Genomic DNA, 56,157 nt, shown 5'->3' with positions numbered 1-56,157 from the left:
GCGCCTGCGGCCGGTACGACCAGGCCGGCGGGCCCCAGGCGACGAAGCCCGGCCCGGACCACAGCAGCATGTCGGGGGCGGCGCAGCCACGCCGGAACGCGGCGGCCATGCCGGTCGCGTACAGGTCGGCCTCGGTGGCGCCCGGCACCGCGGCCCGTACCATCGCGGCGGCCATCGCGTCGCCGACCTCCGCGGAGTACCGGAGGACGGCCTGTTCCTCGGTGGACAGCCGGGCGGTGGCGAACACGAACGCCGGGCCGACGTTCGTGAACTCGGCGTCGGGCAGCTCCGCCACCACCTGCCGCCACACCTGGTACGGCATGATCGGGTTGATGTGGAACGGCGGGTACGGGTCGAGCCCGAGCACGCCGATCCGGCCGCGCTCCAGCCCGTAGTCGCGGAGTACCTCGACGATGCCGGCGCCGTTGCGGCCGGGCTGGAAGCCGCTGCCGGCGCGGATCCGTTCCGGGGCGATCCACAGCTCGTCGCCGCGCTTGGCGGCCTCCAGGTGGTCCTGGATCGGCATGTTGCACCAGACGAGCTGGACCGGTTCGGCGTCGCCGCAGAACACGACGACCGAACCGGGCCGGTCGTTGCTGAAGTACTGGTCGGGCGCGAACGGCGCCAGGTCGGCGCACTCGTGCTCGCCGTACGCGATCAGCGCGTCGACGCCCTCGGTCGCCATCAGCCGCCGGGCGAGCGCCCAGCGGCGGTCCCGTTCGGCCAGCGTGTAGGTGGGTACTGTCCGGCTCATTCGGCTTCCCTTTCCGCTCCGCCAGATACGCCGCGACGCTAGGCGCGCCGGCCACCGCGGCGAATCCGTCGACGTACCGGTATCGGCCGGGCGCGGTTAGGTCGTCGGTGCGGGCGGGGTGCACAGCCGCGGCAGCTCGGCCCGGGAACTCACGCCCAGCTTCGGGAACGCCTTGTACAGGTGGTATCCGACGGTGCGCGGGCTGAGGAACAGCTGCGCGCCGATCTCGCGGTTCGAGGCGCCGGTCGCGGCCAGCCGTACCACCTGCGCCTCCTGCGCGGTCAGCGCGGCGAGCGGGTCCGCCGCCGCCCGCCGCCCCGGTACGGCACCGACCGCGCGCAGTTCGGCCGCGGCGCGCTCGTACCAGGCGGGGGTGCCGAGGCGGTCGAACGTGTCGGCCGCGTCGGCGAGCTGGTCGCGGGCCTCCGTGCGGCGCTTCCGCCGGCGCAGCCATTCGCCGTACAGCAGCCGGGTACGGGCGGCTTCGAGGGAGGTGCCGGGCAGCAGCGCGATCGCCCGCAGGTAGCCGGATTCGGCCTCGTCGCCGGTCGCGAGCAGCGCCGCCGACCGCTCGGCCAGCGCCCGGATCCGGTCCTGCCCGGTCGCCTCGGCCCACCGCACGAGCCGACCCGACGGGTACTCCGCGGCGTCCGGTCGGCCGGCGCGTACCGCGGCCTCGACCTGGTCGGCGCACACGTACAGCAGGCCGAACGAGTGGCGTACCGGGCCGGTGTCCAACGCGCGCAACGCGTCCAGTGCCGCCTCGTACCGGCCGAGGGAAAGGTCCAGGCGCGCCTCGGCGAGCCCGGCCCACGCGTACGGCTGGACGACCGTGCCACCGGCCGCGTCCCGAGCCCGTACGGCCAGCGCACGGCACGCCGGCTCGTCGCCCCGCGCGGCGGCCAGCCACGCGTCCAGCCCGTCGAGGTACCCGGACCAGGAGTCCTGGCCGGTGTCGGTGGCGACCCGCCGGCCCTCGGCGACGGCGGCTGCCAGCTCGGCGTACTCACCGGCCAGCGCGTACCCGCCGGCGAGCAGGGTCAGCAGCTGCGGCAGCCGGCCGACCATCCCCGCCGCGCGGGCCTCCACCACCAGCGCCTCCCCCGTCGCCCGCAACGCCACCAGATCCCCGCGTACGAAGTCCAGGTAGAGGTGCAGCATCCGGACCGCGAACGGCAGCCCGGCGACGTCGGCGTACGGCGGGCGGGGCATCGCGACGTGCGCCGGGGAATCGCCGGACAGCAGCCATTCCACGCCCTCGACGAGGTCCACCACCGCGCGCAGCGCCGGCCCCGCCCGACCGGCCATCGAGCGGGCGGCGGCCGCGATCCGCTGCGCCAGGTCCGCCTGACCGGGCCGCCAGGTCGCCGACCACACGTGCACGCTCGCGTCGCACAGCATCGTCTCGGCGGTGACCGGATCGGTGCCGGACAGCGCGACCGCACCGGCCAGCAGGATCCGGGCCGCGTCCACCGGCTGCCGCCGTTCTCGCGCCACCGCGGCGCGTACCCGGGCCAGTCCGGCGGCGAGCGCCGGGTCCGTGGGGTGCCCGAGCGCCCGGTCGGCCAGCTGCCCGGCGCGGCCGAGCTGCCCGGCGTCCGCGGCCGCCGTCGCCGCCGACACCAGCCGGCGTACCCGGGGCTCCGGCTCGCCGGACAGTTCCGCGGCACGCTCGTACGCGGCGGAGGCGGCTGCGAGACCGCCCCGTTCGACGGCGCGCCGGCCCGCGTCGGCCAGGTCCGCGGCGACCGACTCGTCCGGCCCGACCGTGACCGCCGCGCGATGCCACGCCCGCTGATCCCCCTCGTACGCCTCGGCCAGGGCGCGGTGCGCGGCGATGCGCTCGCCGATGTCGGACGCACCGCGCGCCGCCGTGCGTACCAGCGGGTGGTGGAAGACCACGCCGGCGCGGGTGACGCGCAGCAGCCCGGCCCGTTCGGCGGGGGCGAGGGCGGCGAGCGACCCGCCCAGCGCGCGGCTCAGCCCGTCCGGATCGCCGGCGCCGTCGAGCGCGGCGACCAGTACGGCGTGGCGGGTGTCGGCGGGGAGCGCGGCGAGCCGGTCGACGAACGCGGACCGTACCCGGCTGGTCGGCGATCCGTTGGTGGGTATGCCGAGCGGGCCGAGGAAGCCGGCGCGCTGGCGTTCGGTCAGGCCGCGGGACAGTTCGACGAGGGCCAGCGGGTTGCCCGCCGCCTCCGCCACCACCCGGTCCCGTACGGCCAGCGCCAGGCCCGGGGCCGCGGCGACCACCACCTCGGCCGCCGCCGTACCGTCGAGGCCGCCGAGTGGCAGGACCGGGAGGCCCGGCGCGGCGAACGCCGGATCCTCGTCGCGGGCGGCGAACAGCACCACGACCGGCTCGGCGTACAGCCGGCGTACCGCGAACAGGAGGGTGTCGGCCGACTCCCGGTCGAGCCACTGCGCGTCGTCGACCAGGCACAGCAGCGGCCGGTCCGGGGACAGGTCGGCGAGCAGGCCCAGCGTGCCCAGCCCGACCAGGAACCGGTCCCCGCCGGCGCGCTCGCCCATCCGGAACGCCCCGCGTACCGCCTCGGCCTGCGGCGCCGGCAGCCCGTCGACGGCGCCGAGTGCGGGCCGCAGCAACGCGTGCAGCGCCGCGTACGGCAGCGCGGCCTCCGACTCGATCCCGGTGATCCGGAGTACCCGGGCCGGGGTGTCGGGGTCGTCGGCGGCGAGCCGGCCGGCGTGGTCGAGCAGCGCGGACTTGCCGACGCCGGCCGGGCCGCGGACCACGAGCGCGCCGGCCCGCCCGTGCCGCGCACCGTCCACGAGCCGCGCGATCCGCGCCAGCTCCGCGCCCCGCCCGTACAGGGTGGTTGGTCCGGATCCGGTGGTGTACAAGCGAACCCGTGCTAGCGCCGGCGGCCGCGGGCGGGCCGGCCGAGGGTGTCGAGGCCGTCGAGGACGAGGTCGACGGCGTGCCGGGCGGCCGCGCGGACCGCGTCCTCGTCGTCGCCGGCGGCCCGGGCGGTGGCCGCGGCGATCGTGACCGCACCGACCATCGCGCCGACCGCGGCGGCCGCGTCCACCAGGTCGAGCCCCGGGTACGCCCCGTGCAGCGCGTGCGCGAGTTCCCGCTGGGTGGCGAACAGCAGGTGCAGCTCGCGCGCCTGGAGCGCCGGTTCGGCGTTGACGAGGGCGGTACGGGTGGTCGCGAGTTCGGCGGCGAGCTGGTTGTCGGCCGACTCGGCGAGCACGCTGTCGAGCAGCGCCCGGCGCAGCAGCCGGGCCGGCGCCTCGTCCGGCCGCGGCTCGGCCAGGATCGCCAGCGCCCGCGCCATCCGCGTCTCGTGGTCGAAGAAGAGCACGTCCTCCTTGGTACGGAAGTAGCTGAAGAACGTACGCGGGGAGATCTCGGCGGCGGTGGAGATCTCGGCGATGGTGGTCGCCTCGTACCCCTGCTCGGTGAACAGCCGCACGGCGTGCTGGATCAGTGCGTGCCGGGTGCGCTGCTTCTTGGTCTCGCGCCAGCCAGGTGTCCCGCCCATGCCCGGCAGCGTACTGCACCGGGCGAGTAAATGCAGCGGTTGCATTTTTGCAGTGAGTGCGGTTTTATCGGGGATGGCCGCCGCGACAACGAAAGGACCACACCGTGACCGCCGTGGACGCGATGCCCCAGCACCGACCCGACCCGTTCGACCCACCCGCCGACCTCACCGACCCGGAACGCGACCCCGTCCGCCGCATGCGGTACGCCGACGGTCACCTCGGCTGGCTCGTCACCGGGTACGAGCAGGCCCGCGCCGTACTCGCCGACCCGCGGATGAGCGTGCGGCCCGAACTGGCGCACCAACCCGACTCCCAGCCCACCAACCTCACCGTGCCCGCCGGGTTCTTCCTGCGCATGGACCCGCCACAGCACGAGCGGTACCGGCGGCTGCTGACCGGCCGCTTCACCGTGCGGCGGATCCGCGCGCTCGAACCCGGCATCACGGCGATCGTCGACGAGGCGCTCGACTCGCTCGCCGCCGCCGGCTCCCCCGCCGACCTCGTCAGCACGTACGCGCTGCCCATCCCGTCGCTGGTGATCTGCGAACTGCTCGGCGTGCCGTACGCCGACCGGGGCGGGTTCCAGCGCGACAGCGCGCGGATGCTCAACCTCCAGGCGCCGGCCGCCGACCGGAACGCCGCCGTCGGCTCGCTGCTGGCGTACCTGTCGGAGCTGGTGGCCGACAAGCGCCGTACGAAGCCCGACGACCTGCTCGGCGACCTGGCCGCGAGCGGGGCGGTCACCGACGAGGAACTCGCCGGCATCGCGCTGCTGCTGCTCCTCGCCGGCCACGAGACGACGGCGAACATGATCGCGCACGCCACGTTCGCGTTGCTGCAACGGCCGGAACAGCTCGCCCTGCTGCGCGACGACCCGGACCGGGCGGCCGGCGCCGCGGACGAACTGCTCCGCCACCTGAGCGTGCTGTACCTGGTGCTGCGGACGGCGACCGCGGACCTCGAACTGGACGGCCACGCGATCCGGGCGGGCGAGACCGTCACGGTGTCGCTGGCCGCCGCGAACCGGGACGCCGGACGGTTCCCCGGGCCCGACGCGCTGCGCCTCGACCGGGACGCCACCGGCCACCTCGCCTTCGGCCACGGCATCCACCAGTGCCTCGGCCAGCAACTCGCGCGTACCGAGCTGCGCATCGCGCTTCCCGCACTGCTGCGGCGATTCCCCGGCCTGCGCCTCGCGGTGCCCGCCGAGGACGTGCCGATGCGCACCGAGATGGCCGTGTACGGCGTGCACCGGCTGCCGGTCGCCTGGTAACGGAGGAGAACGGACATGCGCGTCACCGTGGACGTCGACCGCTGCTGCGCCAGCGGCCAGTGCGTCGAAGCCGCCCCGGACGTCTTCGACCAGGACGACGACACCGGCCTCGTCGTACTGCGGGCCGAGCGGCCCACCGCCGCCCAGCTCCCGGGCGTACGGCGGGCCGTGGCGGTCTGCCCCACCGGCTGCCTCGGACTGGCGGACCGGTGAGCCTCCGCCGGGTCGTGATCGTCGGCGCCGGTGCGGCCGGGATCGCCGCCGCGCAGGCGCTCCGCGGCGACGGGTACGACGGCGCGTTGACCATGGTCGGCGACGAGCCGCACCCGCCGTACGATCGGCCGCCGCTGGCCAAGGACGTCCTCGCCGGCAGCCGTCCGGTCGCCGACCTGACCCTGTGCGACGCCGGCCGCACCACCGACCTCGGCCTCGACCTCCGCCCCGGTACGGCCGCGGTCGGGCTCGACGTGGCCGCCCGGCGGGTACAGCTCGCCGACGGCGGGACGCTGCCGTACGACGGGGTGCTCGTCACCACCGGAGTACGGCCGCGGCAGCTGCCCGGCACCCGGCACCTCGGCAACGTGCACGTCCTGCGCACCGTCGACGACGCGCAACGGCTGCGTGCCGCCCTCGTACCGGGGGCGCGGCTGGTCGTCGTCGGCGCCGGGTACCTGGGCTGCGAGGCGGCCGCGGTCGCCGCGACGGCCGGCGTGCACGTGACGCTGGTCGAGCCCGGACCGACCCCGCTGCCCGGACTCGGCGGCCCCGTCGGCGCGCTGCTCGCGTCCCTGCACCGGACGCACGGCGTCGACCTGCGTACCGGCGGCGCGGTGCGGGCGGTGCGGTCCCGGGGCAACCGCGCCGTCGGGGTGACCCTCGCCGACGGCGCCGCGCTCGACGCCGACGCGGTACTGCTCGCGCTCGGCTCGACGCCGGCGACCGGCTGGCTCGCCGGCAGCGGCCTCACCACCACCGGCGGCGTACGTTGCGACGCCTACTGCGCCGCCGCTCCCGGCGTCTACGCGGCCGGCGACGTCGCCCGGTGGTGGCACCCCGCCGCGGGCCGGTACGTGCGGGTCGAGCACCGTACGAACGCCACCGCGCAGGGCATCGCCGCCGCCCACAACCTGCTCGCCGCCGCGACGGGCGGCGCGCCGCGGCCGTACGAACCCGTCGCCTACGCCTGGTCCGACCAGTACGGCAGGCGGATCCAGATCCTCGGCGACCTCACCGGGCACGACGGGCAGCGCGTGGTGGACGACCCCGGCGACGGGCACCTGGTCGTCGCGTACCGGAGGGCGGGTCGGGTCGCCGGCGTCGTCGCCGTCGACCGGCCGCGCGTGCTCCGCGACTGGCGACCACTCGTCGACCGACCCTGGCCCGACACCGTCCCACCGACCTGATCTCCTTGGTACCCAAGGGAACCAGGTCGGCGGGGTCAGCAGAACACGAGGGCGCGGCCGCTCGCGATGCTGGCGATGCACTGCTCGTGCAGCGTCAACCACACCATCGTCTCGGTGCTGAACGGGTCGTCCTCGGGCAGCTCGTACACCCGGTCGGCCTCGGCGTCCGACAGCGCGCCGTCCGGCCCCAGCCGGATGCCGATCGCCGGCGCGCAGATCCGCAACTCCGCGAGCAGCGCCTGGCAGGACCCCACCATCCCGCCGCCCGCCACCCGGTCCGGCGGCAGGAACAGCGGATCGTCGAACTCCGCCGGCACGTAGTAACCCTCGCAGTCGGAGTGGTTGAGCAGGTGCGACTCGAACATCAGGCTCACCGACTCCACCACCTCCGCGTCGTCCTCCGCCGTGTCGGCGGCGGCCGGCGTGACCGGCCGACCCTCGTCGAGCAGCGCGTACACCCGGCGCAGGGTGTGCAGGCACGAGTACGAGAACGAGCCGACGTGCGCGCGGGTCGCGGGCACCCGGCCCCGCTCCGGCTCCCGCCACCGCACCCCCTCCATCGCCAGCTCGACAGCCAACGCGTCGGCCTCCGCGCGCCGCTCGGCGCGCTCCTCGGCGTCCGTCTCCTCGTCGGGCACGATGCCCACCGCCACAGCCAGTCCCATGCGCCGCAGGATAACCACCCGGTACGACACTCCCCGCCCGCGCACGTCACGGCACGCGGATCCCTTGCGTACCAACGGATCGGCCAGGCAGCCGTCAGCTCGCCGGGTCGACGGGGCCCTCGATCGCGCGGACCGTTCCGGGCGTTACCGCACGGCGTTGCTGGTCCTGGATCATCCACGCCCGCATCTCCACCAACCAGCGCTGCTTCGCCACGCGCTCCCGGTACGCGGACTCGTCGCCGGAGTGCCAGGCAAGTCCGACGACGAGCTGGATCAGCCAGGTCAGGCCGAAGGTGACGAAGCCGGCCAGGCCCATCAGGACGTGGAACACCGTGTGGTTGGGCTTGAGACGTACGGGCGGCAGCTGGACGGCCCACAGTTCACGCAACGACGGCATCGGCGGCGCGGCCGGAAAACGTTGCGGCTGAGCCACATAGTCGGCGTACGTGAGGAACTTGTGGGTCTCGGCCGTCACCGGCACGAGTGGATGTCCCATGCTCGACCACCCCCGTACGGGCGTCGGCCTCCGGCCCGCGACGCCCATCCATGACGACCCAGTGTGCCGGCAAGGTCGCCCGTTGTCCTGACCCGAACGGTTCGAACCGGCCGGGGCCGTTCGGCGGATGCGGGGATCGGTGTGCTGCAACGTATCCAGGGGTCAGGCGGGCGGGGTGAGGAGGTGGAGGTCGGCGGGGAGCAGGGTGGCGCTTCGCAGAAGGGCCTGGATGAGGTTGTGGTTCAGGGTGTTGCCGACGGGTTCGCCGACGCCGTCGTCGCGCAGGACGCCGGGCACGGTGGCCGCCAACCGTTCGCGTACCCGGCCGACGACGTGTTCGGCGGCCTTCCGGGTCCAGGTACGCCCGGGGGTGGCGGCGTTGAGGTCGTCGGCGACCTGCTTCCAGCTCACGGGCTGCGGGTAGCGCTCCTGCCGCAGGTACCGCTGGGCGAGGGCGGCGAGGACGAGCCGTTCGACGGGGCTGAGGTCGTGCCCGTCGGGCGAGCGGGTGGGGGTGCGCGGGCCGACGGCGGCGTCGACCGCGGCGGGCGCGACGACGTGCACCTCCAGCAGGTGGGTACGCCGGCGCGGGGAGCCGATGAGCAGCGGCGTGTACCCGGGGTCCATCAGCAGCTCGTGGCCGGACAGCAGCAGCGAGTCGCCCGGCAGCTGGATCGGCAGCCGTCCCTCGTTGCGTACCCACCAGTCGTGCCCGTCGCAGACGAGCCGACCCTGCAAGCGGCTCACGTACGGGTCGTCGCCGCCGACGGTCACGTGCACGTCGTCGGTGCCACGCCCGAAGTACAGGCTGAACCGGCGCGGCGGCACCGCGTACCCGCCGTCGGCGCCGAGGACGAAGATGGTGCCGGGCGGCGCGGTCGGGACGCCGTGCGCCAGGCTGGGCGTCGACGCCGGCAGTACCTGCGGGATGAAGTCGCTGTCCCCCATGCCGTGCACGGTACCGGCGGTGCGGCGGGGACCGGTCCCCGCCGGAGGCTGCTGCGATGATGGCCGGGACGACGGCGGGAGGGCCTTGCGGTGACGCACGATCCGCGTTCCGGCGGCACGGCCCGGACGGTGCGCCGGTGAGCGCGACGGTGCGGTTGACGCTGGTCGAGGGCCGCCTCACGACCCGGGAGTACGTGTTCGACGAGCGCGGCACGTGCATCCTCGGCCGCGCCGCCGACTGCCGGCCGCGGCTGCCCGACGACGAGCACCACCGCACCGTGTCGCGGCATCACTGCCTGCTCGACGTGAACCCGCCGGACGTACGGATCCGCGACTTCGGCAGCCTCAACGGCACGTACGTGAACGGGCGCGCCATCGGGCGGCGCGCGGCGGGCGTGGCGCCGGACGAGGCGGAGCCGTCGCCGGAGTACGACCTGGTCGACGGGGACCTGATCCGCCTGGGCCGCACCGTGTTCCGGGTCGACGTGCGGGTCGACGCCGACGACGGCACGCTGGAACCCGCGCTGTGCGCCCGGTGCGGGCGGGAGGTCGGCGCCGAGATCGGCGACCGCACCGGGGAGTACGTCTGCGCCGGGTGCCGCGAGCGTCCCGCCGAGCTGGCGGAGCGGATCCTGGCCGGTACCAAGGAAACCAGGAGGTACCGGCTGGTGCGCGAGCTGGGGCGCGGCGGCATGGGGGCGGTGTTCCTGGCGCGGCACGAGGACACCGGCGGCGAGCTGGCGCTGAAGCTGATGCTGCCGGCGGTCGCGGCCGACCCCATGGCGCGGCGCCGGTTCCTGCGCGAGGTCGAGCTCACCCGGGCGCTGCGCCACCCGCACCTCGTCCCCCTGTACGACGCGGGCACCGTCGACGGCGCCTTCTGGTTCACCTCCGAGTACTGCGCGGGCGGGAGCCTGGACGGGGTGCTGCGCCGCCGGGGCGGGCGGCTGCCGGAACGGGAGGCGGTCCGGCTGGCCGTGCAGGCACTCGACGGCCTGGCGTACGCGCACGCCAGCGGCGTCGTGCACCGCGACCTGAGCCCGCACAACATCCTGCTCGCGGCCGGCGACGGCCCGGCGCCGGTGGCGCGGATCGGCGACTTCGGCCTGGCGAAGGCGTTCGACCGGGCCGGGCTGAGCGGCCTGACCCGCTCCGGCACCACCGCCGGCAAGCCCTGGTACATGCCGCGCCAGCAGGTGCTCGAGTTCCGGGACGTGACGCCCGCGGTCGACGTGTGGGCCCTCGCCGCCTGCCTGTACGAGGCGCTCACCGGCCGGTTCCCGCGCCGTTTCGTCCGGGGCGTGGACCCGTGGCAGACGGTGCTGCAGGTGCCGGCGACGCCGGTCCGGCGGTACCGGCCGGACCTGCGGCCCGCGCTGGCCGACGCGCTCGACCACGCCCTCACCGAACGGCCCGCGATCGGCTTCGGTACCGCCGGCGAGCTGCGCGCCGCCCTCCTCGCCGCCTGCCCGCCCGACTGACGACGGCTCACGGCACCGGACGCTCGGCCATCCGGTACGCGTGGCCGCGGACGGCGTCGGCGCGCAGCCAGCCGTACCCGGCGTGCCGCAGCAGGCGCAGCAACGCCTCGACGTCGTCGGCGGTGAACTCGTCGCGCCCGTACCGGTCGAGGAACGCCGCCAGGTACGGTGTCGCGCCGTCGTCCCAGTCGGCGGGTTCGCGCGCGTCGAGGTCCCAGTCGAGTTCCCACAGTTGGGCGCCCTCGGCGTTCCACCACAGTACGACCCGCCCGTCGCCGGACACGGCCACGCCGCGCGGCTCGCTGCGGTTGGTGTCGAGCGTGCGCAGGATGGTCCCGGTGGCGACGTCCCAGACGCGGATGCGGCCCTGCTCGTCCGCGGACACGGCGAACCGGCCGTCGGCCGTCCACCGCACCGTCCGCGTCGACAGCGCCTGCTCCCAGTCGAACACCCGCAGGCAGCTCCCGGTGGCGACGTCCCACAGCTGGATGAACCGGTCGAACGACTCGCCTCCCACGGTCAGCAGGCGCCGGCCGTCCGTGGCGAGAGCGACCGCCACGACGTGCGGCTGACCGGTCTCGACGGTGTGCAGCACCCGCCCGGCCCGCACGTCCACCACCCGCACGATCCCCTGGTACCACACGGCGGCGGCGCGGTCGCCCGCCGAGACGGACACGTCGGCGACGCCGGACCCGTCGGGGCTGTCGAGGGTCCACAGCGGCCGGCCCGCCGCCGCGTCCCAGGCCCGCAGTACGCCGCCGCGGGTGCCGACCAGCGCCGTGCCGCCGTGGGCGAGTCGTACGGACCGGAGATCGTCGCCGCCGACGGTGGTGCCGCCGAGCCGGGCGCCGTCGGCCACCGACCACAGGCGGAGGCCGCCACCCCGGCCCACGGACGCGACCGTACGGGCGTCGGCGTCGAGGCCGACCGCGACCGTCACGTCCGGCGCCACGTGGGCGGGCGGCGACGGCGGCGCCAGCTCCCGGACCCGCTCGCCGGTGACGGCGTCCCACACCCCCACCACCCCGCCGTGCCCGCCGGTGACGACGGTGCGGCCGTCCGCGGACAGGTCCGCCGCGTACAGGTCGCCGGTGTCGAGGGTCGCGGTACGCCAGGCGTCCCGCGGCGCGACCCGTACCGAGACGGCGGTGAGGTCACGCCAGGCGGACAGCACCCGCGGCGCCCGCTCGTACCCGGGGACGGCGCGGACGGCGGTCAACGCCGCGTGCGCCGCGGGGTACCGGCCGGCGGCCAGCGCGCGGGCGGCGTCGGCGAGTCCGGACTCGGCGGCGGCGTGCGTGCCGGCGACCTCCACGGGCGGGCGCGGCCGGCTCAACCGCGGCGCCGCGACGTGGCTGTCGGTGGGCAGCCGCCAGCGACGCAGCACGCCCTCGCCGCCGGCCGTGACCGCGGTGTCGCCGTCGATCCGCAGGTCCCACACCGACAGCCCGTCCGCCGGCCACGGGTACGTGCGCAGGCAGCGGCCGGTCGCCAGCGTCCAGCACCGGATCGCGTCGCCCTCGGCGGACACCAGCCGCGTCCCGTCGGAACTGAACGCGAGCCGGTCGACCGGCTCCTCGTGCCCGGTGAGTACCCGGGTGCACCGGCCCGCGCGCAGGTCCCACAGCCGGACCGCGCCCCGGTCGGTACCGATCGCCGCGTACCGGCCGTCGGCGCTGAGCCGGAGTGCGACCGCGCTGCCGGGCATGTCGCGTTCGGGGTGGCGCCACGAGCGGTCCGCCGTCAGGTCCCACACCCGCACCTCGTCGTACTCGACGAGCGCCGCGTACCGGCCGTCCGGGGTGACGTCGACCGCGATCCCGCCGTACCCGCGGTGCAGGGTGCGGCGCGTCCCGTCGCGTACGTCCCACAGTTCGACCGTGGTGCCGGCGGACCACAGTACGAACCGGGCGCCGGCGGTGAGGCGGACCGTGTGCCGGTGGTGGTGTTGCGGCGGCCGGGGCGCCGGCGCGGTCAGCGTCCGTACCCGGGTGCCGTCGGTGAGGTCCCAGACGATCACCGTGCCGGACTCGTCGGCGGACACCCCGTACCGGCCGTCGGCGGTGACGTCGACGGCGCGGACCGCGACGGCGTGCCCGGTGAGGGTACGGCGGCAGGCCCGCTCCGCCAGGTCCCACAGCCGTACCGTCCGGTCCGCGTCGGCGACGAGCGCCACGTCCTCCTCCGCCGCGAACCGGAACGGACGGCCGCGGCCGAGCAGGTCGAGTACGGATCCGCCCGGTACAGGCGGGAGCCGCCACTCGTCGACCCGGCGCGCGTCGGCGATCCGGCCGGAGCGCAGCACGTCCAGCGCGGCGCGTACCTCGGGGCGGTCCTCGTCGGGAGTGAGCAGGGCGCGCGCCGCGTCGAGGTCGCCGCGTTCCAGGTGCACCTGGGCCAGCAGGTACCGCTCCTGCGGCGAGCCGTCGTCGGCGCCGGTCAGCCGCGCGACGAGGTCGGTGTCGCCGGTCGCGCCGGTCCGCCACCGCACCAACCCCAGGTTGTACGCCGCGGCCAGGTGCTGCGGGTCCGCCGCGAGCGCCGCCGCGAACGCCTCCTCGGCGGGCCCGCTCCGGCCCAGGTCGGCCAGCGACAGCGCGCGGTTGTTCAGCTCGTCGGCCCGCAGGTCCGCCGCCGCCGGCCGGACCCGCGGGTACGGGCGGCCGACGAGCCGCGCGTACAGGTCGGTCAGGTCGGCGGCGACGACGTCCATCGAGGCCGGGCGCCGCTCGGGGTCGGGGTCGAGGCAGCGGCGCAGCAGGTCGGCCAGCTCCGGCGGCGGCGCGACCCGCCCGTCCCGTACGGTGTCGAGCACGTCGCGCGCGGCGGAGCCGGCCAGCCATCGGACCTCCCCGACGCACAGCTCCAGTACGGAGACGGCGAAGCTGTACACGTCGGCGCGGCGGCCGACGGGACGACCGGCGGCCTGCTCGGGCGCCGCGTACACCCGGGTGCCGCCACCGCCGGGCACCGGTACGCTCGCGCCCGGCGCGCCGTCCGGGCCCGGCGCCGGCGCGGCCGGGCGTACCCGGGCGAGGCCGAAGTCGGCCAGCTTCGCCACCCCGTCGACGTCGAGCAGAACGTTGGCAGGCTTGACATCCCGGTGCACCAGCCCGCGGTCGTGCGCGTACGCCAGCCCCCAGGCGACCTGTACCGCCACGTCGAGGACGGTCGCCAGCGGCGCGGGCCCCGCGTACAGGGTGCGGTCGGCGACGCGGTCGGCGAGGCTGCCACCCGGCACGTACTCGGCGAACAGCCGCGGGACGCCGTCCAGGGTGCGCACGTAGTGGCAGCAGCAGACGTGCGGGTGCAGGCCGAGCGACACCCACGCCTCCGCCTCGGCCACGAACCGGTCCCGCAGGTCGGCCCGCCGGGACAGGTCCGGCCGCAGGCTCTTCACCGCGAGGTCCACACCCCACTCCCGGTGCCGTACCCGGTGCACGACGCCCATGCCGCCGCGCCCGGCGACGCCGAGCACCTCGTACCGGTCGTCGACGACGTCGCCGACCCGCCACCCGTCAGCCACGTCCGTCTCCCGCCGCGAGCGCCCAGTCCAGTTCCCACACCCGTGCACCGTCGTGGTGGCACCAGCTCAGCACGTACCGGAGGGTGTCGTCGACGGCGAGGCGTTCGACGGGCTGGTCGTGCCGGCCGACCACCCCCAGGCACCCGCCGGTACGGACGTCCCAGAGGTGGACGGTGCAGTCGCGGCCGGTGCCCACCGCGTACCGGGGGTCGGCGGTGAACCGTACGCCGCACGGCTGGTGCCCGGGCTCCGCCGCGAGCTGGCGTACCAGCTCGCCGCTCGCCGTGTCCCACAGCCGTACCGTCTCGTCGCCGAACCGGCCGCCGCTCGTCAGCAGCGACCGCCCGTCCGGGGTCAGGCTCACCGCGCCGACCCGCTGGGAGTGCGCCTCGATCCGGCGTACCAGCGCGCCGTCCAGCCCGGTCAGCCACACCACGCCGTCGACCATGGACGCGGCGAGCAGCGGCCCGTCCGGACGGTCCCAGGCGACCGCGTCCGCGCGCAGCGGCGCCACCAGCTCGCCGGTCGCCAGCTCCCACAGCTCGTCCGGGCCACCCCACCGCCGCACGTACGCCCGGGCCCCGTCGGCGGTGAACTCCACCGCCCGCACCGTCCCGTCGTACCGGCCGATCGCGCGCAGGCACTCGCCGGTGTCCACCGACCAGAGCCGTACCGTGTCGTCCTCGCCGGTCAGCAGGCGGCGGCCGTCCGGGCTCAACGCCACCACGATCGGGTGCGAGCGGCGTGGCCGGGCCGCGACCGTCCGGACGTGGCCGCCGCGCACGACGTCCCAGATTTGCACCGTCCCGTCGTACGCGCAGGTCGCGGCGACGTCGCCGGACCCCGCCAGGTCCGCGCCGGCCACCCGGCCCGTCGCCAGCGTCCGCGCCGGCCACGCCTCGCGCAGCCCGACCCGCGTCACCGCGCCGCCGAGCGCCCGCCACGCGGCCAACGCCCGCGGCGCCCGCTCGTACCCGGGCCGGGCCCGTACCCGGGTGAGCAGGTGCAGGGCGTCGGTGTCGCGGCCGGCCGCGGTGGCCCGTTCCGCCTCGGCGAGCCAGCCCGCCGCCTCGTCGTCCCGGCGTACGGCCGGCGCCCGGTACGGCGCCACGTACCCGCCGGTCGGCAGCCGCCGGGTCCGCACCGCGCCGCCCGCCCGCACCGACACCGCCGTACCCGGGTCGTCGCCGAACCGCGCCGCCACCACCCGGTCGTCGCGGAACGTCCGCAGGCAGCGCCCGCCGGCGAGCTCCCAGTACCGGAGGGTGTGCCCGCCGGCGGACAGCAGGAAGCGGCCGTCCTGGCTCAACGACACCGATCGCGCGACGTGCCCGCGCAGCGTCGCCACCCGCCGGCCGCTCGCCAGCTCCCACACCGTGACCGTCGCGGCGCCCGGTTCGGCCACCGCGGCGAGCCGGCCGTCCGCACCGAGCACCACCGCCACCGGCCCCGGCCCGTGCGGTACTCCCGGGATGCGCCGCGCCCGGCCGTCCTGCCAGACGCGCAGCCCGCCGTCGTCGGCGTACACGGCGAGCCGGCCGTCGGCGGACAGGTCCACGGCCTCCCCGTCGAACACCGCGCCCGCGTGCAGCAGGTCACTGTGGTCGTCGGTGGTGCGCCAGGAACGGACCGTGCCGTTGGCGGCCCACAGCACCGAACGCCCGTCCGCGCTCAACCGCACCGCATGCGTGTCCTCCAGCACGTGGCAGCCGGCGCTCTTGGCCGGTACCGGCGGGCGGTCGAGCGTGGCCAGGCAGCGGCCGTCGGCCAGGTCCCACACCCGGATCGCGCCGTCCGCGCACACCGCGGCGCCCCGCGTACCGTCGGCGCCGACCGCGACCGCGGGCACCGGGCGGTACCGGCGCCACCGTTCGCCGTGCAGTACCCGGGGCGCGCCGTCGGTCAGGTCCCACGCGGTGACGACGCCGTCCTCGTCGCCGGACAGCGCGACCGGTGCCGCCGCGGCGATCCGTACCGTCGACGACCGGAGCCGCAGCTTCACCTCGCCGAGCACCACCTCGGCGCCGCGCTCCCGCTCCACCTCCGCCACCAGAGCCCCGTCGGTACGGGCCGCGGCCAGCGCGCCGAGCACCTCGTCGTCGGTCGTCTCACCCCGCCGCCAGCGCAGCAGCCCGAGATCGTACGTCGCCGTCGGGTGCAGCGGATCGGCGAGCAGCGCAGCCCGCAACGCCTCCTCGGCCCGCGTCACCTCCCCGTCCGCCAGCAGGTCCACGGCACGGCCGGTCAACTCGTCGGCCGTCGCGTCCGGTCGGTCCACCGGGCACCCCTCCCCCTCGGTACGACGGCCCGAGAGTACGACCGGCGCGCCCGGGACCGGTCCCCGCGCGTCGACGGTGGGGACAGCCCCAGGGCGGGTCCGGGGGCGCCCGGCACTGACTTCCGGCTCGTCCGATGTGACCGTGATACGCGGGGCCGAACGGCCCGCCAGGGGGTGGAAAGGTGCCGACCGAACCGAACCGCGCGCACGCCGCACGTGCCGCACTCGTCCTCGTCGCCGTGGCCGCGGCGTGCATCGCGTTCCTGCACGCCGCGCTGCCCGACGATCCGGTACGCAAGATGGTCAGCGACTACGTGCACACGCCGCTCGGCTCCGTCGTGCTTCCGTTGGGGCTGCTGGCATTCGGGGCCGCGCTGGTGCTGCTCGCCCGCGGGTTGCACACCGCCGGCATCGGCGGCCGGCGCGTCACCGTACCGCTCGGGATCGCCACCGTCGGCCTCGTCCTCATCGCCGCCTGCCACGGCGACGCCGCCGGCACCGGTACGACACTGTCCGGGCTGGTACACAAGTTCGGCGGCGGGTTGCTGTTCGGCGGGCTGCCGGTGGCCGGGTGGGCGCTCGCCACCCGCTGCTCCGCGCACCCCACCTGGCACCGCCTGACCGTCCCGGTACGCCGGCTCGCCACCGCGGGCGCCGTCGTCCTGGTCCTGATGCTCGTCGGCTACCTGCCCGAGTTCGGCGTACCGCTGCCCGCCGCGGCATTGTTCACCGGCACGCACGGGCTCCTGGAGCGCGGCGTCCTCGTCGCCGAGGTCGCCATGGTCACCCTCGCCGCCGTACGCCTGGTCCGCCCGCCGCTCCCCGCCCGTCCCGTCGCCGTACCCGCCGTCGCGGCACCGGAACCCGTACGGTCCACAGTGGACAGTACCGCTGCCTGACCCGAGGCCAGGCCCGCGAACCCTTGACACCAAACCGATCCAGCGCGGCGATCCGGGGTGGGGTCAGTCGGGGGCGCCGAAGCGGGCGACGTGGTGCCAGACGCGTTTCAGGTCCTGCGGGTCGTACCGGCCGGACCGGGCGGCGTCGCCGAGTACGCGGGGGTCGAGGACGCCGTCGACGGCGATCGCCGCACCGAGCCCGACGTACTCCGGCCCGCGGTACTCCGGGTGGCGGCGCAGTTCGGCCACGGTGAGCCGGAAGCCGCCGTGCCACTCGACCGGGCAGGGCAGCTCGCGCGCCGCCGCCGCGACGTCGGTGCCGCGGTAGCAGGGGTCGAGGACGACCGCCTCGACGTCGTCGGCGAGCAGTACGGGGCCGTGCACCTGGGCCTCGATGTAGTCGTCGAGCGCGTCGCGCCGGTCGGCGGCGGCCAGTGCGAGCAACGACATCGCCGTGGCCGTACCGAAATCGGTGGGGTCGAAGACGCTGTCCGGGTAGCAGAACGTGGTGCGCGCGAGCGTCGCGGGGCGCAGCCGCAGGTGTGCCGAGCCGAACCGGGGCGCCGCGCCGACCGTACGGCCGCGCACGTTGAGCGCGCCGTACACGGGGCGAGCGTGCGGCGGCGCCTCGTCGTACGCGCCGCCGAAGATGCGGCTCTCCCACCGCCACCGGTCGCCGCCCGGGTACGCCGTGAGCCCGCCGTTGCTCACCCCCGTGACGAACTGCGAGCGGTACACGCCGTCGGTGGCGAGCGCGCGCAGCACCGGCACCCCGCGTACCGGACGGTCGGGGTGGAAGGCGAGGGTGACCCGCAGCGCGGGATCCAGCGGTGGGCCGGACGACACCGCCGCCACGTGCCGCAGCGCCCGCGCCACGGCCGCACCGTACGGGTCAGCGTGCGGCACGGGAGATCCGCGCCTTGACGTCGGTGAAGTGCCGGCGCATCGCGTCCTGCGCGGCGGCCGCGTCACCGGCGCGCAGGGCGGCCACGATCCGGTCGTGGTTGGCCTCGATCTCGGCGGCCCGGTCCTCCGGCGGCCCGAGCGTCGGCTCCACGTCGTGGTACACGTCCCAGAAGAGCTGGATCAGTTGCAGCACCAGCGCGTTGCCGGCCGACTCGTACAGCAGGGCGTGGAAGGCGCGGTCGGTCTCCGGGTCCTCGCCCATCCGCCGGACCAGCGCGTCGAGCGCGGCCAGCCGCGCGGCGCTCAACGTGCCGGCGACCTGGCCGATCAGCCCGACCTCCAACAGTTCGCGTACCTCGACCAGGTCGCGCAACGAGCCGACGTCGCCGCCGTCGCCCGCCCGGATCCGGAACGACAGCGACGGGGTCAGCACCGACAACGGCGCCTCGCCGACGAACATGCCGAGACCGCGCCGGATCTCCACGATGCCCAGCGCGCGCAGCGCCCGCACCGCCTCCCGTACGCTGTTGCGGCTGGCGCCGAGCAGGTCGACGAGCTGCGGTTCGGTGGGCAGCGGGGCGCCGGGGCCGAGCCCGCGGTCGTGGATCAGCCCGACGATCCGTGCCTGCAACGCCGCGTCCCGATCGGTCATCGCGCCCACCTCCCCGAGGTACCGGCGCGAGTCTAGCCCCGACGTCCCATGTCGTACCGGAGGGCGGGGCGGGCGAGTCCGCTCAACCAGGCCGAACCAGCCGAGACACCCGCCAATCCACCCGACCCCGATCCCCCGCGTACGCCCGGGCGACATCCCATGTCAGCGCCGCCGCCAGCCGGATCAGGCGTACCGGGCGGCGGTGGCGCGGGACTCGGCGGCGATCCAGTCCCGTACCTCGGGCGGGGCGAGCACCTCGACGCCCGCGCCGAGGCCGAGCAGCGCGCTGCGCGCCCACCGCACCCCCTCGAACGGGACCGTGACCTCGACCGGCCCGGTCGCCGTCAGGTCGATCCGGTCCTGCCCGCTGACGGCGACCAGCCGGCGCAACCGGGGCAGTACGTCCACCTCGGCGCGCACGGTGACCTCCATCAGCGTGTGCGAGTTCTCCAGCTCGACGCGCGCGGCGCGCCACTCGGCGGCCAGGTCGAACCCGGCCGGTCGCCGCGCCGGCTCGACGAGTACCTGCGCCACGGTCACCCGGGAGATCCGGTACGTCCGGCGCGCGCCGTCGCGCAACGCCACCAGGTACCAGTCGCCTGCGGCGAGTACCAGGCCGAGCGGGTCGAGCACCCGCTCCGTCGTACGCGCCCGGCTGGTGTACCGGATGCGGACCCGGCGGTCCGTCCACACCGCCTCGGCGAGCGTGGCGAGCTGCGGCGTCGGCTCGGCCGTCCCGTACCACCGGACGGGGTCGAGGTGGAAGCGCTGCGCGGACCGCTCGGCCCGGTCGCGCGCCTCCCCCGACAGCGCCGCCCACAGCTTGCGCTGCGCGGTGTCGAGCTGCCCGGTGAGGCCGAGTTCGTCGGCCGGCCCGGACAGTCCCAGGAACGCCAGCGCCTGCGCCTCGTCGACGCCGAGCCCGGTCAGCCGCGTCCGGTACCCGCCGGGCAGCGTGTACCCGCCGGCGGGGCCGCGCACCGACCGCACCGGTACGCCCGCGGCGGCCAGCGCCTCCATGTCGCGCTGCACGGTCCGCTCGCTGACCTCCAGCCGGGCGGCCAGCTCGCGGCCGCTGACCCGACCGCGTACCTGGAGGTAGAGCAGGAGGGAGAGGAGGCGGGAGGCGCGCATGGTCGAAAGTCTTCCACGTACCCGACAGGAACTGACGGGAACATGGTCCACGATGGTGCACATGACAGCGAACACGCAGGTCGCAAGCCTGATCATGATGAACCTCGACTGCTCGGACCCCGTCGCCCTCGCCGACTTCTACCACCACGTACTCGGCTGGGAGATCACCCACAGCCAACCCGAGTACGCGATGGTGTCGGACGGGCACACCTCGATCGGTTTCGGTCAGCTGGCGAACTACCGGGCGCCGGCGTGGCCGGACGAGTCCGGCGCCAAGCAGGTGCACCTCGACCTCGGGGTGAGCGACATCGACGCCGCCGAGAAGGAGTACGCGGCGCTCGGCGCGACGACGCCGGAGTTCCAGCCGGGTGAGACGTGGCGGGTCATGCTCGACCCGGCGGGCCACCCGTTCTGTCTCTGCCAGCGGTGAGCGGTCAGGCCGCGGCGGACGCCTCGGCCTGATCCTCGGCGGGTGCCTGGCTCGCCCAGCGTTGGGCGAGCCAGGCGCACACCATCAGCTGGATCTGGTGGAACAGCATGAGCGGCAGTACGGCCAGGCCGATCGCACCGGCCGGGAACAGTACGCTCGCCATCGGCAGGCCGGACGCGAGGCTCTTCTTCGACCCGCAGAACACGATCGTGATGCGGTCCGCCCGGCCGAACCGCAGCCGCCGCGACGCGACCGACGTGGCCACGAGTACGAGGGCGAGCAGGGCGCAGTCGACCGCGAGCAGCGCGCCGAGCCGGGGCAGCGAGAGCTGGTGCCAGATGCCGGCGACCACCCCGGCCGAGAACGCCGTGTACACCACCAGCAGGATCGACCCGCGGTCGACGAGCTTGAGCGCCTTGTCGTGCCGCTGTACGAATCCGCCGATCCAGCGGCGCAGCAGCTGGCCGGCGACGAACGGTACGAGCAGTTGCAGCAGGATCTGCTCGACCGAGCCCAGCGAGAAGCCGCTCGCGCCGTGCCCGGACAGCAGCGCCGCCACCAGCAGCGGCGTGATCACCACGCCGATCAGGTTCGAGAACGAGGCGGAGCAGATCGCGGCGGCCACGTTTCCCTTCGCGACGGCGGTGAACGCGATCGACGACTGCACCGTCGACGGCAGGCAGCACAGGAACAGGACCCCGACGTACAGCTGGGGGGTCAGGACGGTGGGCACGAGCACCCGCGCGGCGATCCCGAGTACCGGGAACAGCACGTACGTCGAGGCGAAGACGACCAGGTGCAGTCGCCAGTGCTTGGCGCCGGCGAGGGCGGTCTGCGCGGAGAGGCGCGCGCCGTACAGGAAGAACAGCAGGGCGATGGCGAGGTCGGTGACGTGACCGACGACGACGGCGCCGACACCGCGGGCGGGCAGCAGGGCGGCGAGGGCGACCGTACCGAGGATCGCCAGCAGGTACGGGTCGATGCGCAGGCGCGCGAGGATCCGGAGCATGGCCACCTTCCGCCGGACGTACGAGACGATTCTCCGCCGGGCTGACGTCATTGTGAACCGTGTTCACCGCGATGACTGTGAACGCCTATCGTGATGGGCATGTTCGACCCGGTACTCCTGCGGACGTTCCTCGCGGTCGTGCAGACCCGCAACTTCACCCAGGCCGGGCGCCGCCTCGGGGTGCGGCAGTCGACCGTGAGCCAACAGATCCGCCGCCTGGAAGCCGCCGCCGGCCGCCCACTGTTCGCCCGCGACACGCACTCGGTGGTCCTCACGACCGACGGCGCCGCGCTCGTCCCGCTCGCCGACAGCATCCTGTCCGCGCACCAGCGCGCCGAGCACTACTTCGCCGCCGCCGAGCTACGCGGGCGGGTCCGGTTCGGCGCGTCCGAGGACTTCGTGCTGACCCGGCTGCCCGAGATCCTCCGGAACTTCCGGTCCAGCCACCCGCACGTCGACCTGGAACTGACCGTCGGGCTCTCCGGCGTCCTGCACGAGCTGTACGACCGGCACGAGCTGGACCTGGTCTTCGCCAAGCGGCCCGCCGGCGAGACGCGCGGCCAGCTCGTGTGGCGGGAGCCGCTCGCCTGGATCGGCGGCGACGCGCCCGGCCCCGACCCCGGCAGTCCCGTGCCGCTCATCGTGTACCCGCCGCCGTCGATCACCCGCGCCCGCGCCATGGAGGTACTCGAACGGCACGGTCGCCGCTGGCGGGTCACCTGCACCAGCGGCAGCCTGTCCGGCGTACGTGCCGCGGCGGTGGCCGGGCTCGGGGTCACCGCACACGCGCGCAGCCTCGTACCACCGGGCCTGCGCGTACTGCCGGCGCAGCACCGGCTGCCGGACCTCGGCGACGTCGAGTTCGTCCTGCTCGGCGGTACCGACGAGGGCGGGCCGGTCACCGCGCTGCGGACCGCGCTGCTCGCCGCCGGCGACCGGCTGCACCGGCCGCTCTGACCGTCAGCCCGCGGCCACGTCCAGCAGCCCGCGCGGGACGAAACCGGCGTCGGCGAGGCGGACCCACAGCTCGTCCGGCACCGGCGTACGGAACGCGTCGGCGTTGTCGCGTACCTCCGCGGCGGACCGGCAGCCCACCACCACCGACCGTACGGCGGGGTGCAGGAACGGGAACTGGATCGCCGCCGCCGCCAACCCCACCCCGTACTCGGCGCAGATCGCACGGCACTGCCGTGCCCGCGCGAGCTGCTCGGCCGGCGCCGGCCGGTAGTTGAACATCGCGTCCGGCGCGGGGTCGGCGAGCAGCCCGGTGTTGAACACCCCGCCCACCACCACCGCGGTACCGGTGCGCGCGCACAGCGGCAGCAGCGTGTCCAGCGCGTCGTGGTCGAGCAGCGAGAACCGGCCGGCGATGAGCACCACGTCCGGCTCGTACTCCGCCACGTACGCGGCGAGCGGGGCGCTGTGGTTCATCCCGAAGCCGACGGCGCGCACCAGCCCCTCGTCCCGCAACCGCCGCACCGCCGGGTACGCGGTGGCCCGGACGGCGTCGGCCGCGTCGTCGGCGTCGTGCAGGTACAGGATGTCGACGGACTCGCGCCGGAGCCGGTCGAGGCTGGACTCCAGCGACGCGCGAACGCCGCGCTCGGACCAGTCGGGCACGACCGTACGGCCGGGGCGCAGCAGCCAGCCGGTCTTCGTCGACACCACCGCATCCGGTACTGCGGGCAGCGCCCGGCCCAGGCGCTCTTCGGCCTGACCGTGCCCGTACCGCGGGGCGGTGTCGAAGTACGTGACGCCGGCAGCGGCCGCGGCGGCCACCGTGTCGGCCGCGTCCTGCTCGGACACGTCGCGGAACAGCCCGCCGAGCGGCGCCGTACCGATGCCGAGGGGTGGCAGGTCCAGGCTCATCGCGCATCCTCCCGCCATGGCGCCCGGTACGTCGGGGCCCCGGCGCGCAGCTCCATCGTCAGCGTCAGCCGTACCCGGGTGGCGGCGGGCAGCCGCACCACCACGTACGGCCCGGTCGCGCGCTCCGGTGGCCCGTCGTCGACCGCGACCGTACGCACGGCGTGCTCCGCGTACGTGCCGGCCTGGACGACGAGCGAGCGCGCCGCGACGCCGACGTTCACCAGGTCCACGACGGTGTGGTCGGTACGGGTGTCGGACACCAGCGCGGCCACGTCGGCGGGCAGCCCCGGCCGGCGCAGCTCCCCGTCGTGGTACCGGAGGTGCAGCTGGGCCAGACCACCGTTGTACAGCACCTGCGGGGAGCCGGTCGTCAGGTGCAGCAACGCTTCCGTGACCACCGGGTTGCGTTCCTGCCAGTGGTGGATGTCCAGCGCGTCCGGGCCGACCGCGGGGTCGAGCGGGTCCGCGTCGATCGCCGCGACCCGCTCGGCGCACACCGCCAGCGCCGCGCGCAGCATCCGCTCCGGGTACTCGGGGTTGCGCCCGGCAAGGTACTCGTACCACGGCTCCTCGTGGCCGGCCTCCTCCTTGGTGCGCTGCACGTGCACGGCGCCCCAGTCCCAGCCGGCGCCGGCCCGCAGCGTCTCGACCCGGTCGCGGTCCTCGGGCTCGCGGCCGAGCTGCCACAGCGCCACCGGGATCTGCGTCGCCGGTACGGTGTGGTCGAACCAGCCGGAATCGTTGTGCCGCAACGGAACCATCAACGTACGGTCGCCCGGCATGGCGCGCAGGTGCGGACGCCAGCGGCGCCCGAGAGTACCGAGGTCGTGCTCGGTGAGCTGGCGGGCCTGCCGCAGGACCGCGTCGAGCGGGTTGCGGGCCAGGTCCAGGAAACCGCGGTCGCCGGTGACCAGCAGCGCGTTCGTCGCGCCGATCAGCGCCGCCGGCCCGACCGAGTGGAACCCGTGCGGCCACGACCAGCCGTAGTGCCCGCCGTACCAGCGGCCGTCGAGGTGTTCGCCGACCACGCCGTGCAGACCGGCGTTGTCCGGGAGTACCTCGTGGTCGGTGAGCCGGTCCCGCCACGCCCCCACGTACTCGGCGACCCAGTCGGCGTGGCGCCGGTCGCCGCCCGCCAGGTACGCGTTGGTGACGAGGCTGGTGGCGGCCAGGTTGACGACCGTGTCGCCGCGACCCATCCGCTCCCACATGGCCCGCCCGTACGCGTGGGCCCGCGCCGGCGACGCGACCAGCTCGTCGAACGGTGCCGCCTCGGCGATCCAGTCCAGCGGCAGCCCGTACGGGCACAGCGCGGTGCTCCACGGGAACAGCGTGTCGTGGTCGCTGAAGCCCCAGCGCGGGCCGTCGGCGCCGACGTGCGGCGCGCGGATCACGCGGTACTCCGGGTCGTAGTTCGGCCCGCCCGGCAGGTACGCGTCGGCGAAGCGCACCGCGGTCGCGCGCAGTTCCGCGTCGTCCGGCAGGGCCAGGCACAGCCCGTAGAACAGCAGCATGCCCTCGCCCTGGTGGAACCAGTCGTACCCGCGGTCCATCCCGTCGCGCAGCATCCCCATCTCGGTGAGCTGCGCGGTCACGCCCCGCCAGTGCCGGTACGCCGCGGTCAGGACGTCCACGCCGCCGCCGAGCAGATACAGCGTCGGCCAGGTGAAGAACGGCTCGTAGAAGTCGTCCACGCCGTCCCGGTCGTCGGTGCCGCGGCCGAGCATGTCCCGGAAGACGAGCCGCCCGTCGCCCTCCGTGTACTTCTCGGCGAAGGCCCGCCATGCCTTGTCCTGCCTGGCGAACAGCTCGCGTTCGAGGGTCGCCCACACCGGCGGAGTGGTCACCGGCCGCACCGCCCGTACCTCCGGCGTGCCGGCCGGTACGGGTGCGTCGTCGGCTCGCGCTGCGCTGACCATCGCGGATGACTCCCGGGTGATTGCTGATCGATAACCGATGGCTAGCATCATCCTGCCGCCCTGGCGTGTCAACACCCACCGCGGGAGGACGCGACCGTGATCGACTGCCACGCACACGTGTGGAACCCCGCCGACGGGTACCCGTGGATCCGGCCCGGATCACCGCACCACCGCGCGTACCGGGTGGCGGACCTGGCGCGGTCCGGCGCCGGGCTGGACGTGACCGGCACCGTACTGGTGGAGGCGTCCCGCGGCGACGCCGGCGAGACCGACACCCTGCGCGCCGCCCGCACCGCCCACCCCGACACCGTCGCCGGGTACGTCGGGAACCTGCACGTGTACGGCGACGCCGGGCCGGACCGGTTCCGCGCGCTGCTCGACGACCTCGCCGACGACCGGCCGAACGGGATGCGCCTCGGCGGCCGGACCTGGTCCGCCACACCGGAACCGGCCCGCGCCCTGCTCGACGTGCTCGCCGAGTACGGGATGGCGCTCGATCTCAACCTCGGCGCCGGCGCGCTGCGGACCGCGGCCGACGTCGCCGACCGGTACCCGGGGCTGACCGTGGTCGTCGACCACCTCGGCAACCCGGGCAACCTCACCACCGACGACCCGTCCGACTGGCTCCGCGACCTCGCGTACGCGGCGGGCCGGGCCGGCGTGGTGGTGAAGATCTCCGGACTGCTGACGCAGCAGCGCGGCGTACCGGCGGGGCGGGTGGCGGAACTGGTGCGGCGGGTGGTCGACGCGGTCGGCCCGGACCGCTGCGTCCTCGGCTCGGACTGGCCGATCTGCCTGCCGGCGGGCTCCCGCGCGGAGGCGTTGCGGCTGGCCGGATCGGGCCTCGCCGGCCTCACCGCGGCGGAGCGCCGGCGCGTGCGCCACGACACCCCGGTGCGGGTGTACCGGCTGCGTCGGTTGACAACGCTCACCCGGCCCTGCTGAACTGCCAACGTTGATCGATAGGCGATGATTCGCTCGACCCGACCGCGGAGACCCGACACCATGGCACAGTTCGACCTCCCCCTCGCCGAGCTGGAGCGCTACCTGCCCGATCTCGGCGAGCCGGCCGACTTCGACGAGTTCTGGGCCAAGACCCTCGCCGAGCACCGCGCGTCCGACGTGGCCGCCACGTTCGATCCGGTACCCAATGGGCTGGCCACCCTCGACACGCTCGACGTCACCTTCCGCGGGTACGGCGGGCACCCGGTACGGGCGTGGCTCCACCTGCCCGTCACCCGTACCGGTCCGCTGCCCGCGGTCATCGAGTACCTCGGGTACGGCAGCGGGCGCGGGGTGCCGCACGAGAAGCGGCTCTGGGCCGACGCCGGGTACGCGCACCTGGTGATGGACACCCGCGGGCAGGGCGCCGAGACGCCCGACCCCGACCCGGCCACCGGCGACGTCGCCGCGCCCGGCTTCCTCACCCGCGGCATCCTCGACCCGCACCGCCACTTCTACCGCCGGCTCTACACCGACGCGGTACGCGCGGTCGACGCCGTGCGTACGCATCCGGCGGTGGACCCGACGCGCGTCGCGGTGACCGGTACCAGCCAGGGCGGCGGGATCGCGCTCGCCGCCGCCGGTCTCGTACCGGACCTCGCGGCGGTGCTGCCCGACGTGCCGTTCCTGTGCCACTTCCCGCGCGCGACCACGATCACCGACCGCCCGCCGTACGTGGAGGTCACGCAGTACGTGAAGCTGCACCGGGAGCACGCGGACACGGTGGCCCGCACACTGTCCTATCTGGACGGTGCCGCGCACGCCCGGCGGGCGACCGCGCCGGCGCTGTTCTCGGTCGGCCTGATGGACCACATCTGCCCGCCCTCCACCGGGTACGCCGCGTACAACCACTACGGCGCGCTGACCGGGCTCGACCCGGCGCGCAAGCGGATCCGGGCGTACCCGTTCAACGACCACGAGGGCGGCGGTCCGGCGCACGAGGTCGTGAAGCTCGACTGGCTCGCCCGCCAGTGGGAAAAGGCGGCCGGATAAGGGAAACCGGGCCGGCGAGCCTATCGATACCGGTTAGGCGATCGGCGCGTATCATCGGGGTGGATCCGGTATCGCGTGATGGGGAATTCATGGCATCGAAACGAGAAACGACCGACGAGCCGAGCGGCTTCGCCTCCACGCTCGCGTCGAACAAGGACCGGCTCCGCAACACCCTCATCTCCGACCGGGTGTACGAACTGCTCCGGCAGGCCATCGTCGACGGCGAGCTGGCCCCCAATGAACGGGTGGTCGAATCGGAGATCGCGCGCCGGCTCGGCGTGAGCCAGGCTCCCGTACGGGAGGCCGTCAAGCAGCTCGCCCGCGAGGGCCTGCTCATGCACGTACCGCGGCGCGGGAACTTCGTCGTGGAGATCTCCAGCAAGGACGCCGAGCACGCCCGTCAGGTACGGGAACCGTTGGAGCGACTGGCCGCCGGGCTCGCCGCCGGCCAGCTCACCGACGAGCACCTGGCCGAGCTGGGCGAGCTGGTGGACCGGATGCACCGGGCGGTGGCGGTCAACGATCTCGGCAAGTTCCGGGACGCCGACATCGCGTTTCACACCCTGGTCTGCCGGATCGCCGGAAACCCGTTCCTGTACCGCATGTGGGAGGTTCTGGAACCGAGCCTGCGCGCGCTGCACGCCATCGCCGATCCGCTTTTCGAGGGCGACTGGCACGCGATGGCCGACGAGCACGGCCGGCTCGTTTCCCTGTTGCGGGACGGGGACGGCGAGAAGGCCGCGGAGGCGTTCGCGGCGCACGCCGCCGGGCGTTCGCCGGTGCCCGATGAGCGGAACGGGAAGAAGGCCGCCAAGGGCAGGGGTACGCGGCGGCGCTGACCATTTCCGTACGTGATTCTGCCCGGGCCGCAATTCCGGCCCGGGCAGAATTGTGTACGCCGGTCAGCGCCGCGCGCCGGCCGTCCACATCGGCGCACCGTACTGGTAGGCGCCGAGACTCGGTACGGCGTCGGTCGACCCGTCGGTGACGCCCGGTACCGGGATCGCCTGGTTGCGGGCGGGTGAGGCGGCCGTGAGCCGGTAGTCGTGCGCCGCCGGGTCGACGAACAGCGGGTCGACGTCGGCCGGCAGGTTGTTCGACAGCACCATGCCGCCGGCGGTGGCGCCGTCCAGCCCCCGGATCGGACCGATGTTGTTGTACACGGTGGTGCCGGTCGACTGGCCCGGTCCCTTGACGTAGAAGAGGGTCATGCCGCCGGTGTTGTTGTAGACCCGGTTGTCGTGCGAGCCGGAGCCGAGGCCGTTGAGCATCACGGTCCCCTCCAGGTTGTTCCAGCCGACGTTGTTCGCGATGAGCATGTTGCTCTGCCCGTTGTCCGCGTACACCCCGGCCACGGCGAACGGGTTGACGCCGGGTGTCGGCGTACCGTCGTGGAGGAGGTTGTGGTCGACGGACGTGCCGCGCATGTCGACGCCGCAGCAGGTGTAGATCGCGGCGGTGTCCAGGCTGAGCCGGGCGTACTGGGAGATGTCGTTGTACGCGATGCGGTCCGGGCCCGGCGTGTCGCCGTCGAGTTGCAGGTTGATGCCGCTGCGGCCGAGCCGGTACAGGGTGTTGTGGGTGACGGTCTGCGTGTTGCCCTGCACGGCGATGGCGGCGGCGTACGTGCCGAGGTAGTCGACGTCGTGGATGACGTTGTCGGTCGCGCTGTTTCCGTTGCCACGCAAGGCGATCCCGTTCCCCGCGCTGTACGCGAGGTCGCTGTGGACGATCCGGTTCCCGGTGCCGTCCAGCACGATGCCGGTGTCGGCGACGCCGCGCGTCACGGTACTGCCGCAGTCGGTGGCGCCGCGGGTGATGTCGGTGTAGTGCGACAGGTAGCGGCCGGTGATCCGGTCGAGCAGCACGCCGGTGCTGGCCGTACCGGTGCGGATGGTGGACGCGAACACGCCGATGCCGCGGACGGTCGTGTGGCTGGCGCCGGTCAGGTCGAACGCCAGCGGCCTGGTGCGCGCCTCGATGTCGTGCCCGGCGACGCCGTCCTCGCTGTAGACGTACAGGTCCCTGGATTCCTTGTCGTAGAACCATTCCCCGGGGTGCGCCAGCTCGCCGATCTTGCCGGCCAGCGCGTACCGGGTGTCGGTGGGCACGACCTTGTGCACGCACGGCGGCGCCGCGGCCAGCGTCACCGACCCCACCTGCGAGCTCTGTACGGTCGTCGTCGCGCTGACGTACCAGTAGCCGGTGAGGGCGCGGGCGCCGGTCCAGTAGCCGGCGGGGCGGGTCAGGCCGGCGTCGGCGATCGTGGCGCCGTCGCTGCCGGCACCGGCGTGTTCCAGGGTCGGTGTCAGCAGATCCAGCCCCGGGTACGGGAACTGCGCCTCCACGTCCATCCGGCCGTCGGTGAAGACCTGCACGGTCGTCACGTCCTCGCCGAGATCGGCGTGCGTCCGGTACACGTGGCCGGCGCCGACCGCCGCGCTGAACGCCGAGTCCGCCGCGTACGGGTCGGTCGCCGCGATGTCGGCGACGTCCGCGGCGGTCACCGCCGACCAGCCCGTCAGCCGTTCGGTACCGGTCAGCGTCACGTGCGCGCCCGGCGCCGCCTGGTACGTGATGGGCTTCGCGGCGGTACCGGAGTGCGCCGGTACCACGGTCTCGGCGTACGTGCCGGAAAGGATCTCGCAGGTGTCGCCGGCCACCATCACGTCGGCGCACTGCTGGACGTGCCGGAACGGCGCGGCGGCCGAGTGACCGCCGCCGGTCGCGTGGCCCCACGGGGCGACGTAGTAGGTGTGGCCGGCGTTCGGTGCGGCGGCGGCCGGTACGGTGGCGGCCACCGCGGACACGGCCGCCACCAGGACGGTGACGGCAGTCCGCAGGTACGGCGGGCGTTGGGTCATGCTCGGCGTCTCCCTTGGCGTTGGGGGCGGGGTCTCATCCCTTCACCGCGCCGACCGTGAGGCCGCTGACGATGTGGCGCTGCATGTAGATGAAGAAGACGATGACCGGTGCGACGGCCAGCAGCAGGTTGGGGAACACCTTCGTCAGGTCCGTCGAGTACTGGCTGATCCCGGCGTAGATCGCGGTGGTCACGGTGTAGTGGCCGGAGCCGGGGCTGAGCAGGATCTGCGGGCTGACGAAGTCGTTCCAGATGCCGATCGAGTTGAGGATCAGCACGGTGACGACCGCCGGCCGCATCAGCGGGAACACGATCCGCCAGAACGTGCGGTACCGTCCGGCGCCGTCGATCGCCGCCGCGTGGTCGATGTCGACGGGGATCGTACGGATGAAGCCGACGAACAGGAAGATGCTGACCGGCAGCGTCGACGCCACGTCGTGCGCCACCAGCCCGGTCACCGTGTTCGCCAGGCCGACCGCGCGCAGCACGTAGATGACCGGGATGACGACGGCGGCACCCGGGATGAACGTGCCGGCGAGGAAGTACAGCAGCAGCAGTTGGGTACGGCGCCGCAGGCTCCGCGCGATCACGTACGCGGCGGGGCCGGCGAGCGCGATGCACAGCACGTCGACCACGACCACCAGGAAGATCGTGAACCCGTAGCCACCGATCACGTTGTACTGCGGGCTGTGCACCGCGTCCGACAGGTACCGCAGGGTCAGCTCGCCCAGCGGGATGCCGAACGGGTTGTCCGCGATCGCCTGCTGTGGCTTGAAACTGTTCACCAGCAGCAGGTAGACCGGCACCGACATGACGACCGTCAGCAGCGCCAGCATGACCACCTTGACCACCGGTACCGACCGGCGCCGTGGCGCGCTCTCCGCCTTGCCCACCACCCGCTCCTATCCGGCCGCAGCCTGGTCTTGCCGGTTGCGCAGCGCGGTCACCAGCAGTGCCAGCGCGGCGGACACCACCATGAGGAACACCGCCTGCGCCGTGGCGTACCCGACCTTGGTGCCGGCGAACGACCGGGCGAGGATCAGGTACGAGAAGGTCTGCGTGGAGCCGGCCGGGCCGCCGCCGGTGAGGCTGACGATCAGGTCGTACGCGCGGACCAGGCCGACCAGGTTGAGCACGGTCGCCACGGTGACCACGGGCGCGATCATCGGGACGACCACGCGCCGGTTGGTCTGCCACGTCGAGGCGCCGTCGATCGCCGCCGCCTCCAGCAGTTCCGCCGGCACGGTCTGGAGCGCGGCGACGAACAGCACCACGTTGAACCCGAAGCCGGCCCACACGATCACCCAGATCACCGAGACCAGCGCGAGCTTCTCGTCGAACAGGAAGCCGATCGGCTCGCTCAGGCCGAACCGGTGCAGCGTACTGTTCACCGCGCCGTTCGTACCGAGGATCGCCGCCCACAGGTACCCGAGGATCAGCGCGCTGATCACGTGCGGGTAGTACGCGAGGGCGCGGAAGAACGCGTTGGTCCGGGACCGGCCCTTGAGCAGCAGCGCGTACGCCAGCCCGCCGCCGACCATCCCGACCGTGCCGACCACCGCGATCACGGCCGTGACGTACCACGACCGGGTGGAGGCGGGGTCGGCGAACAGGTGCCGGTAGTTGTCGAAACCGACGAACACCGCGGTGGAGAAGCCGTTCCAGTCGGTGAGGCTCAGGTAGATCGCGACACCGACCGGCACGACCGTCAGCACCGTGTACAGCGCGACCGCGGGGCCGACCATGCCGAGCGACACGGCCGCCGTACGCAACCGGGCGGACCGCCCGCCGACCGCCGGCCGCGGGGTGTCCGCGGCCGGCGCCGTACGGCGGTCACTCAGCTCTGCGAGTTCCACCATGTGTCCAGTCCCTTGGCGACCGTGGCGCCCGACGCACCCGAGTACAGCTTCTGGACGTCGGTGTTGAGTTCGTTGCTGTAGCCGTCGATCGGTTGCCGCGCACCGGCTTTCACGATCACCGACGGCGCGGCGTCGAGGACCTTCTGCACCTGCGTGCCGAGGCTCGACATCGGGTACGGCATGCCCTGCCGCAGGTTGCCGTCCGCGGCGAGCTGGCTCTTGACCGCGGCCGGGTCGGTCACCAGCCACCGGGTGAACTCGATCGCCGCCGCCTTGTGCCGCGAGGCGTTGACCACCACGTACGGGTCGGCGATGTTGCCGAACTGCCCGGACGGGTACGCGCCGTCGGTCGGCATCGTGAACACGCCGATCCCGTCACTCTTCTTCGCCAGGTCGGCGGCCGGCACGAAGAACGACCCCATCATGTACATCGCGGACCTGCCGTTGAGGAACGCGGTCTGCCCGTCGGCGTACGTCAGGCCGAGCGCGCTCTTCTGCAGGTACCCCGCGTCGATCCACTTCTTGTACAGCGTCAGGTAGTCCTGGTAGCCGCTGCCGGCGAAGGTGACCTTCCGGTCCTTGCGCTTGACCGTCCAGTCCGGGTCGGCGGTCAGTACGCCGGAGTCGGCCAGCAGCGAGAACTGCGCGCCCGGCACCCACTGCCCCGCGGTCTGCAACGGCACGTACCCGGCGGACCTGAGCTTCCCCATCGCCGCGGTGAGCTGCGCCAGCGTACGGATCTGCGCCGGGTCGAGCTTCGCCTTGGCGAACGCGGCCTTGTTGTAGAACACCAGCGACTGGATCTGCTCGCCGACACCGACGACGTACCGCTTGCCGTCCACCGCGTACTGGTCGGCCAGCGGCGTCTTCTTCGTCCACGCCTCGCCGGTCAGGTCGGCGAACAGGCTCGCCGTCTCGGCGGTGGGGGTGATCTGCTGGGCGATGTCCGGCGGGTCGCCGGCGGCGAGGTCCTGGTTGAGCTTGGCGCTCGCCGAGATCGTACCGGTCAGCTCCAGCTTCACCTTCACGCCGGGATGACTCTTCTCGTACTTGGCGAACAGCCCGTTCCAGTACTGCTGGGTCAGGTTGGGCGTGATGTTGACGATGATGCGCAACGTCGTCTGGCCGGGCGGGTCGTCGGAACCCGCGCCGCACGCGGCGGTCGATGCCAGCACCGCGGTGGCCGCGACCGCGGCCACACCGGCCCGGCGCCACAGTCGTCTCATCTCGACGACACCTCCGTTACGAAGCCATGAATAATCGATAGTCGAGATCAAAGCACGCGTGCCGGCCGGAGGTCAACAACTCCCCGGCCGGCACCCGCGCGCTCACCACGTGGCGCCGGGTACCCAGCGCACCGCCCCGTACTGGTAGGCGCCCAGGCTCGGGGTCGGATCCGTTGAGCCGTCGGTGATCCCGGGTATCGGCTCGGCCGCGTTCCGCGCCGGCGAGCCGGCCTGGAGCCGGTAGTCGTGCCCCGCCGCGTCGACGTACAGCGGGTCGGTCGCGGCCGGCAGGTTGTGCGAGATCGTGATCCCCGTACTCGCGTCCGGCGGGTTCGCCACGTCGCCGAGGTTGTTCACCACCCGGGTGCCCGCCGCGCTCGTGATACCCAGCAGGTACACGCCGCCGTCGTTGTCGTACACCAGGTTGTCGGTGCTGACGCCGGCCTGGCCGTGCAGCATCACCGTGCCGTGCAGGTTGTTCCAGCCGACGTTGTCGTAGAACGCGATGTCGCGCTGCCCGTTGTCGGCGTACGCGCCGGCCTCCGCGAACGGGTTGATCCCCGGGATGTTCGCCGCGTCGTGCAGCCAGTTGTGGTGCACGCTCGTACCGGCCATGTCGGCGTTGCAGCACAGGTAGACCGCCGCGCCGTCCGTACTCAGGTGGTCGTAGCCGGACAGGTCGTTGTACGCGACGGTCACCGGGCTGAACCCGCTCCCCCACACCACCGACACCGCGGCCCGGCCGACGTCGGACACCGTGTTGTGGGTGACGACGGCGCCGCTGCCGGTCACCGCGATGCCCGACGCGTACGTCCCCAGGTAGTCGACGTTGCTGACCTTGTTGTCGTCGGCGGTGTTCCCGGTGCCGGCCAACAGGATCCCGGTACCGGCGCTGCCGTCGACGCTGCTGTTGCGTACCACGTTGCCCGAACCGCGCAGCTGGATGCCGCTGGTGGTGACGCCGACGGACACGTTGCAGGCGCTGCCGGGCGCCGTGAGCTGGGTGTAGTGCGAGACGTAGCGGGCGTGCACGCCGTCGACGACGTTCCCCGTACCGGACGTCGCGATGGTCGAACCGAACAGGTCGATCCCCTGTACTGTCGTGTAACTCGCCGCCCGCAGGTCGAAGCCGTACGTCCGGGACTTGGCCAGAACCGTGTGCCCGGACGGGTTCCCGTACACGTAGAGGTGGCCGGTGGGCGGGTCGTAGTACCACTCGCCGGGGTGGGCCAGCTCGCCGAGCTTGCCGGACAGCGCGTACCGGGTGTCGCCGGCGTTGATCCCGGCGCAGCCCGCCGCCGACGCGAGCGTCACCGACCCCGGCGCGGAACTCGCCACCGTACCGGTCTGCGTCGCGTACCAGTAGCTCATCAGGACGGTCGCGCCGTCCCAGTACCCGGCGGGTCGGGTGAGGTTGGCGTCCGCGATGGTGGTGTTCGTCGTGCCGGCCTGGGTCAGTTCCACGGTGGGGTTGAGCAGATCCAGCCCCGGGTACGGCCACTGCGCCTGCACGTACATCTGGTCGTCGACGAAGATCTGGTCGAGGCTGGCGTCGGCGTTCAGCGACACGGTCGTGCGGTAGACCTGCCCGGCGCCGACCGCCGTCGCGAAACCGGACCCGGTCAGGTACGGGTCGTTGCCCTCCAGTCCGGCCAGGTCCGCGGCGGTGACCTGGGCGAAGCCGGTCACCGGGTCCGTGCCGTCCACCCGCACGCTGGCCCCCGGGTACGCCCGGTAGGTGATCGGCGCGCCCGACGTACCGGAGGCCGCGGGCGTCACCGTCTCCCGGTACGTACCGGACATGACCTCGCAGGTGTCCCCGGCGACGAGAACCTCCGCGCACCGCTGGATGTGTTGGAACGGCGCCGATGTGGTGGTGCCGGCGGCCGTGTCGTCGCCGGCGGGCGACACGTAGTAGGTGGTCGGGCCGGCCGCGGCGGCGACCCCGGACGAGGCCGGGACCGCGCCGACGGCCAGCGCGCCGAGCAGGGTGAGGATCCGGACAGTACGTCGCATCAGTCACCATCCCTAGCGTCTATCGATAACTGATGCTCTATGCGATTTCCGGTACGTGTCAAGGCCGGGTCGGACCGGTGTCACCGCGCCCCGACCTGGCCGGCGCCGGTGTCACCGGTCGTCCCGTACCACTACCGCGATCCGCCCCGCGGCGGCGTCCGCGACCGCCAGCGTCAACCGCGCCAGCCGCTGCCCCCAACTGCGTCGCAGCAACGGATCCGTCAGCTCCCGGTGGTCCACCGACGCGACCGCGGCGGCCGGATCCCAGGACAGCCGCAGCCGGCGCCCCGCCGTACCGGTGACCGTCGCCCAGCCGGCGCCGTGCTGGACCCGGCCCGCCAGGACGTGCCGGACCAGTACCGGATCGGCGGCGTCCACCCACTCGTCCACCACCTCCACGTACGCCCCGGGCCCGCGGACCAGCCGCACCGTGCGGATCCAGCGGGCCACCGAGCCGACCGGGTACGCGCCGGCCAGATCCGCGCGCAACGTCGCCGACCCGTCGTCGAGCGCCACCGCGACCCCGCGCGCCCCGTACTCCCGGCCAGGGCACTGCTCGGCCCCGGGTTCGGGCACCGTGTGCCAGGCGCTCCGGAACGGCCACCCGTCGTACCGGCGCGGTCCGAACGTCTCCGCCGTGTACGTCGGCCGCCCCACGTCCACCACCAGCGGCCGCCCGTCCACCGCCACCTGGTACGAGCCGACGTCGAGGTGGTTGTGGTGCTCGCCGTTGTGGCCGGCCTTCACCGCCAGCGCCAGACCCCGCGTCGTACCGGGAGTCTCGCGTGCCACGAGCACCCCCGTACTCGGCAGCCAGCAGGCGTCCGCCAGCCACGGCGCCGCGCCCGGCGGGAGGGGGGCCGCGACCGCGTCGCACCAGGCACGGTCGGCGAGCGCCGCGAGAGCCCTCCCCAGCCCGGTACCGGGGGCCACGGCGCGGCCGGACGCGCCCGACACCGCGTGCGCCGCCGTCTCCGGCTGACCCAGCCGCGCCGCCCACCGGTACGGCACCTGCCACGGCGGCTCGGCCGACAGCCGCGCCGACGCGTCGCCGACGTTGACGTACCAGTCGGCGCCGAGGTGCATCCGCTGCGGGAACCGCAGCAGCGGCGCGAGTACCGGCAGGTCGCGGGCGTCCAGCTCCGGGCCGCCGACCTCGGCCAGCAGGTCCAGCGCCTCCAGCAGCCGGCAGGGCCCCTGCCACCAGTACGCGATGCCCTCGTCGAGGCCGCCGTCGCCGGGCAGTACCGCGACGTAGTGGTCGAGGCCGGCGACGACGAGCCGGACCAGGCCCGCGCGGCGTACCGGGTCGTCGCAGAGCAGCAGCGCGGCGGTGAGTACGGCGCCGTGGATCCACGGGTTCCAGTTGTTCGCCGTACCGTCGGCGCCGATCCAGCGCCAGTCCCGGATCCGTTCGAACGGCCCCAGCACGCGGTCCCGCACCTCGCGCCGGATCCGCCGCCGCAGTCCCGGCATCCGCCGGTCGAGGTGCGGGCCGAGCACGTGGTCGGTCCACGCCAGCAGCGCCGCGACCTCCGCCGCGCCCAGATCCAGGTACGGCTCGCCCGGGTCCGGCACCGTCTCCCCGCGCGCCGCCGTACCGCGGTCGTGCGGCGCCCAGCACCACGTACTCGCCTCGGCCAGCAGTACCACCCCGTCCACCACGCCGTCCAGGTACGGGCAGGCGTCCGGTGCCGCGCTCGCGTCCGCCACGTCGCCGGTCACCACGGCGGCGAGTACCAGCCGGGTCACCCGCTCGCGCAACCGCCGCACCGCCGTCTCGTACGTGCCGCGGTCGCCGTCGCGGAAAGTGCGCGCCCAGTCCGACGCGAGCAGCCGCGGCGGCGGTTCGGTCAGGTCCGCGGCGGCGTCGGCGAGGACCGCGGTACGCACGGCCGGCGGTACCGAGGTCCACAGTGGACGGTCGGCGACGGTCGGCAGCGGCGCGGGACCGGCGAGCAGCCGCGCCAGTACGACGGGGTCGTGCAGCGCGGGGAGCCGGTCCGTCAGCGGGGCGCGCCCCGGCTCGGTCGGTACGGACGCCATGCGGTCGCCTCCTGGTCGGCCCGGGTTTCCTCTGCCATCGATAGACGATAATGTCAGGCGGAGGCGTGCCGTCCGGCGCGCGGGGAGGCGGCGGAATGAACGTGACGGACCAGCAGACCGCGGGCGAGACGTACGAGTCGATGCTGGCGCCGGTCCAGACGTCGACGTTCGTCCGCCCGACACCGCGCATGGTGAACGCGCTCGACGGAGTCAGCGCCGCCACCGCCTGCGCCAAGCTGCACCAGATGGGCATCACCCGCACCTTCATCGACGGGCCCGTACCGCTGCACCGCGAGCCCGACGTCCGCGTCGTCGGCGGCGCCGTCACCCTCCAGTTCCTGCCGCAGCGCGAAGACGTGTTCTCCGGCGCCGAACAGGAGGACGCCGAACGCAAGACCGCCCTCTGGCGGGTACTCGAATCCGTCCGCCCCGGCGACGTCCTCGTCGTCTCCGCGTACGCCAGCCACTTCACCGGCTGCCTCGGCGACATGCTCGTCCGGTACTTCAAGCTCCGCGGCGGCGCCGGCATCGTCGTCGACGGTCGCATCCGCGACGCGCCACGCGTCCGCGCCCTCGGCGTACCGGTCTGGTGCACCGGCGTCACCCCGCACTACGCGTCCCAGACCGAACTGTTCCCCGCCGCGTTCAACGTCCCCGTCGGCGCCGGCGGCGCGCTCGTCACACCCGGCGACCTCATCGTCGCCGACGAGGACGGCGCCGTCGTCGTACCGCAGACCCGCGCCGTCGCCATCGCCGAGGACGCGCTGCTGCACCAGGACCGCGAGGAGTACGCGCGACGCCGCCTCGACGAGGGCGGCCGCCTCTCCGACTACTACCCGCTCACCGGCGCCGGCCTCGACGAGTACCTGGCGCACCGCGACACGCAGTAGTCCGGGCGCCGCAGTTCCGTGGGCGGACCCGGCGCAGCGGCCGGCCCCGGGGCGGGTGACACCCGTTCGCCCACGAGATCCCTTGGTACGACGGCGATCGCGGGCCGGTGGCATCTCCGTGGACGCGCGCGGCCGTCGCCGGCGGCGGCCGGCGACTCGCGTCGCGTCCTCTGCCGCCCGGCGAGCGACCGCAGGTCGTGACGTGCTGCCGACACGCGACCGGGCGCGGGCGGCAGGGGCCTCCCCCCTCGCGGTGCCGGGACTGGGTTCAGGTGCGTGCGACCGGGCGCAGGTGCCGGACTCTGCGGGTCGCGACGGGTCGTGGCTGGTGGGCTCTGGCGCGCGACCGGGAGTGGGCGGCAGGTCCGGTCACGTCGCGACCGGACGCTTCTTGGACACCTATCGATTGTTCAACTGTCTCATTGTCCAATTGTTGAACAGTTAGCGCAGCCGGCGAGTTCTGGCGCCACCGACGGCAGCGGCGTGTCCGACCGAACGCGGGCGGCAGGTCCGGCCACCTCGCGACCGACCGCGGGGGGGGGGCGCGGTGGCGGGTCGTGGCGGACCGAGCGCCGAGTCACCCGTGTACGCCGGGCGTCCGCTAATCCTTTTGCCCGGAACGGCCGGGCCGGTTAGCGTCCGCTCCGTGAGACCAGCGACCGAACGTGAGATCCGGGCGTCCTTCGTCAACTGCACCAAGGGCGAGGCGACACGCCTGGCCGTACCGCGTGGTCTGGCGGACACGCCGTGGGACGACCTGGACTTCCTCGGCTGGCAGGACCCGGCCGCACCCGACCGGACGTACCTGGTGGCGGAGCGTGGGGACGGGTTCGTCGGGGTGGCGCTGCGCCGGTCCGCGGCCCGCGCGGGAATGTTGCGGCGGAGCATGTGTTCGCTGTGCCTGACCACGCATCCGAGCGGCGGCGTGTCGCTGATGACCGCGAAGCGCGCCGGCCGCGCCGGGCAGCAGGGCAACTCGGTCGGCATCTACCTGTGCACCGACCTGGCCTGCTCGCTGTACATGCGGGGCAAGAAGGAGGTGGGCGCCGGCAGCCGTCGGCTGGAGGAGTCGCTGACCCTCGACGAGAAGGTCGACCGGGCCGTCACCAACCTGTCCGGCTTCCTGTCCCGCGTCCTCGACTGACCCCCCGGTACGGTACGACGCCGGCCCACGCGGCGACGGGCGGACACTCGCGTTGGCGCGCGCACCGGGCCAGCGGCACCCGTTCCGCGGAAAAGGCGCCAGGTCAGCGGGCAGGCGGGCGGCGGCGGACGGTCAGAGGGCGACGGCGGCGTCGTACGCGGCGCGGGCGTCGGCCCGCTCGGCGGCACCGAGCGTCCGGCCGTACGGGTCGTGTGCGGCGGCGGCGTCGATGAGTCCTTCGCGTTCGGCGACCCACAGCATGCGCTGCACGTACCCGTCCATGGGGGCGCGGAAGATGCGGGCGGCGAACCGGTCCATCACCGTACTGGCGGCGAGGAAGCGCGCCGCGTCCCCGTCGAACCAGGCCCGTACGAGGGATCGGGAGAGGGCGGGCGCGGCGGCGGCCACGCCGACGAGTGCGGCGTCGGCGCCCCAGGTGAGGGAGGGGCCGAACATCCGGTCCTCGCCGGTGACGGCGAGTCCGCCGGCGGCGTGGATGGCGTCGACCGCGTCCTGGCAGTCGACGGCCTGGTACAGGGTGGCGAGCTTGACGCCGACCACGCCGGGTACGGCGACGAGCTCGCGCAGCAGGTCCGGGTCGTACCGCACGCCGCCGGCCTCCGGGTAGAGCAGGAAGCCGAGGACGGGCAGGCCGGTGGCGGCGACGACCGCCTCGTGTAGCCGGACGGTACGCGTGGCGCGGGTCTCGGCGGGCCGCAGCCCGGACGCCGGGTACACCATCAGCCCGTCGGCGCCGCCGGCCGCGGCCGCTTCCGCCATCCGTACGGTGGCGTCGAGTTGGGCGGGGAACGGCGCGTCGGCGGCGCCGGCGGGACCGACGCCGGCGAGTACCGGACCGGTGACGGCGGCGCGGAAGGTGTCCAGCACGAGCGCCCGGTCGGCGGCGGGGAGCGCGAGTCCGCGGCCGGTGTGCGCCCAGACGCAGACGCCGTCGGCCGCCGCGGCCAGCCCGGTGGCGTACTTCTCCAGCGCGGCCGGGTCGACGTGCCGGGTGGCGTCCATCGGCGTGGCCGGTGCCGCGACGAGCCGGCCGCGCAGCAGCGCGGCGAGTCTCTCGGTCCGCCTGCCCAGATCGTCGGCCACCTGCGCCCTCCCGGATACGGCTCCCCTGGCCCCGATCGTCGCACGCTGCCACCGCCCCGCCGGTGGCAACCCGGCCGGCGTCGACAATGCGGGAATCCCCTGTCATTGCGCGGTTCCGCGGTGTTTCGGCGTGAGATTCCCGGAACGGAACGGTCCCGCCCGGTGCCCCGGATGGTTGCCGGGTGTGACGGTCATTGCTCTCTTCGGCGTCGGTCTGTTCAGCGCGAGCGGCGGGGCGGATCATGAACGGGTGACGATGGGTGTCATTCCGCACGTCGGCCAGACGGTGTACCTCGGACCCGAGGCATCGCCACAGTTCCGCGCGAGGCCGATCCAGCTGCTCATCACCGCGCCGCCCCAGCCGTCGACGATCGACGCGGCCGAGCACCGCACGGCCAAGGAGGCCCGCTGGCTGCTGCTGACCGGCTGGGAGCTCGACCCGCGCGGCCAGCGCGTCCTGCACCGCACCGTGTCCGCGCGCACGTCCGGCATCGCGATCCTCCGCGACTGACCTTCCGGGTACGCCGGGCGCAGGTCACCGGTCGCCTGCCGCGCCGACGTTCGCCGACTGTCCACACTGGACGGTACGGCCCGGCGGTCAGTCCGGGCGGCGGTGCCGGGCGGTGGCGCGCCAGCGGCCGTCGGCGCGGGCGATCTCCACCGGGTGCCGGAACGCGGCGCTCACCAGCTCGCTGGTCAGTACGGTGTCGACCGGGCCGGCGGCGACGGTACGGCCGTCGCGCAGCAGCAGCGCGTGGCTGGTACTGCTCGGCAGTTCCTCCAGGTGGTGCGTGACCAGCACGCTCGCCAGCCCCGGGTACTCCCGGCGCAGCTCGTCGAGGCTGTCCAGGAGCTGTTCGCGGGCGGCCAGGTCGAGCCCGGTGGCGGGTTCGTCGAGCAGCAGCATTCGCGGCGCCGGCATGAGCGCGCGGGCGATCAGCGCCTTGCCCCGCTCGCCCTGCGACAGTACCGGCCAGGTGGCGCCGGCGCGGTGGGTCAGGCCGAGCAGGTCGATCAGCGCGTCGGCCCGCTTGAGCGCCGCATCGTCCGGGCGCCACCGCGGCACCGGCTCGACGCTGCCGGTACAGCCGGTCAGTACGACCTGGCGGACGGTCAGCGGGGACCGGACCGGGTGCCGCGGATCGACGTGACCGATGTGGCCGCGCAGTTCGCGGACGTCGACCCGGCCGAGGCGCCGGCCGAGTACGGTGGCGCCGCCGCGGGTGGGGTGCTGGTGCGCGCCGAGTACGGAGAGCAGGGTGGACTTGCCGGCACCGTTCGCGCCGAGCAGCGCCCAGTGTTCGCCGGGCCGTACGGTGAGGTCGATGTCGGCGAGCAGGGCGCGGCCGTCGCGGACGACGGTCACCCCGACCGCGGCGAGGACCGGGACGTCGGCGTCAGACACGGGCGGGCTCCTGGGTGGGAACACGGGGCTCGGGCAGCGTACGGGCGACCAGCCAGGCGGCCGCCGGCAGGGCCACCAGCGGCAGCAACGCCACGAGCAGCGAGTACGCGTCGGCCACGGCACCGATCAGCGGGCTGGCGACGCCGCCGACGCTGACCGCGAGGCCGAGCGTGACGCCGCTCGCGGTACCGACCCGGCTGGGCAGGTAGTCCTGGCCGAGGGTGACCTGCACGGAGAACGGCACGTACAGGGCGGCGGAGGTCAGCGCGACGAACGCGAAGCACGCCGGCCCGGGTACGAGCAGCACACCGGCGACGGCCGGCACGGCCACCGCGTACGACCGGCGGACGACGGCGACGCGGCCCCACGACTCGGCCAGCCGGCCGCCGAGGACGGTACCGACGGCGCCGCCGAGGTACAGGACGAACAGGGCGGCGGCGCCGACCGCGGGACCGCCGCCGACGCGCTGCCGCACGTACACGGCGAGGAAGGACGCGAGGCCGACGAACGCCACCGACCGCAGCCCGACCACCACCGCCAACCGTACGAACGAGGCGCGGTCGTCGACGCCGCCGGGGCGGACGGCCGCGGGACCGGCGGCGCGCGGTACCCGGGCGGCGGTCAGGCACAGCAGGACGCCGAGCGCCGCCGGCAGCGCCAGCAGCGGGGTCGCGGTCAGCCCGGCCGCGGCCACGACCGGGGTGACCAGCAGCGGCGCCGCGGCGAAGCCCAGGTTGCCGCCGAGCGAGAAGACCCCCATCGCGGTGTGCGAGCCGCCGCCGGCGATCCGCGCCACCCGCGCCGACTCCGGGTGGTACGCCGCGACGCCGATCCCGGACACCGCCACCGCCGCCAGGGTCGCCGGGTACGGCCCGGCCACGCCGCTCAGCGCGATCCCGGCACCGGCCGCCGCGGTACCGGCCGGCAGCAGCCACGGAGCCGGCCGCCGGTCGGTCAGCGCCCCGAACACCGGCTGCGCCACGCTCGACAGCAGCGACGCGGCAAGCACGACACCGGACGCCGCCGCGTACCCGTAATGCCGTTGTGCGACGAGGAACGGTACGAGCGCGGCGACCGCGCCCTGGTACACGTCGACGCAGCCGTGGCCGATCGACAGCGGGAGGATCCGACGGGGCATGTCGCCGATCATGACCCGCCGGGGCGGCGTCCCGCTTCCGATAAAGTGCCAGGTAATGCAGAATTTCCGCCAGGAGTCCGCGGCCCCGGCCAGCGTCCGCCCGCTGGCCGCCGGGGAGCGCATCGACCCGCACCGCCACGACGAACACCAGATCCTGTACGCGGGGCGCGGCGTGCTGTCCGTCCGTACCGACGGCGGGTTGTGGGTCGCCCCCGGTACGCACGCGCTGTGGATCCCGGCCGGCACGGTGCACGCGCACCACGCGCACGGCCGCCTCGACCTGCACTCCATCGGGCTGCCCGCCACCGACAACCCGCTGCGGCTCACCGCCCCGGCGGTCCTCGCCGTCGGTCCCCTCCTCCGCGAGCTGATCCTCGCGTACACCCGGGAGGTGGACGACGGGGCGGCCGAGCGGCGACGGCTGCGCGCGGTACTGCTCGACCGGCTGCGGCGGGCCGGCGCGGACCGGCCGGTCCACCTGCCGGAGCCGGCCGATCCGCGGCTGGCCGCGGTGTGCGAGCTGCTGCGCCGCGACCCCGCCGACCGCCGTACGCTGGCGGCGCTGGGTGCCGAGGTCGGCGCGAGCGAGCGGACCCTGACCCGGCTCTGCGCGGCCGAACTGGGTATGACGTTCCCGCAGTGGCGCGCCCGGCTGCGGCTCTACCACGCGCTGCTGCTGCTCGCCGAGCGGCAGCCGGTGACCACGGTGGCGCACCGCTGCGGCTGGTCGTCGGCCAGCGCGTTCATCGACGTGTTCCGCCGCGCGTTCGGGAGTACGCCCGGCGCGTACCGCTGAGGGGCTGGCGCAGAATGGCGGGGTGACCGACATCCGCGACGCCGCATGAGCCCGGCCACCACGATCGACGGGGTACGCGCGGCGCTCGGCCGCCGGACCGTACGGCAGCCGGACGGTGCCCGCAACGTCCGCGTCCTGCTCCTCGTCGGCGTCAGTACGGTGCTCGTCACCCGGGCGCTGCTCGCCGCCTCCGGGTACCCGCAGGTCGGCAACGGCACGCTGCACGTCGCCCACGCGCTGTGGGGCGGTCTGCTCATGCTGGTCGGCCTGATGCTGGGGCTGCTGGTGACCGGCGGGCCGGCGCGTGTCGGGACCGCGCTGGTCGGCGGCGTCGGCGTGGGCCTGTTCGTCGACGAGGTCGGCAAGTTCGTCACGCAGCACAACGACTACTTCTTCCGCCCCGCCGCCGGCATCATGTACTGCCTGTTCGCGGTGATGCTGCTGGCGGTGTCGCGGGCGTCGGCGGCACGGTGGCCGCGGGGCGGCGGCCCGGTCGCGGAGGCGGCGCTGATCGCGGCGGGCGGCCTCGCCGGCGGGCTGACCGCGCGGCAGCGGCGTACCGCGGAACGGTTGGTGTCCGGGCGCGACGACGAGGCCGCGGCGGCCGTACGCCGGTTGCTGGCCGCGACACCCGAACGCACCGCGCCCGAACGCCTGCGCCGACTCGTCCGCCGCCCGCTGGCCGCCGTACGGTGGCTGGTCGGCACACGCTGGCTGATGCCCGGACTGATCGGGTTGTTCACGGTCTCCCGGGTACTGGTCGCCGCGATCTTCCTCGGCCAGGCCCTGTCGGTCGCCGCCGGGCACCACCTCGACCCCGGCCAGGACACCACCGCCGTACTCGCCAGCGCCGTCGTACGCCCGCTGGAGGCGACGCTCGCCGTCACCGGCGCCGTACTGTGGCGACGCCGGCGGCGTACCGCGCTGACGCTGCTGTCCGCGTCCCTGTACCTGAACCTGTTCGTGACACAGCTGTTCAACTTCACCGACAGCCAGTTCGGCGCGCTGGCCGAGCTGCCGTACCAGCTGGTGATGCTGGCGATGGTGGCGCACCACCGGCGGCTCGCCGAGGCGGTCAGCCCGCCGGGGTAGCGGTCCAGCCGGCGTCGGCGGCGTGCGCGTGGAAGGCGCGCCACGCCTGCCACGCCCGGGTCGCACCGAACTGCCCCAGGTACGCCAGCGCCACCCGGACGTCGTCGACCGTGGCGCCGCCCCGCAGCGCCCGGTCGATGTGGATCCGGAACGTCTCGCCCAGCGTCTGGTAGTGCACGTCGACGCTCATCGTCGTGAACGCCCGCTCCCGTACGGTCAGCGTCCCCGGCCCGTCCGGCAGCCGCATCCGGGACTGGAGCTCGAAGTACGCCAGGAAGGCGGGGTCGAGGTCGGTGAGTGCGGCGCGGACCTGCTCGGGCAGCGGGCTGCGCGCGGCGTCGGGTCCGGTGGACACGAGCTCGTCGGCCAGCGGCTCGGCGTCCGGCCGGGGCAGGCCGAGGCGTTCCTCTACGTCCGCCAGCCGTTCGAGGGCGGCCAGCGCCGCGTGGTAACCGGTGTCGTACGAGATGAGGCGCAGCAGGGCGCGGACGTCGGCGGTGGAGACGCCCTGCCGGAGGCCGGCGCGCACGTGCAGTTCGAACGGCAGGCCGAGGCACTGCTGGCACACGTCGGCGGTGATGTGCAGGAACGTCTTCTCCCGGGCGGTCAGCGTGGGCAGGGCGTCGGCCTGGCCGACGGTGGCGGCGGCCATCTGCGCGAACACCGGGTCGAGCGCGGCGGGGTCCGGAACGGTTGGTGTGGTGGGAACTCCGGTCGTGACGGTCACGGTCGCTCCTTATTGGAAAACAGCTGTAGCGCGACGACTGTAGCGCAATAGGTGTCCAGTTACAATCGGCGGTCATGGACCAGACCCGGCGCCGGCCGAACGTGCGCGGACAGGGCGACCGCCTGCGCGACGAGATCGTCACCGCGGCCGTACGGATGCTCGACGAGCTCGCCGACGACGAGGCGCTGTCGCTGCGCGCCGTCGCGCGCGCCGTGCACATCGCCGCCACCTCGGTGTACCTGCACTTCCCCGACCGCGACGCGCTCGTCCTCGCCGCCATGCAGCGCTGCCACGAGGACCTGGTACGTGCCGGCGACGAGGCGTCCGCCGCGGAGAAGGGGCCCGGCGCGCGGCTACGGGCGCGGATCCTCGCCGGCGCGCGGTGGGCCGAGGAGCACCCGGGGCTCTACAAGGTGCTGCACGAGAGCACGGTGCACCGCCGGCTCGGCATGCCGTTCAAGGAGGTGATGGTGCAGCGCACCGTCGACGACGTGCGCGCGTGCATGGACGCCGGGGTCGCGCCGGCCGACGACCCGACGACGGTCGCGATCGACCTGCGTACCGCGGTGAACGGGATGCTGTCGCAGCGCATCAACGAACCGGACCTGCCGTGGCCGCCGGCCGAGGAGCAGCTCGACCGGTTCCTCACCAAGCTCGTCGGACTGCCCGCACCACGCCGACGCCGGCGGCACTGACGCCGGGATCCGCTTGCGTACCAACGGATCCCGGCGCCGTGGGTTACGGTCGGTCCAGCTCGGCGGCGAGGTCGTCCAGCTCCGCGCCACCGGCCATCAGCCGGGTCAGGTCGTCCCGGGACAGCTCGCCCTTCGCATGGTCGCCGAGACTGCGGCCACGCTTGAGGATCAGGAACCGGTCGCCGACCGGGTGCGCGTGGTGCGGGTTGTGCGTCACGAACACCACGGCGATCCCGCGGTCCCGGGCCGCGGCGATGTGCCGGAGCACGGTGCCGGCCTGCTTCACCCCGAGCGCCGAGGTCGGCTCGTCGAGGATGAGCACCCGGGCGCCGAGGTACACGGCGCGGGCGATGGCGACCGCCTGCCGCTCACCGCCGGACAGCGTACCGACCGGCTGGTCCACGTCCCGCAGGTCGATGCCCATCCCGGCCAGCTCGGTCCGGGTGGTCTCCCGCGCCGCCCGTACGTCGAGGCGCCGCAGCGGACCGAACCGGCGCGTCGGCTCCGCGCCCAGCACGAAGTTGCGCCACACCGACATCAGCGGCACCAACGCCAGATCCTGGTACACGGTCGCGATGCCGGCGGCGAGCGCGTCCCGCGGCCCGGCGAAGTCCACCGGTACGCCGGCGAGCCGGATCTCGCCCTCGTCCGGCCGGTGCACCCCGGACAGCAGCGAGATCACCGTGGACTTGCCCGCACCGTTGTCCCCGAGTACGCAGGTGACCTGGCCCGCGGCGACCGTGGTGGACACGTCGGCGAGCGCGATCACCGGGCCGAACCGCTTGCCGACCCCGCGTACCTCCAGCAGGGCAGTGTCGTCGCTCATGAGCGCCTCCGCCGTTCCGCGTAGCGGCGTACGAACTGGTTGGCGAAGACCGCCAGCAGCAGCATCGCGCCGAGGAAGAGCTTGTACCAGTCGGCGTCCCAGCCGGCGTACACGATGCCGACGGAGGTCATGCCGAAGATCAGCGCGCCCAGCGACGCGCCGACCGCCGAGCCGAACCCGCCGGTCAGCAGGCAGCCGCCGATCACCGCCGCGACGATGAACGTCAGCTCGTCGCCGACGCCGGCGTCGGCCTGCGCGGACGTGTTGCGCAGCGCGGTGATCGTGCCGACCAGCCAGGCCGCCGTTGCCGTCGTCGCGAACAGCGCCATGCTCGTCCGGGTCGCGGGCACGCCGACCTTGCGCGCCGCGTTCGCGTCCCCGCCGACCGCGAACACCCAGTTCCCGAACCGGGTACGCAGCAGCACCAGCGTCGCCAGCACGGTCAGCACCAGCCACCACACGATCGACACCTTGAAGTACGTGCCGCCGAGGACCACGGAGGACGCGAAGACCAGGTGCGCGCTGTCGAAACCGGACCGGCCGACCAGTCCGCCGACCAGTACGTTGCCGGTCAGCAGCTTCGTCACGCCGAGGTTCAGGCCCTGGAGTACGAGGAACATGCCGAGCGTGACGATGAAGCTGGGCAGCTTCGTCCGGGTCACCACGTACCCGTTGGCCAGGCCCACGGCGAGCGCCAGCACCAGCGACAGCAGCACCGCGAGCCACACGTTCAGCCCGAACCGGGTGGCGAGGATCGTCACGGCCAGCCCCGTCGTACCGGTGAGGACGCCGGCGGACAGGTCGAACTCGCCGCCGATCATCAGCAGCGCCACCGCGACCGCCATGATGCCCAGCGTCGAGGCGGGGTCCAGCCAGTTCGCCACGCCGTCCGCGGACCGGAACGTCGAGGACAGCAGCGCGAAGAACACGAACACCACGACCGCGCCGATCAGCGCGCCCAGCTCCGGCCGCACCAGCAGCCGCCGTACCGGGGAGACCGCGGCGACCCGTTCGTCGGGTACCGCCGGGGCGCTCATCGGTGTTCCTCCTTCGTCGCAACACCGATGAGGCACGACGCACGATGCTTCTGACTCGCTCGCTGACGCTCGCTCATCGGGTGCCCCGCTTGGCGAGCTCGGCGACCTTGGCGGCGTTCGCCTTCGTGACGAAGCCCGGCCCGGTCAGCACCGGCTGTCCGCCGCCCACCGTGTTGTCGTTGTCGTGGTACAGCCGCAGCATCTGCACCGGCAGGTACCCCTGGAGGTAGGGCTGCTGGTCGACGGCGAACTGGATCCGGCCCTGCTCGATCGCCGTCGTCACGTCACCGGACAGGTCGAACGTGGCGATCTTCGCCGACGACCCGCTGCCGGACTCGGCGGCCACCGCGGCGGTCGCGATCGCCGGGTTGAGCGTGAGTACGGCGCCGATCGAGTGGTCGGCGGTCAGCTTCGCCCGCAGCGTGGCCTGGGCCTGCGCCAGGTTGTTCACGTTGACCTGTACGGTGTCGAGCCGGCCGCCGAGCCCCTGCGCGGCACCCTGGCAGCGCTGCGTCAGTCCGATGTTGCCGGCCTCGTGGACGACGCAGATGGCGTGCTTCACACCCGCGTCGGCGAGCCGCTTCCCGGCGGCCCGGCCGGCGATCGTCTCGTCCTGACCGACGTGCGTGATCGCGCCGAACTGGACCGACTTGTCGCCGCCCGAGTTGATCGTGATCACCGGAATCCCGGCGTGTACGGCCCGCTCGACCGACGCCTTCAGCGCGTCCGGGTTGGCCATCGACACGACCAGGCCGTCCACGTGCTGGTTCACCGCCGCGTCGATGAACTGCGCCTGCGTCTGCGGCACCCCCGACCCCTGGTACGTCACCCGTACCTTGAGGTCCTTGCCGGCCTGGACCGCGCCGTTCTTCACGATCGACCAGAACGGGTCGCCCGCCGCGCCGTGCGTCACCACCGCGACGGTCAGCCGGCCGCCGGTCTTCGCCGCCGGCGTCGCGGCGGGCCCGGCGGCACCGATGTCCACCCGGTTCGAACAGCCGGCCGCGGCGAGGACGAGCAACACCGCCGCGGCACCCCACCACCGTCCACGTCGTCGGATCATGCGACCTCCTGTGTCCGGCCGGCGGCGTCGCCGACCCCGGCGTCGAATGCCCCATGATCCTGCCCGGTTTGCCACTGCCCGTCCAGAACCCTCCCGCCCTGCCGCGTGCCCGCGTGTCCGCACCCGCCCCCACCCACCGGCCACACCATCCGGGTACCTACCGGGCAAGCGGGCGGAAACGGTGCGGTTGAGCCGAGCCGGCACCGCCGCCACGGGTACGGCGGAGGTCAGTGGACGAAGGTGAACAGCCGGCGGCCCGGCACCAGCGGCGGGGTCGTGCCGGGCCAGCGCTGTACGCCGACCGAGAAGTGGGCGTCGTCCGGCGCCACGAACTCCAGCTCGTCGAAGCCGGCCGCGGCGAACCACCCGCGGATCGCGCCGGTACGGTCCGGCTCCCGCCGGTGCCGGGTCCAGAGCAGGGTGGCGCCGGTCGCGCAGAACGCCGGCAGAACCTCGACGGTACGGCGAATGTCGGGCTCGGCGACGTTGCCGAACACGCCGCAGCACAGCACCAGGTCCGCCGGCACGGCCCCCACGTACGCGTCGGTGGTGCCGGCGTCGGCGCACCGCACCTCCACGCCGGTCAGTCCGGCGGCGGCGAGACCGGCGCGCGCGTACGCCACGCTGGCCTCGTCGAGCTCCACCAGCCGACCCGAGATGTGTTGTGGTGCAACGGATCCAGTCAGTCCGGCGAGCACGTCCCGGCCCTGCCCCGCGCAGATCGACACCAGCCGGCGCGGCGCGGCACGGCGGACCCGGTCGGCCACCACCGCCAGCCGCCGCGACAGCTCCGAACCCGGGTCGTCGTACTCGCCGTGCCAGCCCTGCCAGTCCATGCCGCCTCCCGATGACGGAGATCACCGGGGCGGAATTGTACGGCGGGGCACCGACGTTCCTACACTGAGACACGTGGCCCCTGGTGGCCCGAGGCACCTCCCATTCCCTGATACGCCAACGGCTTTCGCCGCCGTTCCCCCCTGCCCGGGAAGGATCCGATGACACAGACCATGCCCCGTACCGGCCGCCGGGCCCGCTCCGTCTGGGAGCGGGTCAGGGAGCGTGCCGCCGGTCGGGCGTACGTCCACGACGAGCCGGACGAGGCGGCCGCGGCGGAGACGTACCGGGCGATGGATCTGGCGTTGCGGGTCGGCGAACTGCTGCTGGCGTCCGGCGAGGCGACGGAGAACGTCAGCGAGGCGATGCGCAGCCTGTCCGTGGCGTACGGGCTGCCCCGGTCCGAGGCGGCCGTCACGTTCACCGCGATCTCGCTGTCCTGCGTACCCACCGACGGCGCGCCGCCGGTCACCGGCGAGCGCTCGGTGCGGCGCCGGCTGCCCGACTACGAGCGGCTCGCCGCCACCCACCAGCTCGTCGAGCAGGCCGCGCTCGGGCTCGTCGACCTCGACGCCGCGTTCGACCGGCTGCGCGCGATCAAGCGCGCCCGCCCGCCGTACCCGGGGCTGTTGATCACGCTGTCGCTGCCGTTGATCTCCGCGTCGGCGTCGGTACTGTCCGGCGGTGGCGCGATGGTGGCCGGGATCGCGTTCGCCGCGACGCTGGTGGCCGACCGGGCAGGCGCGTGGCTGGGCCGGCGCGGCATCGCCGAGTTCTACCAGCTGGCCGTGGGCGCGGCGATCGGTTCGCTGATCGCGGTGCTGGTGATCGCGGCCGGTCTGCCGGTGCAGGCGTCCGCGGTGGTGGTCGGCGCGATCATGGCGCTGCTGCCCGGCCGGCCGCTGGTCGCCGCCGTCCAGGACGGCATCTCCGGCGCGATGGTGTCGGCCGGCGCCCGGCTGCTGGAGGTGTTCTTCATCGTCGCGGCGCTGGTCACCGGCGTCGGCCTGACCGTGTACGCGGCGATCCACCTCGGCCTGCCGCTGTCCGTGGAGGACCTGCCGACCTCGCTGCCGTCGGCCGGGCCGGTGCCGGTACTGGGCGCGGTGGCGATGTCGGTGACGTTCGCGATCTCGCTCGCCGTGCCGCGCCGCGCGCTGCTGACCGCCGGGATCGGCGGCGGCGCCATCTGGCTGCTGTACGTGGCACTCCGCACCGCGGACGTCATGCCGGTACTGGCCGCCGGCGTGTCCGCCGCCGTGGTCGGCCTCGTCGCGCACCTGATCGCCGCGCGGCACCGCTCCCCCGCCCTGCCGTACACGGTGCCGTTGATCGGTCCGCTGCTGCCCGGTACCCCGCTCTACCGCGGGCTGCTCCAGATCAGCCACAACGATCTCAACCAGGGGCTGCTCAGCCTGTTCACCGCGCTGGCGACGGCGTTCGCGCTGGCCGCGGGGATCAGCCTCGGCGGCGAGCTCGTCCGCGCGTTCCGCCGCGGCGGTACGGTCGGCACCAGCCCGCGCCGGCGCCCCGCCGCCCGCCGTACCCGGGGCTACTGACCGGACGAATCCCTTGCCGCCCAACGGATCCCGCGCACCCCGGTCGCGGGATCCGTTGCCGCGGCACGGATCCGAACGGCTGCACGGGCTCCGGAGAGTCGGGGTGACGGCCGGCGGATCCGGCGGCATGATGGGCGGATGACGGAGCCCTTCGACCTGATCGCCGAGCGGTACGACGAGTCGTTCCAGGACCGCACCGGGCAGCTCGCCGCCGGCCGGTGGCTGCTCGACGAGCTGCCGCGCCCGGCCCGGGTACTCGATCTCGGCTGCGGCTCCGGGCTGCCGACCGCGCGCCAGCTCACCGCCGGCGGGCTGGCCGTGGTCGGCGTGGACAGCTCGGCGCGGATGCTGGATCTGGCCCGCCGCAACGCACCGGACGCCGAGTACCACCTCGGCGACCTGCGCGCCGTGCCGGACGCGGTGGGCGAGATCGACGCGGTCGCCGCGTTCTTCTCGCTGCTGATGCTGCCGCGCGCCGCGTTCACGCCGACGCTGGCGGGGCTGCGCGACCGGCTGCGCGGCCCGCGGCTGCTCGCGCTCGGCATGGTCGACGGCGATCTCGACGACGTGCCGGTCGACTTCCTCGGCGTACCGGTGCGCGTGTCGGCGCTGCCCGCGGGCGCGCTGCGCGCCGCGGTCGAGGCCGCCGGCTTCACCGTCCGCGCCCTGCACCGGCGGACCACCGCGCTCGGCGACACCACCGAAACCCACCTCTTCCTGTACGCCAGCGCCTGACCCAACGCCCGGTGGACCCGCGCGTGACCGGGCGCCGGGTGGAGCCGCGCGGGCCCGCGCACCGACCGGCGCGGGGCCGTCAGAAGAACTCGTCGAGCAGGCGGTAGAACGCGGTCTTCGCCGGGTCGGGGGCGATCCCGTACCGGGCGAGGAAACGGTCGGCGGCGACCGGCCCGTACTGCGGGTTCAGGTCGGAGACGAGCGACCGGGTGGCGATGGCCAGGTCGAGCCAGCGGTCGGCGACGCCGAGACGCCCGGCGTCGATCAGCCCGGTCGGCCGCAGCGTCGCCGGATCGAACAGCACGTTCGGGACGCACGGGTCGCCGTGGCAGACCGCCAGGTCCTCGCGGTCCGGCCGGGTCGCGGTCAGTTCGGCGGCGAGCTCGTCGCGGGTCCGGCCGGTACGTTCGTCGTCGAGGTCGTCGAGGTCGACGGCCGCCGCCAGCGCCGCCGGTACGGTCACGGCCAGCCGGCGGTCGAACGGGCAGTCCGCGACGGGCAGCGAGTGCAGGGCGCGGAGTACGTCGGCGAGGCCGTCGACGATCCGGTCGCGCGCCGACGCGGGCCACTCCTCCGCGGCCGAGCGCCCCGGTACCTCCCGGGTGACGAGCAGGCCGGGCCGGCAGTCGAGGACCTCCGCGGCCGGGATGCCGTGCGCCCGCAGCCAGGTCAGCCGTTCGCCCTCGCCGACCAGGTCGTGGCGCGGATCGGCGGACTCCTTGCGGTACACGCCGTCGCGCCGGTGTACGGCCGCGCCGGACAGCCCGACGGTCACCCTCTCCCACACGGCGCTCAGGGTGCCGGCCGGACCGTCACCGCCGCAACAGCAATCCGCGCAGGTACGCCGCCTGGCCGGCGTGCTGCAGGTCGTCGGAGACCACGCTGACGAGCCGTACGCCGAGGCTCACCGGCGGATCCCAGCGCTCGTCGACGATCCGGTCCAGGTCCGCGTCCGTCAACCCCTCGACGTACGCGAGGGTCCGCTCGTGCACCGCCTCGTGGTACCCGACGAGCAGGTCGGCGTCCGCGCGCACGGCGGCGACGTCGGCCGCGGAGTGCCCGTACCCGGTGGCCGACGGGGCGAACGGCAACGCGAACCGCTCCGCCCACCCCTCGTGCCACACCTGCCCGGTGTCCGCGGCGTCGGCGACGTGGTCGTCCTGGATCCGGGTGAGATGCCAGACGAGCCAGGCGATCGAGTTGGCCTCGTCGTCGGGCCGCGCCGCGAGCTGGTCGGCGGACAGCCCGTCGACCGCGCCCCGGACGAGCCCCCGGATCCGGCCGAACGCGTCGGCCAGCAGCTCAGCACTTCGCATTCGGCCCAGTCTAGGCACCGGTGCCGGGAACGCGCGGGCTCTCGGGCTCCGTGGCGGGTCGACCGAGCCGTTCGGCCAGGAACTCCTCCCAGGTACGCGTCCCGACGGCGCGGTCCGCGTTCAGCACCGCACCGGCACGTACGGCGCGGGCCGCCCCGCCCGGCAGCGGCACCGACACGATCGGACGCCGCCGCCCCACCGCCGACAGGTACGCCCGCATCAGCTCGTCGACGCCGCACACCCGCGGACCCGCGAAGTCCGGTACCAGGCCGGCCGGGTCGGCCAGGGTCAGCTCGGCGAGCCGTTCGGCGACCTCGTCGGTCTCCACCGGCTGGAACCGGAACCCCGACGGCAGCGGCACCACGGGCATCTTCGCCAGCCCGCGCGCGACCGTGAGTACCAGGTCGTGGAACTGGGTGGCGCGCAGCGTGGTCCACGGCAGGCCGGAGTCGGCGACGAGCCGTTCGGTGGCGGCCTTCATGCCGAAGTAGCCGAACATCGCGCGGTCGGTGCCGCTGACGACCGGGACCGCGTCGGCGCCCACGACCGAGATGAACACCAGGTGCGGCGTACGGCCCGCGGTCTGCAGCGCGCGCAGCAGCCGCCGCGTCGTCGGCACGTCGTCCTTGCCGGTGCCGGCGCAGTGCACGACCACGTCCACGCCGTCGACCGCGGCCTCGACGCCCTCCCCCGTCGCCAGATCACCCACCGCGTACGCCACGTGCTCGGTGTCCGGGCGCGCGTGCCGGGTCAGCACCCGGACCGTACGACCGGCCACGGTGAGCCGCGGTACGAGCTGGCGCCCGAGCGTACCGGTGCCGCCGGTGACCAGAATGTCCGATGTCATGGCCACTGTCCCCTCGTCGTGGAACGCCTCTCCCGTCATGACACCGCAGCCCGCCGGAACGTGACGGCCGTTCAGCCGACGAGGGTCTTCACCGCGGCGGAAAGATCGGCCAACGCGGACTTCGCGTCGGCGAACAGCATCGAGGTGCGTTCCCCGGCGTACAGCTCGTTGTCGATGCCCGCGTACCCGTGGCCCATCGAACGCTTGATCACGATGACGCTGCGCGCCTTGTCGACGTCCAGGATCGGCATGCCGGACACCGGGTTGCCGGGGCGGCGCGCGGCCGGGTTGGTCACGTCGTTCGCCCCGACCACCAGCGCCACGTCCGCCAGCGGGAACTCCGGGTTGATCTCGTCCATCTCGCGCAACATCGGGTACGGCACGTTCGCCTCGGCGAGCAGCACGTTCATGTGGCCGGGCATCCGGCCGGCGACCGGATGGATCGCGTACCGCACGTCGACGCCGCGCCCGCCGAGCAGGTCGGCCAGCGCGCTCAGTTCGTGCTGCGCCTGCGCCGCGGCCAGCCCGTACCCGGGGACCACGATCACCTTCCGCGCGTACGCCAGCTGGATCGCGGCGTCGTCCACGGTGGTGCGGCGTACGGCGGTGGCGGCGACGGCGGCGGCCGGGCCGTCCCCGGTGCCGAACCCGCCGACCAGTACGGAGACGACGGAGCGGTTCATCGCGTCGGCCATCAGCTTGGTCAGGATGGTGCCGGACGCGCCGACCAGCGCGCCGGCGATGATCAGCGCGGTCGAGTCGAGAACGAAGCCGGCCATCGCCACCGCCGTCCCGGTGAACGCGTTCAGCAGCGAGATCACCACCGGCATGTCCGCGCCGCCGATCGGCAGCACCATCACCACCCCGAACGCCGCGGCCGCCACGATGACCACGACGAGTACGGCGACGCTGGGGGCGACGAACAGCCACACCGCTCCGGCGAGTACGACGGCGACGAGGGTGAGGCCGACGGCCCGGCGGCCGGGGAACAGCACCGGACTCCCGGTCACCCAGCCCTGCAACTTGCCGGCCGCCACCAGCGACCCGGTGAACGTGGTCGCGCCGATCACCACGTCCAGTACGGTCGTCAGCGTCGTCCGCACGCCCACCGGGCCGCCCGCCAGCCGGGCGTACTCGGCGACCGCGACCAGCGCCGCCGCCCCGCCGCCGACCGCGTTGAACAGGCTGACCAGCTGCGGCATCGCGGTCATCGCGACCCGCCGGGCGAGCAGCGCGCCGGCCACCCCGCCGACGAGCACGCCGGCCGCGAGTACCAGGGGGCCGGTCGCGCCGGGGCGGTCGGTCGCCAGGTGCCAGACGGTCAGGACGACGGCGAGCGCCATGCCGCCGGCCGACACGAGGTTGCCGCGGCGCGCCGTGGCCGGCGAGTTCATCAGGTGCAGGCCGAGTACGAAGGCCACCGCGGCGAGCAGGTAGCCGAGCCGGATCACCGTCTCCGTGGCCGTCATCGCCGGAACATCTCCAGCATCCGGTCGGTCACCAGGTAGCCGCCGACGACGTTCGCGGTGGCGAACGCGGCGGCCACCGCCACGAGCGCGTACTCGGGGACGGTCCTGGCCTCCCCCGCGATGATCATGACGCCGATCAGGATGATGCCGTGGATCGAGTTCGCCCCGGACATCAGCGGCGTGTGCAGCGTCGCCGGCACCTTGCTGATCACCTCGAAGCCGACCAGTACCGCGAGAACGAACACGGTCAGGTCGGTCAGCAGCGCCACGCTCATGAGCGTTCCCCCTTCGCCGGAACACTCATGAGGCACGACGCACGA

Annotated in this window: 51 protein-coding genes (1 of these 51 only partly in view); 18 read left to right on the top strand and 33 right to left on the bottom strand. The window is 74.1% G+C overall.

Features of this window, described 5'->3' with window-relative positions; all coding sequences use genetic code 11:
* From Aru02nite_RS15055 to Aru02nite_RS15045, 3 genes are all read right to left on the bottom strand, one after another.
* Positions 1–754 carry the 5' portion of a M24 family metallopeptidase gene (locus Aru02nite_RS15055; protein WP_203658145.1) on the bottom strand. It extends 512 nt beyond the left edge of the window, so the window shows 754 of its 1,266 coding nt (coding positions 1–754); the start codon lies at positions 752–754; its stop codon lies off the left edge, out of view.
* Between the two features lie 96 nt (positions 755–850).
* The gene (locus Aru02nite_RS15050) at positions 851–3,619 is read right to left on the bottom strand and encodes a helix-turn-helix transcriptional regulator (RefSeq protein ID WP_203658144.1); all 2,769 of its coding nucleotides are present in this window, start codon (positions 3,617–3,619) and stop codon (positions 851–853) included.
* Positions 3,620–3,630: 11 nt separating this feature from the next.
* Positions 3,631–4,266: a TetR/AcrR family transcriptional regulator gene (locus tag Aru02nite_RS15045; protein WP_203658143.1), complete on the bottom strand. Its 636-nt coding sequence runs from the start codon at positions 4,264–4,266 to the stop codon at positions 3,631–3,633.
* Positions 4,267–4,370: 104 nt separating this feature from the next.
* On the opposite strand from Aru02nite_RS15045, the gene Aru02nite_RS15040 reads away from it, so the two are divergent.
* From Aru02nite_RS15040 to Aru02nite_RS15030, 3 genes are read left to right on the top strand one after another with little or no spacing between them, the layout of a single operon-like run.
* Complete coding sequence (locus Aru02nite_RS15040) at positions 4,371–5,540, top strand: cytochrome P450 (RefSeq protein WP_239076702.1); 1,170 nt, start codon at positions 4,371–4,373, stop codon at positions 5,538–5,540.
* Positions 5,541–5,555: 15 nt separating this feature from the next.
* On the top strand, positions 5,556–5,753 hold the full coding sequence (locus Aru02nite_RS15035) for a ferredoxin (protein ID WP_203658142.1): 198 nt from the start codon (positions 5,556–5,558) through the stop codon (positions 5,751–5,753).
* Positions 5,750–6,943, top strand: a complete 1,194-nt coding sequence (locus Aru02nite_RS15030; protein ID WP_239076701.1) for an NAD(P)/FAD-dependent oxidoreductase — start codon at positions 5,750–5,752, stop codon at positions 6,941–6,943. Before Aru02nite_RS15035 ends, Aru02nite_RS15030 begins: the two co-directional genes overlap by 4 nt.
* A 35-nt stretch (positions 6,944–6,978) precedes the next feature.
* Here Aru02nite_RS15030 and Aru02nite_RS15025 read toward each other — a convergent pair whose 3' ends face one another.
* The 3 genes from Aru02nite_RS15025 to Aru02nite_RS15015 form a co-directional block, all read right to left on the bottom strand.
* A complete protein-coding gene (locus Aru02nite_RS15025) occupies positions 6,979–7,608 on the bottom strand; it encodes a putative DNA-mimic protein (RefSeq protein WP_203658141.1) in 630 nt (209 codons plus the stop codon).
* A gap of 94 nt (positions 7,609–7,702) precedes the next feature.
* The gene (locus tag Aru02nite_RS15020; protein ID WP_203658140.1) at positions 7,703–8,104 is read right to left on the bottom strand and encodes a hypothetical protein; all 402 of its coding nucleotides are present in this window, start codon (positions 8,102–8,104) and stop codon (positions 7,703–7,705) included.
* A 162-nt stretch (positions 8,105–8,266) separates the two neighbouring features.
* Positions 8,267–9,052, bottom strand: coding sequence for an FHA domain-containing protein (locus Aru02nite_RS15015; RefSeq protein ID WP_203658139.1), 786 nt, complete (start codon positions 9,050–9,052; stop codon positions 8,267–8,269).
* Positions 9,053–9,189: 137 nt separating this feature from the next.
* Between Aru02nite_RS15015 and Aru02nite_RS15010 the strand changes: the two genes are divergently transcribed.
* Positions 9,190–10,533 (top strand): protein kinase domain-containing protein, encoded by a 1,344-nt coding sequence (locus tag Aru02nite_RS15010; RefSeq protein WP_203658138.1) that lies wholly within the window; start codon positions 9,190–9,192, stop codon positions 10,531–10,533.
* 7 nt (positions 10,534–10,540) lie between these two features.
* Here Aru02nite_RS15010 and Aru02nite_RS15005 read toward each other — a convergent pair whose 3' ends face one another.
* Together Aru02nite_RS15005 and Aru02nite_RS15000 are read right to left on the bottom strand one after the other, a co-directional pair.
* Positions 10,541–14,059, bottom strand: coding sequence for a WD40 repeat domain-containing serine/threonine protein kinase (locus tag Aru02nite_RS15005; RefSeq protein WP_203658137.1), 3,519 nt, complete (start codon positions 14,057–14,059; stop codon positions 10,541–10,543).
* Positions 14,052–16,337, bottom strand: a complete 2,286-nt coding sequence (locus Aru02nite_RS15000; RefSeq protein WP_203658136.1) for a WD40 repeat domain-containing protein — start codon at positions 16,335–16,337, stop codon at positions 14,052–14,054. Before Aru02nite_RS15000 ends, Aru02nite_RS15005 begins: the two co-directional genes overlap by 8 nt.
* A 182-nt stretch (positions 16,338–16,519) precedes the next feature.
* Between Aru02nite_RS15000 and Aru02nite_RS14995 the strand changes: the two genes are divergently transcribed.
* Entirely contained in the window at positions 16,520–17,236 is a 717-nt protein-coding gene (locus Aru02nite_RS14995) for a DUF998 domain-containing protein (RefSeq protein WP_203658135.1), read from the top strand.
* Positions 17,237–17,299: 63 nt separating this feature from the next.
* On the opposite strand, the gene Aru02nite_RS14990 is transcribed toward Aru02nite_RS14995, so the two are convergent.
* From Aru02nite_RS14990 to Aru02nite_RS14980, 3 genes are all read right to left on the bottom strand, one after another.
* Entirely contained in the window at positions 17,300–18,112 is an 813-nt protein-coding gene (locus Aru02nite_RS14990) for a DUF3626 domain-containing protein (protein ID WP_239076700.1), read from the bottom strand.
* A 16-nt stretch (positions 18,113–18,128) separates the two neighbouring features.
* Entirely contained in the window at positions 18,129–18,794 is a 666-nt protein-coding gene (locus tag Aru02nite_RS14985) for a FadR/GntR family transcriptional regulator (RefSeq protein ID WP_203658134.1), read from the bottom strand.
* Positions 18,795–18,977: 183 nt separating this feature from the next.
* Positions 18,978–19,928: a helix-turn-helix transcriptional regulator gene (locus tag Aru02nite_RS14980; RefSeq protein ID WP_203658133.1), complete on the bottom strand. Its 951-nt coding sequence runs from the start codon at positions 19,926–19,928 to the stop codon at positions 18,978–18,980.
* Positions 19,929–19,989: 61 nt separating this feature from the next.
* Between Aru02nite_RS14980 and Aru02nite_RS14975 the strand changes: the two genes are divergently transcribed.
* Complete coding sequence (locus Aru02nite_RS14975) at positions 19,990–20,358, top strand: VOC family protein (protein ID WP_203658132.1); 369 nt, start codon at positions 19,990–19,992, stop codon at positions 20,356–20,358.
* A 4-nt stretch (positions 20,359–20,362) separates the two neighbouring features.
* Here the strand turns inward: Aru02nite_RS14975 and Aru02nite_RS14970 are convergent, their stop codons facing one another.
* Positions 20,363–21,367, bottom strand: a complete 1,005-nt coding sequence (locus tag Aru02nite_RS14970) for a bile acid:sodium symporter family protein (protein WP_239076699.1) — start codon at positions 21,365–21,367, stop codon at positions 20,363–20,365.
* Between the two features lie 99 nt (positions 21,368–21,466).
* On the opposite strand from Aru02nite_RS14970, the gene Aru02nite_RS14965 reads away from it, so the two are divergent.
* Positions 21,467–22,324: a LysR substrate-binding domain-containing protein gene (locus Aru02nite_RS14965; RefSeq protein ID WP_203658130.1), complete on the top strand. Its 858-nt coding sequence runs from the start codon at positions 21,467–21,469 to the stop codon at positions 22,322–22,324.
* A gap of 3 nt (positions 22,325–22,327) precedes the next feature.
* Here Aru02nite_RS14965 and Aru02nite_RS14960 read toward each other — a convergent pair whose 3' ends face one another.
* Both Aru02nite_RS14960 and Aru02nite_RS14955 read right to left on the bottom strand, forming a co-directional pair.
* Positions 22,328–23,236: an aldo/keto reductase gene (locus Aru02nite_RS14960; RefSeq protein ID WP_203658129.1), complete on the bottom strand. Its 909-nt coding sequence runs from the start codon at positions 23,234–23,236 to the stop codon at positions 22,328–22,330.
* Positions 23,233–25,155 carry a DUF8034 domain-containing protein gene (locus Aru02nite_RS14955; RefSeq protein ID WP_505712019.1) on the bottom strand — a complete coding sequence of 641 codons (1,923 nt, stop codon included), beginning with the start codon at positions 25,153–25,155 and terminating at the stop codon, positions 23,233–23,235. Before Aru02nite_RS14955 ends, Aru02nite_RS14960 begins: the two co-directional genes overlap by 4 nt.
* Positions 25,156–25,251: 96 nt before the next feature.
* On the opposite strand from Aru02nite_RS14955, the gene Aru02nite_RS14950 reads away from it, so the two are divergent.
* From Aru02nite_RS14950 to Aru02nite_RS14940, 3 genes are all read left to right on the top strand, one after another.
* Positions 25,252–26,100: an amidohydrolase family protein gene (locus Aru02nite_RS14950; protein ID WP_203658127.1), complete on the top strand. Its 849-nt coding sequence runs from the start codon at positions 25,252–25,254 to the stop codon at positions 26,098–26,100.
* 60 nt (positions 26,101–26,160) lie between these two features.
* Positions 26,161–27,150 (top strand): acetylxylan esterase, encoded by a 990-nt coding sequence (locus Aru02nite_RS14945; protein ID WP_203658126.1) that lies wholly within the window; start codon positions 26,161–26,163, stop codon positions 27,148–27,150.
* Between the two features lie 89 nt (positions 27,151–27,239).
* On the top strand, positions 27,240–27,989 hold the full coding sequence (locus Aru02nite_RS14940; protein ID WP_203658125.1) for a GntR family transcriptional regulator: 750 nt from the start codon (positions 27,240–27,242) through the stop codon (positions 27,987–27,989).
* Positions 27,990–28,052: 63 nt separating this feature from the next.
* On the opposite strand, the gene Aru02nite_RS14935 is transcribed toward Aru02nite_RS14940, so the two are convergent.
* From Aru02nite_RS14935 to Aru02nite_RS14910, 6 genes are all read right to left on the bottom strand, one after another.
* Positions 28,053–30,014, bottom strand: coding sequence for a right-handed parallel beta-helix repeat-containing protein (locus Aru02nite_RS14935; protein WP_203658124.1), 1,962 nt, complete (start codon positions 30,012–30,014; stop codon positions 28,053–28,055).
* Positions 30,015–30,048: 34 nt separating this feature from the next.
* The gene (locus Aru02nite_RS14930) at positions 30,049–30,906 is read right to left on the bottom strand and encodes a carbohydrate ABC transporter permease (RefSeq protein ID WP_203658123.1); all 858 of its coding nucleotides are present in this window, start codon (positions 30,904–30,906) and stop codon (positions 30,049–30,051) included.
* 9 nt (positions 30,907–30,915) lie between these two features.
* The gene (locus Aru02nite_RS14925) at positions 30,916–31,872 is read right to left on the bottom strand and encodes a carbohydrate ABC transporter permease (RefSeq protein ID WP_203658122.1); all 957 of its coding nucleotides are present in this window, start codon (positions 31,870–31,872) and stop codon (positions 30,916–30,918) included.
* The gene (locus tag Aru02nite_RS14920; RefSeq protein WP_203658121.1) at positions 31,851–33,098 is read right to left on the bottom strand and encodes an ABC transporter substrate-binding protein; all 1,248 of its coding nucleotides are present in this window, start codon (positions 33,096–33,098) and stop codon (positions 31,851–31,853) included. Before Aru02nite_RS14920 ends, Aru02nite_RS14925 begins: the two co-directional genes overlap by 22 nt.
* Before the next feature lie 102 nt (positions 33,099–33,200).
* The gene (locus Aru02nite_RS14915) at positions 33,201–35,114 is read right to left on the bottom strand and encodes a right-handed parallel beta-helix repeat-containing protein (RefSeq protein WP_203658120.1); all 1,914 of its coding nucleotides are present in this window, start codon (positions 35,112–35,114) and stop codon (positions 33,201–33,203) included.
* 111 nt (positions 35,115–35,225) lie between these two features.
* Positions 35,226–37,160, bottom strand: a complete 1,935-nt coding sequence (locus tag Aru02nite_RS14910) for a heparinase II/III family protein (RefSeq protein WP_203658119.1) — start codon at positions 37,158–37,160, stop codon at positions 35,226–35,228.
* Between the two features lie 95 nt (positions 37,161–37,255).
* Between Aru02nite_RS14910 and Aru02nite_RS14905 the strand changes: the two genes are divergently transcribed.
* Together Aru02nite_RS14905 and Aru02nite_RS14900 are read left to right on the top strand one after the other, a co-directional pair.
* The gene (locus tag Aru02nite_RS14905; RefSeq protein ID WP_203658118.1) at positions 37,256–38,050 is read left to right on the top strand and encodes an RraA family protein; all 795 of its coding nucleotides are present in this window, start codon (positions 37,256–37,258) and stop codon (positions 38,048–38,050) included.
* Positions 38,051–38,696: 646 nt separating this feature from the next.
* Positions 38,697–39,194, top strand: coding sequence for an FBP domain-containing protein (locus Aru02nite_RS14900; protein WP_203658117.1), 498 nt, complete (start codon positions 38,697–38,699; stop codon positions 39,192–39,194).
* Between the two features lie 132 nt (positions 39,195–39,326).
* Here Aru02nite_RS14900 and Aru02nite_RS14895 read toward each other — a convergent pair whose 3' ends face one another.
* The gene (locus Aru02nite_RS14895) at positions 39,327–40,298 is read right to left on the bottom strand and encodes a dihydrodipicolinate synthase family protein (RefSeq protein ID WP_203658116.1); all 972 of its coding nucleotides are present in this window, start codon (positions 40,296–40,298) and stop codon (positions 39,327–39,329) included.
* Between the two features lie 175 nt (positions 40,299–40,473).
* Between Aru02nite_RS14895 and Aru02nite_RS14890 the strand changes: the two genes are divergently transcribed.
* Positions 40,474–40,809 (top strand): hypothetical protein, encoded by a 336-nt coding sequence (locus Aru02nite_RS14890; RefSeq protein WP_203658115.1) that lies wholly within the window; start codon positions 40,474–40,476, stop codon positions 40,807–40,809.
* 87 nt (positions 40,810–40,896) lie between these two features.
* Here the strand turns inward: Aru02nite_RS14890 and Aru02nite_RS14885 are convergent, their stop codons facing one another.
* A complete protein-coding gene (locus Aru02nite_RS14885) occupies positions 40,897–41,703 on the bottom strand; it encodes an ABC transporter ATP-binding protein (protein ID WP_239076698.1) in 807 nt (268 codons plus the stop codon).
* A complete protein-coding gene (locus Aru02nite_RS14880; RefSeq protein WP_203658114.1) occupies positions 41,696–42,841 on the bottom strand; it encodes an MFS transporter in 1,146 nt (381 codons plus the stop codon). The genes Aru02nite_RS14885 and Aru02nite_RS14880 overlap by 8 nt, the downstream gene beginning before the upstream one ends.
* 55 nt (positions 42,842–42,896) lie before the next feature.
* Here Aru02nite_RS14880 and Aru02nite_RS14875 point away from each other — a divergent pair, with 55 nt between their 5' ends.
* Both Aru02nite_RS14875 and Aru02nite_RS14870 read left to right on the top strand, forming a co-directional pair.
* Positions 42,897–43,637, top strand: coding sequence for an AraC family transcriptional regulator (locus Aru02nite_RS14875; protein ID WP_203658113.1), 741 nt, complete (start codon positions 42,897–42,899; stop codon positions 43,635–43,637).
* A 45-nt stretch (positions 43,638–43,682) separates the two neighbouring features.
* Positions 43,683–44,729, top strand: a complete 1,047-nt coding sequence (locus tag Aru02nite_RS14870; RefSeq protein ID WP_203658112.1) for a hypothetical protein — start codon at positions 43,683–43,685, stop codon at positions 44,727–44,729.
* Here the strand turns inward: Aru02nite_RS14870 and Aru02nite_RS14865 are convergent.
* Positions 44,713–45,456: a carboxymuconolactone decarboxylase family protein gene (locus tag Aru02nite_RS14865; protein ID WP_203658111.1), complete on the bottom strand. Its 744-nt coding sequence runs from the start codon at positions 45,454–45,456 to the stop codon at positions 44,713–44,715. The two genes, Aru02nite_RS14870 and Aru02nite_RS14865, sit on opposite strands and share 17 nt — an antisense overlap.
* A gap of 74 nt (positions 45,457–45,530) precedes the next feature.
* On the opposite strand from Aru02nite_RS14865, the gene Aru02nite_RS14860 reads away from it, so the two are divergent.
* Positions 45,531–46,151: a TetR/AcrR family transcriptional regulator gene (locus Aru02nite_RS14860; protein WP_203658110.1), complete on the top strand. Its 621-nt coding sequence runs from the start codon at positions 45,531–45,533 to the stop codon at positions 46,149–46,151.
* 43 nt (positions 46,152–46,194) lie between these two features.
* On the opposite strand, the gene Aru02nite_RS14855 is transcribed toward Aru02nite_RS14860, so the two are convergent.
* The 4 genes from Aru02nite_RS14855 to Aru02nite_RS14840 form a co-directional block, all read right to left on the bottom strand.
* Positions 46,195–46,977 (bottom strand): ATP-binding cassette domain-containing protein, encoded by a 783-nt coding sequence (locus tag Aru02nite_RS14855; RefSeq protein ID WP_203658109.1) that lies wholly within the window; start codon positions 46,975–46,977, stop codon positions 46,195–46,197.
* Positions 46,974–48,014 carry an ABC transporter permease gene (locus Aru02nite_RS14850; RefSeq protein ID WP_203658108.1) on the bottom strand — a complete coding sequence of 347 codons (1,041 nt, stop codon included), beginning with the start codon at positions 48,012–48,014 and terminating at the stop codon, positions 46,974–46,976. Before Aru02nite_RS14850 ends, Aru02nite_RS14855 begins: the two co-directional genes overlap by 4 nt.
* 73 nt (positions 48,015–48,087) lie before the next feature.
* Complete coding sequence (locus Aru02nite_RS14845) at positions 48,088–49,077, bottom strand: sugar ABC transporter substrate-binding protein (RefSeq protein ID WP_203658107.1); 990 nt, start codon at positions 49,075–49,077, stop codon at positions 48,088–48,090.
* A 227-nt stretch (positions 49,078–49,304) separates the two neighbouring features.
* A complete protein-coding gene (locus Aru02nite_RS14840; RefSeq protein WP_203658106.1) occupies positions 49,305–49,913 on the bottom strand; it encodes an SAM-dependent methyltransferase in 609 nt (202 codons plus the stop codon).
* 159 nt (positions 49,914–50,072) lie between these two features.
* Between Aru02nite_RS14840 and Aru02nite_RS14835 the strand changes: the two genes are divergently transcribed.
* Entirely contained in the window at positions 50,073–51,470 is a 1,398-nt protein-coding gene (locus Aru02nite_RS14835; RefSeq protein ID WP_203658105.1) for a threonine/serine exporter family protein, read from the top strand.
* 138 nt (positions 51,471–51,608) lie between these two features.
* Positions 51,609–52,205 carry a class I SAM-dependent DNA methyltransferase gene (locus Aru02nite_RS14830; protein WP_203658104.1) on the top strand — a complete coding sequence of 199 codons (597 nt, stop codon included), beginning with the start codon at positions 51,609–51,611 and terminating at the stop codon, positions 52,203–52,205.
* A gap of 79 nt (positions 52,206–52,284) precedes the next feature.
* On the opposite strand, the gene Aru02nite_RS14825 is transcribed toward Aru02nite_RS14830, so the two are convergent.
* The 5 genes from Aru02nite_RS14825 to Aru02nite_RS14805 all read right to left on the bottom strand — a co-directional run bounded on the left by Aru02nite_RS14825 (position 52,285) and on the right by Aru02nite_RS14805 (position 56,112).
* Positions 52,285–52,992, bottom strand: coding sequence for an APH(3') family aminoglycoside O-phosphotransferase (locus Aru02nite_RS14825; protein WP_203658103.1), 708 nt, complete (start codon positions 52,990–52,992; stop codon positions 52,285–52,287).
* A gap of 25 nt (positions 52,993–53,017) precedes the next feature.
* Positions 53,018–53,521, bottom strand: a complete 504-nt coding sequence (locus Aru02nite_RS14820) for a mycothiol transferase (protein WP_203658102.1) — start codon at positions 53,519–53,521, stop codon at positions 53,018–53,020.
* 10 nt (positions 53,522–53,531) lie between these two features.
* Positions 53,532–54,368: an SDR family oxidoreductase gene (locus Aru02nite_RS14815; RefSeq protein WP_203658101.1), complete on the bottom strand. Its 837-nt coding sequence runs from the start codon at positions 54,366–54,368 to the stop codon at positions 53,532–53,534.
* Positions 54,369–54,439: 71 nt separating this feature from the next.
* Positions 54,440–55,837: an NAD(P)(+) transhydrogenase (Re/Si-specific) subunit beta gene (locus Aru02nite_RS14810; protein WP_203658100.1), complete on the bottom strand. Its 1,398-nt coding sequence runs from the start codon at positions 55,835–55,837 to the stop codon at positions 54,440–54,442.
* The gene (locus Aru02nite_RS14805) at positions 55,834–56,112 is read right to left on the bottom strand and encodes an NAD(P) transhydrogenase subunit alpha part 2 (protein ID WP_203658099.1); all 279 of its coding nucleotides are present in this window, start codon (positions 56,110–56,112) and stop codon (positions 55,834–55,836) included. Before Aru02nite_RS14805 ends, Aru02nite_RS14810 begins: the two co-directional genes overlap by 4 nt.
* Positions 56,113–56,157: the final 45 nt, after the last annotated feature.

This window comes from Actinocatenispora rupis, assembly GCF_016861975.1.
GTDB classification, from domain to species: Bacteria; Actinomycetota; Actinomycetes; order Mycobacteriales; family Micromonosporaceae; genus Actinocatenispora; species Actinocatenispora rupis.
This window is presented reverse-complemented; position numbering and strand designations above follow the sequence as displayed.

Excerpts from the sequence above, each read along its gene's own strand:
- Aru02nite_RS15045 (WP_203658143.1), bottom strand. The coding sequence starts at position 4,266 with ATGGGCGGGACACCTGGCTGGCGCGAGACCAAGAAGCAGCGCACCCGG.
- Aru02nite_RS15035 (WP_203658142.1), top strand. The coding sequence starts at position 5,556 with ATGCGCGTCACCGTGGACGTCGACCGCTGCTGCGCCAGCGGCCAGTGC.
- Aru02nite_RS15025 (WP_203658141.1), bottom strand. The coding sequence starts at position 7,608 with ATGGGACTGGCTGTGGCGGTGGGCATCGTGCCCGACGAGGAGACGGAC.
- Aru02nite_RS15020 (WP_203658140.1), bottom strand. The coding sequence starts at position 8,104 with ATGGGACATCCACTCGTGCCGGTGACGGCCGAGACCCACAAGTTCCTC.
- Aru02nite_RS15015 (WP_203658139.1), bottom strand. The coding sequence starts at position 9,052 with ATGGGGGACAGCGACTTCATCCCGCAGGTACTGCCGGCGTCGACGCCC.
- Aru02nite_RS14985 (WP_203658134.1), bottom strand. The coding sequence starts at position 18,794 with ATGACCGATCGGGACGCGGCGTTGCAGGCACGGATCGTCGGGCTGATC.
- Aru02nite_RS14980 (WP_203658133.1), bottom strand. The coding sequence starts at position 19,928 with ATGCGCGCCTCCCGCCTCCTCTCCCTCCTGCTCTACCTCCAGGTACGC.
- Aru02nite_RS14975 (WP_203658132.1), top strand. The coding sequence starts at position 19,990 with ATGACAGCGAACACGCAGGTCGCAAGCCTGATCATGATGAACCTCGAC.
- Aru02nite_RS14970 (WP_239076699.1), bottom strand. The coding sequence starts at position 21,367 with ATGCTCCGGATCCTCGCGCGCCTGCGCATCGACCCGTACCTGCTGGCG.
- Aru02nite_RS14965 (WP_203658130.1), top strand. The coding sequence starts at position 21,467 with ATGTTCGACCCGGTACTCCTGCGGACGTTCCTCGCGGTCGTGCAGACC.
- Aru02nite_RS14960 (WP_203658129.1), bottom strand. The coding sequence starts at position 23,236 with ATGAGCCTGGACCTGCCACCCCTCGGCATCGGTACGGCGCCGCTCGGC.
- Aru02nite_RS14955 (WP_505712019.1), bottom strand. The coding sequence starts at position 25,155 with ATGGTCAGCGCAGCGCGAGCCGACGACGCACCCGTACCGGCCGGCACG.
- Aru02nite_RS14945 (WP_203658126.1), top strand. The coding sequence starts at position 26,161 with ATGGCACAGTTCGACCTCCCCCTCGCCGAGCTGGAGCGCTACCTGCCC.
- Aru02nite_RS14940 (WP_203658125.1), top strand. The coding sequence starts at position 27,240 with ATGGCATCGAAACGAGAAACGACCGACGAGCCGAGCGGCTTCGCCTCC.
- Aru02nite_RS14935 (WP_203658124.1), bottom strand. The coding sequence starts at position 30,014 with ATGACCCAACGCCCGCCGTACCTGCGGACTGCCGTCACCGTCCTGGTG.
- Aru02nite_RS14925 (WP_203658122.1), bottom strand. The coding sequence starts at position 31,872 with ATGGTGGAACTCGCAGAGCTGAGTGACCGCCGTACGGCGCCGGCCGCG.
- Aru02nite_RS14920 (WP_203658121.1), bottom strand. The coding sequence starts at position 33,098 with ATGAGACGACTGTGGCGCCGGGCCGGTGTGGCCGCGGTCGCGGCCACC.
- Aru02nite_RS14915 (WP_203658120.1), bottom strand. The coding sequence starts at position 35,114 with ATGCGACGTACTGTCCGGATCCTCACCCTGCTCGGCGCGCTGGCCGTC.
- Aru02nite_RS14910 (WP_203658119.1), bottom strand. The coding sequence starts at position 37,160 with ATGGCGTCCGTACCGACCGAGCCGGGGCGCGCCCCGCTGACGGACCGG.
- Aru02nite_RS14905 (WP_203658118.1), top strand. The coding sequence starts at position 37,256 with ATGAACGTGACGGACCAGCAGACCGCGGGCGAGACGTACGAGTCGATG.
- Aru02nite_RS14880 (WP_203658114.1), bottom strand. The coding sequence starts at position 42,841 with ATGCCCCGTCGGATCCTCCCGCTGTCGATCGGCCACGGCTGCGTCGAC.
- Aru02nite_RS14875 (WP_203658113.1), top strand. The coding sequence starts at position 42,897 with ATGCAGAATTTCCGCCAGGAGTCCGCGGCCCCGGCCAGCGTCCGCCCG.
- Aru02nite_RS14870 (WP_203658112.1), top strand. The coding sequence starts at position 43,683 with ATGAGCCCGGCCACCACGATCGACGGGGTACGCGCGGCGCTCGGCCGC.
- Aru02nite_RS14860 (WP_203658110.1), top strand. The coding sequence starts at position 45,531 with ATGGACCAGACCCGGCGCCGGCCGAACGTGCGCGGACAGGGCGACCGC.
- Aru02nite_RS14855 (WP_203658109.1), bottom strand. The coding sequence starts at position 46,977 with ATGAGCGACGACACTGCCCTGCTGGAGGTACGCGGGGTCGGCAAGCGG.
- Aru02nite_RS14850 (WP_203658108.1), bottom strand. The coding sequence starts at position 48,014 with ATGAGCGCCCCGGCGGTACCCGACGAACGGGTCGCCGCGGTCTCCCCG.
- Aru02nite_RS14845 (WP_203658107.1), bottom strand. The coding sequence starts at position 49,077 with ATGATCCGACGACGTGGACGGTGGTGGGGTGCCGCGGCGGTGTTGCTC.
- Aru02nite_RS14840 (WP_203658106.1), bottom strand. The coding sequence starts at position 49,913 with ATGGACTGGCAGGGCTGGCACGGCGAGTACGACGACCCGGGTTCGGAG.
- Aru02nite_RS14835 (WP_203658105.1), top strand. The coding sequence starts at position 50,073 with ATGACACAGACCATGCCCCGTACCGGCCGCCGGGCCCGCTCCGTCTGG.
- Aru02nite_RS14830 (WP_203658104.1), top strand. The coding sequence starts at position 51,609 with ATGACGGAGCCCTTCGACCTGATCGCCGAGCGGTACGACGAGTCGTTC.
- Aru02nite_RS14820 (WP_203658102.1), bottom strand. The coding sequence starts at position 53,521 with ATGCGAAGTGCTGAGCTGCTGGCCGACGCGTTCGGCCGGATCCGGGGG.
- Aru02nite_RS14815 (WP_203658101.1), bottom strand. The coding sequence starts at position 54,368 with ATGACATCGGACATTCTGGTCACCGGCGGCACCGGTACGCTCGGGCGC.
- Aru02nite_RS14810 (WP_203658100.1), bottom strand. The coding sequence starts at position 55,837 with ATGACGGCCACGGAGACGGTGATCCGGCTCGGCTACCTGCTCGCCGCG.
- Aru02nite_RS14805 (WP_203658099.1), bottom strand. The coding sequence starts at position 56,112 with ATGAGCGTGGCGCTGCTGACCGACCTGACCGTGTTCGTTCTCGCGGTA.